This is a genomic window from Streptomyces sp. NPDC002643, assembly GCF_053592555.1.
Genome location: NZ_JBSFVY010000048.1, coordinates 1 through 56,757, shown reverse-complemented (window position 1 = coordinate 56,757; position 56,757 = coordinate 1). Strand labels below are relative to the sequence as shown.

Here is a 56,757-nt window from a genome sequence, read left to right as displayed (position 1 = left end):
CGTCTGGTCTGACCGCTCCGACGAGGGAGAACGGCAACGGCCATCAACTCCCCATCCGGAGCTTTCTGTTCCACTCCCGCTCCAGTCCCGTCAAATAACAACGAACGGTGATGGAGTGCGTGCGTAATGTGATGTGCTGGGACCGATCGCGTACTTATGCAGGGACTTGCGACAGCTCACGGGGGGCACGAGGGAGGGGAGAACTCATGAGCTCGGAGCGCTCAGACCGCTCGCACCGAACGGACCACAACGCGGACCGCGCGGACCACACTGACAGCGCACACCACACCCATCACACCGACAACACCCATCACACCGACAACACCCATCACACACACCGAACGGACCACCCCCACGACCCAACCCCCACCATCCCCACTGCCCCCCAGCCCCCCCACACCCCCCGCTGGGAATCCGGCGCCCTCGCCCACGCCGTGTCCGACCCCTTCGGGCAGGGCCCCGTCCCCTGGCTGCGAGGCAATGTGACGTACTTCGACGACACCGGCCAGGTGGTCCCCTGGTACGTCGACCCGTCCCCCGGCGGCCGCACGGCCACGGCCACGGCCACAGCCACCGCCACGGCCACGGACACCCCCCGCGTCCCGGCCCCCCGCTCCGCCCCGGGCCCGGGCCCCCGCTCCGCCGACGACGTGCACCGGCAGATCAAGGGCTTCACGGCCACCGGCGCCGCCGCGCCCGGCGAGTCCATCGACTTCCACATCACCGTGGACCCGCCCCAGGAATTCGGCGTCGACATCTACCGCATCGGCCACTACGCGGGCGACGGCGCCGCGAAGATCACCACCAGCCCCCGCCTCTCCGGCATCGTCCAGCCCCCGCCCCTCACCGCCGACCGCACGGTCTCCTGCCACCACTGGTGGCTCTCCTGGCGGCTGCAGATCCCCAGCTTCTGGAACGTCGGCGCCTACGTAGCCGTCCTCACCACCGCCGACGGCTACCGCTCCCACGTCCCGTTCACCATCCGCGACGACCGCCCGGCGGACCTGCTGCTCCTCCTCCCGGACGTGACCTGGCAGGCGTACAACCTCTATCCGGAGGACGGCCGCACCGGCGCCAGCCTCTACCACGCCTGGGACGAGGACGGCCGGTTGCTCGGGGAGTCCGACGCGGCCACCACCGTCTCGTTCGACCGCCCGTACGCCGGTGCCGGCCTCCCCCTCCACGTCGGCCACGCCTACGACGTCATCCGCTGGGCCGAGCGCTACGGCTACGACCTCGCCTACGCCGACGCCCGCGATCTGCACTCGGGCCGCGTCGACCCCACCCGCTACCGGGGGCTGATCTTCCCGGGCCACGACGAATACTGGTCCCAGCCGATGCGCCGCACCGCCGAGCTGGCCCGCGACACCGGCACCTCGCTCGTCTTCCTCTCCTCCAACACCATGTACTGGCAGGTGGAGTTGAGCCCGTCCCCGTCCGGTGTCCCCGACCGCCTCCTGACCTGCCGAAAACGCCGGGGTCCCGGAAAACCCGCGCTGTGGCGCGAAGTCGACCGCCCCGAGCAGCAGTTGATGGGCATCCAGTACGAGGGCCGGGTCCCCGAACCCCACCCCCTGGTCGTGCGCAACGCCGACCACTGGCTCTGGGACGCCACCGGAGCCCACGAGGGAGACGAACTGGACGGCATGGTCGCCGGCGAGGCCGACCGCTACTACCCGCGCACCCCGCTCCCCGAGCACCAGGGCCGTATCCTCCTCGCCCACTCCCCGTACCGCTACGGCAAGGGCGACGCCGTCCGCCACCAGGAGACCTCCCTCTACCGGGCCCCCTCCGGCGCCTGGGTCTTCGCATCCGGAACGTTCGCCTGGTCCCCGGCCCTGGACCGCCCCGGCCATGTGGACACCCGTATCCAACGCGCCACGGCCAACCTCCTGGACCGCATCTGCAAACGTGACTGACCACACCCGGCGCGAAACACACCCACCGCCCCCGATCCAACCCCTGACCAAGACCGACCCTCCCCATGCGGGACAATCGACCCACTTGGTCATCACCACGGGGAGGAACCGTGTCCGGATTCGTAGAAAAGCCCGAGCCTCTTCAGGTTCCGGGCCTGGTGCATCTGCACACCGGCAAGGTGCGCGAGCTGTACCAGAACGAGGCGGGCGACCTCGTGATGGTCGCCAGCGACCGACTGTCCGCGTTCGACTGGGTGCTGCCGACGGAGATCCCCGACAAGGGCCGGGTCCTGACGCAGCTCTCGCTCTGGTGGTTCGAACAGCTCGCCGACCTGGTCCCGAACCACGTCCTCGGCACCGAACTCCCGCCGGGCGCCCCCGCCGACTGGGCGGGCCGCACCCTGATCTGCAAGTCCCTGCGGATGGTCCCGGTGGAGGCCGTGGCCCGCGGCTATCTCACCGGCTCGGGCCTGGTGGAGTACAACGACTCCCGTACGGTCTGCGGCCTCGCCCTCCCCGAGGGCCTGGTCGACGGCTCGGAGCTGCCCGCGCCGATCTTCACCCCGGCCACCAAGGCCGCTGTCGGCGAGCACGACGAGAACGTGTCGTACGAGGAGGTGGCCCGCCAGGTCGGCGCGGAGACCGCCGCCCAGCTGCGCCAGCTCACCCTCGCCGTGTACGGCCGGGCCCGGGACATCGCCCGTGACCGGGGGATCATCCTGGCCGACACCAAGTTCGAGTTCGGCTACGAGAACGACAGCCTCGTCCTCGCCGACGAGGTCCTCACCCCCGACTCCTCCCGCTTCTGGCCGGCCGACCAGTGGGAGCCGGGACACGCGCAGCCCTCGTACGACAAGCAGTTCGTCCGCGACTGGCTGACCTCGGCGGAGTCCGGCTGGGACCGCAAGAGCGAGCAGCCCCCGCCGCCGCTGCCGGAGCAGGTCGTGGCCGCCACCCGCGCCAAGTACATCGAGGCGTACGAGCGCCTGACGGGCCTGGCCTGGAGCTGAGGGCACGGATGAGGCCCCGGTCCACCGGACCGGGGCCTTCATCTTTCTTCTATGACTGAAGCAAGAGCGGACGACGAGGCTCGAACTCGCGACCTCAACCTTGGCAAGGTTGCGCTCTACCAACTGAGCTACGTCCGCACTGCGCCGTGGCGCGAGAGCAACTATACCCAACCTCGCTCCCGTGCGAGCCGTGCTGCCGCGTGCCGGTTCTCCACGCCGAGTTTGGAGACGGCCGACGAGAGATAGTTCCGTACGGTCCCGGGCGACAGCGCGGCCCGCTCGGCGATCTCCGTGACGGGCGCCCCGTCGGCGGCCAGCTCCAGCACCTCGGCCTCACGCGCGGTCAGCGGCGAGTCCCCGGAGGAGATCGCGTCGGCCGCCAACTCGGGGTCGACGTAACGGTTTCCCGCGTGCACCGTACGGATGATCTCGGCGAGCCGCTGTGCGCTGACGGTCTTGGGGACGAACCCTCGCACACCTGCCTCAAGCGCCCGCTTCAGATGTCCGGGGCGGCCATGACCGGTGACGATCAGCACCCGGCAGCCAGGCAGTTCCGTCCGCAGCGATGTGGCCACCCTCACACCGTCGGCCCCCGGCATCTGCAGATCCAGCACCGCCACATCCGGCCGATGCGCCCGCGCCATGGCCAGCGCCTCCGGCCCACTGGCCGCCTCCGCGACCACGACCAGATCGTCCTCCAAGGCCAGCAGCGCGGCCAGCGCTCCCCGAATCAGATGCTCGTCATCGGCGAGCAGCAGTCGCACGGGCTGCCCGGCGGCCTCCGTTACGCCGCTCATGACGCGGCCCCGCGTACGACCCCGCCGCCCCGCGCCACCCCGGCGCCGTGCGCGCCCCCAGTTCCACGCGCCCTCACCGAACGCGCACCCCCCGAAGCCAACGGCACCGTGGCCACCACCCGGAACGCGCCCCCGTCCACCGCCCCCGCCGCCAGGACCCCGTCCACGACCGCCAGCCGCTCCCGCAGCCCGGACAGCCCGGACCCCGCCCCCTCGGCCTCTCCCCTCACCACGTCGTCCACGGCACCGTTCTCCACATCGTTCTCCAAGGTCAGCACCACCTCGCCCGCCGTCACCCGGAGGGACACCGCGCACTGCCCGGTGTTCCCGTGCCGCAGCACATTGGTCGTCCCCTCGCGCACCACCCAGGCGAGCGCGGACTGTACGTCGCCCGGCAGCTCCGCCGTGTCGTCGCCGTCGACCGAGCAGTCGATCCCGGCGGCCTCCAACACCCCCTGCGCACCGGCGAGTTCGACGCGCAGGTCGGCCTCGCGATACCCCCGTACGACCTCCCGCACCTCACGCTGGGACTCCTGGGCGATCCGCTGGACCTCGGTCATCTGCTCGACCGCTTCCGGCCGTTCGCGGCGGGCGAGCTGGATGGCCAGTTCGCTCTTCAGCGCGATCACCGCGAGGTTGCGGCCGATCACATCGTGCAGATCGCGCCCGAAGCGGAGCCGTTCCTCGGCGACGGCGAGGCGGGCGCGGGTCTCGCGGGCCTCGTCGAGTTCGTAGACGGCCTTGATCAGCCAGACGGAGAAGACGGAGGTGAAGGCGAAGAGCGAGGTGGCGGCCAGCATGGCGATCGCCGAGACCAGCGCCGTGGCCGTGCTGCCCTCCAGGAAGAGGCCCAGCACCCCGGAGCCCGCCGTGTGGCAGGCGATCAGGTACAGCGCGCTCCGACGCCGACGGATGCCGAGCGTGATCATCCCGATGCCGAAGACCAGCACACCCCCGAACACCGCGCCCAGTGCGGTGGCCGCCTCGTCGTCGACCCCGCGTTTGATCAGCACGAACGCGGCGACCCCGATCGACATGCCGACCACTCCGACCGCCCACATCAGCCGGATGGGCTGTTCGCGGGTGCCGCGCACCCAGTCGAGCGCCCGCACTGCGGTCAGTACGCCGAGCACGCCGTGTACGCACATCAGTGCGAACACCCAGATCGCCTGCTCCAGCGCCACCTGCCCGAAGAGCTGCACCCCGAATGTCCCGACCTCAAGCACCGGGAACGAGTAGAACGACCACCGCGTGTACGTCTCCACCTTCGCCGGCGTGGTCTTGGCCCGCCAGATGGCGACCGGCCCCCGCATCCCCCAACTCCCCTCATCGACCGACGCCCATCGACCGGCCCTCAGTCGACCGATCCGTCATCCACCGATCCTCACCGATGTCCCCTCATCGGCGCGGTTCCCAACGGAACCACCGCCGTACAGCAAACACCGCGAGTACGGTCCAGGCCAGGCCGGTCGCGAAGGCGCCCAGGGCCTCGTACGCGCTCAGGTCACCGGTCCAGCCGCCGCGCACCAGGGTGACGGCGGGGGACAGCGGCAGCAACTCGCAGATGCCGGCGGCCCGTTCGGGCAGGACCTCCAGCGGGACGGTGATCCCGGAGGCGAGGGCCGACACGAACACCACCGGCAGCGAGGTCACTTGGGCGCTCTCGGCGGTACGGCTGAACGCGGCCGTGACCGCCGCCAGGGCCACGCACAGCACGATGCCCAACAGCACACCCAGCACGGCGAGATGGGCCGCCTTCGGGGCGCCCATGTCGAGCAGCACCGTGCAGCCGATCGTCAGCAGCACACACTGGCCGAGCCCGATCCCGACGGCGGGCAGCGACGCCCCGACCAGGATCTCCGGGTCGCGCAGCTCGCCCGTGCGCAGCCGCTTGAGGACGAGTTCCTCACGGCGTACGACATAGACGTTGGTGAGGGAGGTGTAGACCGCGAAGAGCAGCGCGAAGCCGATGCCGGCCGGCAGGATCACCGTCCCGGCGTTCAGCCCCGCCCCCTCCAGGTCCATCTCCTCGGTCACCGACCGCACACTGAACGGCAGCACCAAGGGAATGAACAACGCCGTGACCAGCGTGGCCCGGCTCCGCCCCAGCAACGTCACCTCGGCCCGAGCGAGGGCGGCCATACGGCTCTTCACGGTCGTAGGACCCGTAGGACCTGTAGGACCCGTAGAACCGTCGTACGACGTGGACGTGACGGCGCTCACGCGGCCACCCCTTCCTTGTGCTCACCCTTGTGCTCGCCCTTACGGGCCTCAACGCCCGCGCTCTCCTTGGCGATCCGCAGGAACGCCTCCTCCAGCGAGGCCGACCGCACCTCCAGCCGCGCCAGTTCGACGCGGGCCCGCTCGGCCCACATCAGCAGCCCGGTGGCCGCCCGCTGGAGTTCCCGCGTGCGCAGCACCACCGCGCGCCCGTTCACCTCGTGCCCGGTGACGCCCAGTTCGCCGAGGGGCGGCAGGTCGCCGAGGAAGTAGCCGTCGGGCAGGTCGAAGGAGATCCGGGACGGCTGGGAGGCGGTCACCTCGGCCGGGGTGCCGGTCGCGGCGACGCTGCCTTCGTGGAGGATGGCCAGCCGGTCGGCCAGGTCCTCCGCCTCCTCCAGGTAGTGCGTGGTGAGCAGCACGGTCGTACCCCCGTCGCGCAACTCCCGTACCAGCTCCCAGGTGTCCTGGCGGCCCTGTGCGTCGAGTCCGGTCGTCGGCTCGTCCAGGAACAGCACCTCGGGCCGCCCGAGCAGCGCCAGCGCCAGATCGAGCCGCCGCTTCTCACCTCCGGACAACTGTTTGACCCGTACGCCGGCCCGCCTCCCGAGCCCCACGAGCTCCAGCGCCTCCCCGATGGGCCGGGCCCCGCTCGTGCAGCCGGCCCACATCCGTACCGTCTCGCTCACGGTCAGCTCGGAGGGGAAGCCGCCCTCCTGCAGCATCACGCCGATCCGGGGCCGTACGGCGCCCCGCTCCCCGTAGGGGTCGTGCCCGAGTACCCGCACGCGCCCCCCGGAGGGCGGCGCGAGCCCCTCCAGCAGCTCGACCGTCGAGGTCTTGCCCGCGCCGTTGGTGCCCAGCAGTGCGAAGAGTTCCCCCTTGCCGACGGAGAAGGTGACCCCCCGTACGGCTTCGAAACCGCCCCCGTATACGCGCCGGAGGTCGGTGACCTCGATCACATTCTCGTGATCGTGACTGTTCACGCCCTCGTGCCCGTTCGTTTTCATGCGTTCAGCGTCCCAGCGGTATGGGCAGGGCGGCAGGTGCGCGCTGTCATGACTCGGCATGACAAATGTCAGGGCCGCGCGAAACCCTGATGTCAGGGAGGCATCCGGGGCATGAGAAAACCCCGGTCCAGTGGACCGGGGTCTTCTTTCAAGAGCGGACGACGAGGCTCGAACTCGCGACCTCAACCTTGGCAAGGTTGCGCTCTACCAACTGAGCTACGTCCGCATTGCCTCCGACCGGCTCCCACCGATCGGCGCGGAGACCACTTTACCTGATCCGGAAGGATGCTCGGTAAGCGATCAGAGCGGGTGACAGGAATTGCACACTGCGCCTCCCCCCTGGAAGGGGGGTGTTCTACTACTGAACTACACCCGCGTGACTCCGGTGAGCCGGGCCTTTCGGCCTTGCCCCTCGGCGTGCTCCAGACTTTAGCCGACCAGGAGGGGTGCAACGCAAGTCGGTTGTCCGGAGGGGAGGATGACCGGCCGTCGGCCCTTCACCTCAGACGGCCTTCGGCCCCTCACCTCACGCGACGGTCGCCCCTCACCTCGCACGCCCCTCGGCCCACCGTGCCCCAGGCCCACCGGAGCCATCAGCTCACTGCGCCGCGGTGAACGCCTCGTAGACCCTCTTCGGGATGCGCCCGCGCGCCGGGACCTCCATCTTGTTGGCCTGTGCCCAGGCGCGGACGGCCGCCGGGTCGGGGGCGACCTGCGTCTGCTTGTACGCCTTGCCCGACTTCGACCGCTTGCGGCCGGCTTCCACGTACGGCGCGAGCGCCTTACGCAGTTTCTTGGCATTGGCTTCGTTGAGGTCGATCTCGTACGACTTGCCGTCGAGTCCGAAGGTGAGCGTCTCCGCCGCTTCCGAGCCGTCGATGTCGTCGGAGAGAGTGACCACGACACGCTGCGCCACGAATATCGGTCCCTTCGTGCGACATCTCTCCGTGACGTGCCCATACGTCTGGGGGATGTCCGTTGTCCGGCTGTTATTTGGGCAAAGTATCGGCTATTGCCAATTCATTTGTACAGGGCTCGGCATTGCAATGTGAAGACAGACTTAATCCGCCCGCGTGTCCGTCGCGCAATAGGGTTCGAGGATCTTTCCGTAACTTTTCACGAAGAGGATCACTCGATACCCGTTCCGATACCGGATCGTGACGCCTTCCTCGCGGAACGTTGCCGAACATGGGCGATACGCCGCCGATCTTCGCTGATCTCGGCCGGTCTCCGCTGATCACCCGCATTGCCTGGTGCTTTCCTACGAATCTACCCGCGTAGAAATTTTGTGCGGGTAGTCTGAAGACCACCTGTGGGATGACACCTGCTAGGAAACCTGCTCAGCACCACAACACCGGGAGTGCCAGTGGCACGCGTCGTAGTCGACGTCATGCTCAAGCCGGAGATCCTCGACCCCCAGGGCCAGGCGGTGCAGCGTGCGCTGCCGCGCCTCGGTTTCGAGGGCGTCTCCGACGTACGTCAGGGAAAGCGATTCGAACTGGAAGTTGACGGACCGGTGGACGACGCCGCGCTCGCCCGCATCCATGAACTGGCGGAATCCTTCCTCGCGAACACCGTGATCGAGGACTTCACCGTCAAGGTCGAGGAAGTCGCGGAGGCGGCGAAGTGACCGCTCGTATTGGCGTCGTCACTTTTCCGGGAAGTCTCGACGACCGGGACACCCAGCGCGCGATCCGGCTCGCGGGCGCGGAGCCCGTGGCCCTCTGGCACAAGGACAAGGACCTCAAGCAGGTCGACGCCGTCGTGCTCCCCGGTGGTTTCTCCTACGGCGACTATCTGCGCGCCGGTGCCATCTCCCGCTTCTCGCCGGTGATGGGCACGGTCATCGAGCAGGCGAAGTCCGGCCTCCCGGTCCTCGGTATCTGCAACGGCTTCCAGATCCTCACCGAGGCCCATCTGCTGCCGGGCACGATGCTGCGCAACAACCATCTGCACTTCATCTGCCGGGACCAGAAGCTGCGCGTGGAGAACGCCACGACCAGCTGGACCAGCGACTACGCCGCCGGGCAGGAGATCAGCGTCCCGCTGAAGAACAACGACGGGCAGTACGTCGCCGACGAGTACACCCTCGACAAGCTGGAGGCCGAGGGCCGGGTCGTGTTCCGGTACCTGGGCTGGAACCCGAACGGGTCGCTGCGGGACATCGCCGGCGTCACCAACGAGGCCGGAAACGTCGTGGGCCTGATGCCGCACCCCGAGCACGCGGTCGAATCGCTCATCGGCACGGGCCGCACCGACGGCCTCCCCTTCTTCACCTCGATCCTCAAGAAGCTGGTGGGCGCATGAGCCGGACGCCTCTGGACACGGTCGAGCACGCGGCCGCGACCCCCGACGTCGAGCTGCCCTGGGCCGAACTCGGCCTGAAGAAGGACGAGTACGAGAGGGTCGTCGAGATCCTCGGCCGCCGCCCCACCGGTGCGGAGCTGGCCATGTACTCCGTCATGTGGTCCGAGCACTGCTCGTACAAGTCCTCGAAGGTCCACCTCCGCCAGTTCGGCGAGAAGGCCCCCGAGTCCGAGGCCCTGCTCGTCGGTATCGGCGAGAACGCGGGCGTCGTCGACGTCGGCCAGGGCTACGCGGTCACCTTCAAGGTCGAGTCGCACAACCACCCCTCCTACGTGGAGCCCTACCAGGGCGCGGCCACGGGTGTCGGCGGCATCGTCCGCGACATCATCGCGATGGGCGCGCGCCCGGTCGCGGTCGTGGACCCCCTGCGCTTCGGCGCGGCCGACCACCCCGACACCAAGCGCGTCCTGCCGGGTGTCGTCGCCGGCATCGGCGGCTACGGCAACTGCCTGGGCCTGCCCAACATCGGCGGCGAGGTCGTCTTCGACGCCTGCTACCAGGGGAACCCGCTGGTCAACGCCGGTTGCATCGGTGTGATGCGGCACGAGGACATCCACCTCGCGAAGGCGTCCGGCGCGGGCAACAAGGTCATCCTGTACGGGGCCCGCACGGGCGGCGACGGCATCGGCGGAGCCTCGATTCTCGCCTCCGAGACCTTCGACGACGCCAAGCCGTCGAAGCGCCCGGCGGTCCAGGTCGGCGACCCCTTCCAGGAGAAGCTGCTCATCGAGTGCACGCTCGAAGCCTTCAAGGAGAAGCTGGTCGTCGGCATCCAGGACCTCGGCGCGGCCGGACTCTCCTGCGCCACGTCCGAGCTTGCCTCGAACGGCTCCGGCGGTATGCGCGTCACCCTGGACGACGTCCCGCTCCGCGACTCGACGCTCTCGCCCGAGGAAATCCTCATGAGCGAGTCGCAGGAACGCATGTGCGCGGTCGTGGAGCCGGAGAAGGTCGACCGTTTCCTGGAGATCTGCGACAAGTGGGACGTCATCGCCACGGTCATCGGTGAGGTGACGGACGGCGACCGTCTGGAGATCTTCTGGCACGGCGGCAAGATCGTCGACGTCGACCCGCGCACGGTCGCCCACGAGGGCCCGACCTACGAGCGCCCGTACGCCCGCCCGTCCTGGCAGGACGCGCTCCAGGCGGACGACGCGAACAAGCTGCCCAGGCCGGAGACCTCCGAGGAGCTGCGCGAGCAGATCCTGAAGCTGGTGGCCTCCCCCAACCAGGCGTCGAAGCAGTGGATCACCTCCCAGTACGACCACTTCGTGCAGGGCAACACGGTGCTGGCCCAGCCGGAGGACTCCGGCATGATCCGCATCGACGAGTCGACCGGCCTCGGCGTCGCGATCGCGACGGACGGCAACGGCCGCTACGCCAAGCTCGACCCGTACACGGGCGCGCAGCTGGCGCTGGCGGAGGCGTACCGGAACGTGGCGACGACGGGCGCGAAGCCGCTGGCCGTCTCCGACTGCCTGAACTTCGGCTCGCCCGAGGACCCGGCGGTGATGTGGCAGTTCGCGGAGGCCGTACGCGGTCTGGCGGACGCCTGCCAGCAGCTGGGCACCCCGGTCACGGGCGGCAACGTCTCCCTCTACAACCAGACCGGCGAGGCGGCGATCCACCCGACCCCGGTCGTGGCGGTGCTCGGCGTCATCGACGACGTGGCCCGGCGCACGCCGGTCGCGTTCCAGGAGGAGGGCCAGCTGCTCTACCTCCTCGGTGACACCCGCGAGGAGTTCGGCGGTTCGGCCTGGTCGCAGGTCGTCCACGACCACCTGGGCGGTCTGCCCCCGCAGGTCGACCTGGAGCGTGAGCGTCTGCTCGCCGAGATCCTGATCTCGGCCTCCCGCGACGGAATGATCGACTCCGCGCACGACCTGTCCGACGGCGGTCTGATCCAGGCCGTGGTCGAGTCGGCGCTGCTGGGCGGCAAGGGCGCGCGTCTGATCGTCCCCGACGGCCTGGACGCGTTCACCTTCCTGCTCTCGGAGTCGGCGGGCCGCGCGGTCGTGGCCGTGCCCCGCTCCGAGGAGGTCCGCTTCAACGACATGTGCGGTGCGCGGGGCCTCCCGGTCACGCGTATCGGTGTCGTGGACGGTACGGTGTCCGATTCAAACGCGGTGGTCGACATCCAGGGCGAGTTCAGCCTCACCCTGGCCGAGCTGCGCGAGGCCCACGAGGGCACGATCCCGGCGCTGCTGGCGTAAGCGCCGGTCCAAGCACCGGTCATACGACGGCGAAGGCCGCCGCTCCAGGTATCCCATGTGGACCTGAGGCGGTGGCCTTCACCTCTCTGTACGGGTCAGCTGACGACCTTGAGCGTCCGGGGGAAGCCCACGCTCTTGGCCTTCTTGTAGACGCTGCGGATGTCCGACGGCTTCAACTTGATGCAGCCGGCCGACTTGTAGTCGCTGTTGCCGTCCCAGCGGGTGGGCTCGGTGTTGCCCGCGTTGCCGTCCTGCTTCATCTCGCTGTGGATGAAGAGTTCGGTGCGGACCGTTGAGCCGTTCTTGCACGTCTTGTCGTTCAGCTGGAAGGCGTACCCCTTGATCAGGGAGCCGTTGTAGTTGGTGTTGTACCGCTTGATCTCGTAGCTGCCGTTCGGCAGCCAGCCCTTGTTCTTCTCGCACTCGTTCGTCGTGACCCCGGACCCGGCCCGCCACGAGGCGACCTTCGTCTGCTTGCCCGACTGCACCTTGATCAGGTTGAGGCGCGAGTTCGTGTTCGTGCCCTTGTCGAACTGGAAGTAGTACGTGGTGGCCTGGGCCCCGGTGGGCGCGGCCTGCGCGGGCGTCAGCCCCGTGACGAAACCCCCGAGGGCGAGAACGCTGCCCGCGATGGCGACGCTCCTGCGGATACGCATGGTTGTACTCCCCGTTTTGATCTGCGTGTGGCCTGCGTGTGGTCTGCGCTTGGCCTGCGTGTGTGGTCTGCTGGGCGCCGGTTCGTTCGGCGCTACGCAACGATCGCAGTGGCCGCGGAGGCGGCGCCATGACTTTCCATGGGTGTCGAAAGCCGCTGGTCAGGACGGTTACGGTGACGGCCGAGCAGTGCCGCGCCGGTCGGGGTGAGGGTGTGCAGCACGGTGTTGGCGTTGCGGCGGCTGGTGACGAGGCCCGCGTCGCGCAGCACGGTGGTGTGGTGGGTGGCGGTGCCGGGGGAGATGCCGAGGATGCGGGCGAGTTCGGAGGTGGTGGCCCCGCCGGCGAGGACGCGCAGTACGGCGGCTCTGGTCCGGCCGAGGAGGGTGGCCAGGGGCGCGTCGTCATCGGCGGCGTGCGCGGGCGCGTGCGCCGGGGTGTGGAGCAGGGGGTAGAGCAGTACGGGCGGCAGGTCGGGGTTGGCGAGCGAGTTCGGGCCGCGCCAGCAGAAGTACGAGGGCACCAGGCGCAGTCCGCGTCCGTCGAGGTGGAGGTCGCGGTCCTCGCTGTAGTCGACCTCCAGTACGGGGGGCCGCCAGCGGATTCCGGGTGCGAGACCGGTGAGCAGGCCGTCGACTCCGCCGTCGAGGAACGCCCGTGTCCGCAGGGCGCGTTCGCTGTCGATGTGGGCCTGGATGGTGTCGTGGTGCGGGGCGATCACCGCTTCGTAGTAGGCGCGGAGGACCGAGGTCAGCTCCTTCAGGGGCCCTGGCTCCGCGAGGCGGGTGACCCAGGCGGGAGCGCCGACGACGCGGCGGAGTTTCTCCGTCTCGTGTCGTATTTGGGCGGGCGGTGTGTCGAGGACGGCCGACAGACCGTCGTCCAGTGTTTCGCCGCCCGCGTGCGGGGTGAGGAAGTCGGGGAAGTAGGCCGCTCGCGGCAGTACGGGCAGCAACAGTTTCCGTACGGCTGTGCCGAGCGGGGTCCCGGCCAGCGCGGCGCGGGTGTCGCGGTACCAGGGGGCGTAGGCCCAGCGTCCGGTCCTGGTCTGCAGCCGGTGCAGGCTGTGCGTGATGTCCCAGAGGGGATCGGGACTCGCCGCCATCTGCAGCCGGGCGAGGTCCTCCGGGCCGAAGTGAATACGTAGCACGCCGAATGTCCCCCATTCGTCCCGTGCCGTGTGTCTGTGGTGCGGCCCGGCCACCTGCGGCTGGGCCATGTACACGACACTCGTGTTCGGGGCCGAGCATGCGGGTGGGGAAGCGGCGGCCAAAACCGGCGCGACGGGCGTTCACGTTTCGTTTCCGGCTTCCGGCCTCTTGCGGAGATTTCCGCCTCGATGAGGGACGTGGAGTCAGCGGACGTAATTCTTGAGGATCTCGGTGTCCAGCTCGATGCCGATGGGATCGGGGAGGTGCACCGTCTCGCCGAACTTCGCGGTGCGAATGTCGCGATAGCCGCCGACCAGCGGGTCCGGGCCGCTGTGCACGGTGACGGTGCATGAGTCCCGATCGATCAGAAGGTACAGCGGGATGCCGGACTGACCGTACGCGGCCGGCTTTTCGTGCCGGTCCCGCCGGTCGGTGTCCGAGTCGTACGAGGTGACCTCGACGACCATGAGGGCCCCCTGGGGGTCGGCCCACTCACCGTGCCCGGCGAAGTGGGCCTCGGGGGTGAGCACCGCGTCCGGTTTGGCTCTGCCCTCTCGGTAGGACTCGACCTTGAGCCCTCGGCCCTGATACAGGTCCAGGTCGGGCCTGGACCGCATACAGCGCCGCGCAAGCCACGTCACGATCGTGTCGTGGTCTCCGTCCGCCACCTTCTTGACCCCGATCTGTCCGTTGATGAACTCCAACGTGACGGTCTCGGGAGCAGAGGAAGCGATCGTTTCGAACTCCTCCACCGACATCTGAGACGTGCGCTCGGCCATAACCGTCATGTTGCCCCCCTTTCCAGGCGAAGGCCAGTGTCGCCCGTGGGCGTTGGAGCGAGGCGAAGTTCGCCATCGATCACACTTTCGGGCGACCTTTCCCCCGGTCCGCGCAGCCCTGGCAGGCGTACTCCGTGCGGCCGGGGCCGGTGCCGCCGTGGATCACGGCCACCGGGACCGTCTTCTCGGCGGGGTACTCACAGCGCCCACAGATCCGAGTGGTTCGTAGGCACGCCGAGCACATACGGCCCGTACGGTCCCCGGTGCCGTAGCGCAGGAAGGGCGCCCGGCCGGTGCCGCAGAGGGTGCAGAGCGGCTCCGCCGCCGGGTCAGTCGCTGCCATGGCCCCGGCCCGCCGTGACGTTGGTGGGGACGTACGGCGCCGAGACGCCCCAGCCGGGCACGGCCGCCGCCGACTCGGGCTGAGCCACCTCCGGTGGGGGAGGCGTGGCCCGCCGCGTACGCCAACGCCGGCCGAGCCTTCGCAGCAGCGCCCTCACGCCTGGGCCTCCCGGGCGACGAGTTCGGTGTCCTCGACGAGGGACTGCCGCTCGGTGTGATCGCTGAGCCGCACCCAGAGAAACGCACGCTCGGCGTCGACCCCGGCATACCCGGACCCGACCTGAACGACGACCCCTTCAAAGGGCTCGGGCCGCTCACGGAGGTGGCGGTCGGGTGGGACGTAGGTGGTGCCGCGGACTTGGTCGCCGACGCGGAAGGGGGCGGTGGTCTGGGGGCGCTGTCTGCGCGGGGGAGTGGTCATGGGACGACGGTCGCGTAACGGGCAACGGCACCGCAATCGAACGAGGGAATCCCCCGAGAAGTGGTATATGCCGCGAGGTCGGCAAAACCCTGCGCGAGGTGGGCATGGGGTGCCAGACTGGCAACACCGACCGCGATCAGCCCGGCACGGGGCGTGATCTGCCGGGCATGGGTGCTCAGTTGGTGGGCACGAGCGACGAAGAGGAGGGCATGTTGGCTGCGAAGACGGGGCCGACGATTCGGCGTCTGCAACTCGGTCAGGAGCTGCGTCGGCTACGCGAGCAAGCACCGGCCGAGGACGGCAGCGACGGGCGCGGACTGACCAGGGGCCAGGCGGTACGCGGGACCGGCGTATCGGAGTCGACACTGCATCGCGTGGAAAAGGGGATGACCAGCCTCCCCAAGGCGCAAGACCTCAAGGCACTGCTCGACCGGTACGGCGTCACGGACCCGGCAGACGTGGAGTTCCTGTTGGACGTCCACAAGAACTCGCTGAACCGGGGCTGGTGGTCGCCGTACCGGACGTTCATGCCGTCCGGGTTCAACATCAGCGTTGGTCTGGAAGGGGACGCGAAGATCATTCGCGCTCATCAACCGAACGTCATCTACGGTCTGTTCCAGACCGAGGGGTACATGCGGGCGATGTTCGAGGTCTCCAAGCCCGTGGAAGAACGCACGACCGAGTTCGTCGAGCGGAACATCGAGATTCGCCTGCGGCGCAAGGAGATCATCACGCGGACCAACCGGCCGGTCGAGGTGCATGCGATCCTGGACGAGGCCACGCTCGTGCGGGTCTACGGCAGCGTGGAGGTCATGCGGGAGCAACACCAACACCTGGCTGAGTTGGCCGCGTTGGAGCATGTGACGCTGCAGATCCTGCCGATGAGCCAGCCTGTCTACCGCTCAACCAAGAACTTCGTCCTCATGGAGTTCGAACAACCGCTGCCCACAGTCGTCAGCATCGATACCTGGGAAGGGGTGTCCGTCACGGACAAGGACACCGAAATCTGGAGGACCACCCGTAGGTTCGATGCAATGAGAGCCGAGGCAGCCTCGCCGCGGGACACACAGCGCTTCCTGGAGCGGGCTGCGCGAGAATGGGAACAGTCATGAGCACCCACTCCAATGCCCTTGAACTGGCCGAAGCGCAGGCATGGTTCAAGGCGTCCTACAGTGAAGACAACGGCGGCAACTGCCTCGAAGTCGCCGACCTCATACCCACCCGCAACCTCGTCGCCATCCGCGACTCCAAGAACCCCACTGGCCCCGCCCTCGCCCTCTCCCCAAAGGCGTTCACGGAGTTCGTCGCGTCCATCAAGGCGTAGCCGCCTGGCTGATCTGCCCTCTTGCCTGCGGAAATCGGCTGCCTCACCCTTCAGTGCAGGTGTCCTGTATCAGCAAGAGCGAGAGGAGGAGCGCGCATGTCGCAGCAGCACGACACACCTGGCGATGGGGAGAGCACGGACCCGTTTGCCCCGCCCGCAGTGATCGTTCTCGGTGATGCCGCCACCCTGACTCGGGGGAGCGACGACAACAGCACCGAGTCGAAGCAGACCCCGTACGACTGATCCGACGACCCGATCAGGGGCACCCGCACATGTGCGCAGGTGCCCCCTACTCATGGCCTGGGACGGGGTGAAGCACATGACAACGCGGTGGTTCGGCGGATGCGCGCCGGGCAGGGCGGCTGCCGTACCGGTGGAGGCCCGCCTGCTCTGGAACGACCCCTTGTTGTGGATCGTCGGTGACTGGGGCCACGGGCTGGTAGGCACAGCGGAACAGCGAGGCGCCAGGATCGCCGTGTTCGGCCCGTGCTCCGCAACGGCGTCTGAGATCAACCATGCTCTAGCCAGTACCGACCTTGCTGCGGCCGTACGTTCGTGGGCTGGTTCTTTCACGGTCGTGCGCGCGGGTGACGGAGGCAGCGTCGAGGTACTGGCCGACGCGGCCGGTGCCTGTCCCCTCTACACGGTGAACGCTCCTGGCGGGCTGGTGTGGGGGTCGAGTTCACTCGCGCTGTCTCCGCTGACGGGTGGACGTGTGGACACCGCGTGGCTCGCCTCCCTCCTGCGAGAGAAGAACGCGCCCGCCTCCGGCCACAGCGCGTGGAGCGGAGTGGCTCCCATACCTGCTGGATGCCGCTTGACCATGAGTCCGGATGGCGAGACATCGCTGTCGGAATGGTGGACGCTGGTCAAGCGCCCATTGGAGGACGCACTTCAGGAACTCCGGGTCGCCCTCAGCGAGGGGGTGCGAGCGCGTGCTGAAGGGGTTCAGGTCACATCGGATCTTGCGGGCATGGACTCGACGACGGTGGCGCTCCTGGCGGCGCGGTACGGCCCGGTCACGGGCGTGACCCTCCACCCGTCCGGTGTCACCCAGGGTGGAGACCTCCAGTACGCGCGGGCGCTGGATGTACCCAGGCTGAACCGCACCTACTTCCCCCTGGAGGACCGTCACCTTCCGTTCAGTGCCACTGACGAGCCACTGCCGGCCACTGACGAGCCCGCACCGTCGACCGGTGTGTGGGCCATGTTCTCCGCCCAACTGCGGATGATGGCGGCAAGTGGATCAGCACGTCACCTGACCGGCGACGGCGGCGACAACTTGTTTCTGCTCGCCCCTGCCCATCTGCCCCAGCTGGCCCGAAACGGACACTGGTTGCGCCTCGTCGCCGACGCGACGGACTGGGCACGGCTGCGCAAACAGAGCCTCCTGCCGTTGATCTCGCAGGCGTTTCGAGGCGAGGCGAACCGAATCGGTCGCGCGGTCCGTCCACGGCCTGCGTGGCTCAGGACGCCGGTGCCCGATCCCGCGCCCGTGGGCGGGGACGCCGACACGGTGCTCGTGGCATCCATCCGGAACGTGGCACGAGCCGTTCAGGCTGACAGCCAACTGGCCGACTCCGTGGGCATCGAGCTGCACAATCCCTACTTCGACGCGGCTGTACTCCAGGCGGTCGTGTCCGCACCGGCCGCCGAGCGGTTCTCCGCGCGCCGGTACAAACCCCTCCTCGCCGACGCCTTCGCCGACGTGATCCCGGAAGCGCACCGGCAGCGTGCGGCCAAGGGACTGTTCGCGGGAGACTTCCACCGAGGGCTACGCATCAACCTGCGACGCGTCCTCGGACTCGCAGACGGACGCCTTGCCGCCATGGGCATCATCGACCCCGCGCCATTGCGGGCCACGTTGCATGCGGCGGCTCTCGGCGCACAGACAGTCTGGCCTCCAGTGCTGTGTGCGCTTGCCACTGAAATGTGGCTGGAAGCCATCGACAACATGGCGGTCACCGAGTGGTCCACACCAGCCTCGGCAGGCGTCCGATGAGCCGCGCCAACACCGTGACCGCCCTCACCGCTCATGCCTGCGTGCTCATCGACTACGACACCGGCCGCACCGAACTCCGCCCAGCCTCCGAGGAGGCGGCATCCCTGGGCGCGACCGTTGTGCGTCTCCAGGACACCCTTCCCTCCTGGGGAACCATCGAGGTGCCGGCAGTCCTGCCACACCCGGTTCACATCCCGCTTCAGTGGCGCGTCGGAGCTGTCCCCGCCGTGCTCATCGCTGCGACGGCCTGGGTACTTGGCCGTCGCGAGATGCGGTTCTCCCGCCTCATACGACTGGCCTGTTCAGGCCGTTCCCTTCCGCCCGCGACAAGGCGACAGGCCCGCTACGCTATGTGCGCGGTTCGCTGGGCCTCACGCCTCGTTCCTGTGCGCTGGGCCTGCCTGGAGCAGTCGACCGTCGCCGCCGTGCTCCTCGCGATGGCAGGGCGGCGGGCCGAGTGGCGGCACGGGGTGGCCACCGATCCGGTACGGCTGCATGCCTGGATCGCCGACACGGAAGGCGAACCCGTCGAAGAACCGGCAGACACCGCGCTCTACACCGCCACCTACACACCCGACGGACCCGGCCCGGTGACCAGGGCCGAAAGGAAGACCCACCGTGAGTGAACCGCACATTCTCCTGACCGGTGAGAACCTGGCATTGGGCATGCCGCGCCGCGACATGTTGCCCGACTACCACCGTTGGGAGAACGACGCCCGGACGATCCTCGGATACGGCAACCAATGGGCGCAGGCGTGGGAAGTCCGCGAGTCCGGGTGGGAGCGACAGCGCGGGAACAGCCGTTACCAGCAGTTCGAGGTGGTCCGGCTGGAGGACCGGACGGCCATCGGCATCACCGTGCTGCAGATCAACACCTTCGTACAGACAGCCGAGTTCGTGATCGTCCTGGCCCCGGAAGCCCGCGGCAAGGGCTACGCGACCGAAGCCAGCCGACTGACTCTCGACTGGGCGTTCCACCTCGGAGCCCTGCGCATGGTGTGGCTGAAGGTGCTGGAACCCAATCAAGCCGGGATCGCGGCCTATGAGAAAGCGGGGTTCCGCCAGTCCGGGCGACTGCGCAAGTCCGGTTACTGGCTCGGACAGCCGGTGGACGAACTCCTGATGGACGCCCTCCCCGAAGACTTTGCCGGACCTTCCGCCGTGACCACAGCCATCGACGGCTGAGACGATCGGCCACAGTCCATACCGCTCCGTGGATCGACCGCGAAGGCAAGCGACGCTGCTACGCCCGCGGGCATCCCCCTCTTTCTCCTCGTCGATCGCGAACGACAGACCGTCTCACTCTTCAGCGCTCCCGAGGACGGAGACCATGTCGACCGGCACACCTTGCCCTTCGGTAAGCACCTCGCCCTGCCGGAACCCTTCGATTTCGAGCTGGACACCTCGTCCTTCTGACAGTCGGAGGGCCCTGGCGGCACGCCATGCCGCCCCCGCCTTCTCCACCTCATAGGACCCACCTCATACCTCAAGGGACCCCATAGGCTCCCTGTCATGCCCCCGGCCAAGAAACGCCCCCGCGCCTACGACCCCGCCAAGACCCGCAAGGCCGTCCTGGCCCAGTTCGGGAACGTACGGGAGGCCGTGAGCACCCTCACCCCGGACCAGCTGGCCCTGCCCACCCGCCTCGGCACCTGGACCGTACGGGACCTGGCCGCGCACATCACCATGGCCGTGGAGAGCGTCAACCGGGCGTTGGAGCGCCCGGAGCCCGCGAAGGCCGAGCTGACCCCCCTCGACTACGCCTCCGCGACCGCCCGGCACGCCGACGCCATCGCCGAGGGCAGCCACACCCTGGCCGAGTCCACCCCCGACCTCACCACCCTCTACACCGAGGTCGACCAGCGCATCACCGCCGCCCTCACCACCACCCCACAGGGCCGCCTCATCGACACCCGCGCCGGCGCCATGACCCTCGACGACTACCTCGTCACCCGCACCATCGAACTCGCCGTCCACACCGACGACCTCAACGCCGCCGTCCCCGCCCTGGACATCCCGTTCGACCGCCACGCCCTCGCCACCTGCGTACGCCTGCTCGCCGACACCCTCGCCGCACGCGCCCCCGGCGGCTCGACGGAGGTCCGCATCCCGCCGTACGCCGTCGTGCAGTGCGTCGAGGGCCCGAGGCACACCCGGGGCACCCCGCCCAACGTCGTCGAGACCGACCCCCTGACCTGGCTCCGCCTGGCCACCGGCCGCCTGGACTGGCCCACGGCCCTGGCCGACGCCAGACTCACCGCCGGCGGCGAACGAGCCGACCTCAGCCACCTCCTCCCCCTGATGAGCTGAGCCGCACTCCAAAAACACGGCCAAAACGAGGTGGAACCGCCCACCCACCCCAACCGTCCCACCGGCATGGACAAGCGACTGACCCTCACCGCCCTGGCCCTGCTCCCGCTCCCGCTGCTCGCGGCCTGCGGCACCGAGTCGGCCGGCTCCGGCAGCACCAACGTCGGATCGAACGCAAGTTCGGGCAAAGACTCGAACGCGACGAAGTCGGCCGTCACCGGCATCCGCTGGACCGTGGACAGCCTCACCGTCGACGGCAAGACGGAACAGGCCCCCGAGTCCGCGTATCTGAAGATCGCCGACAGCGGCGAGGTCGACGGCAACTACGGCTGCAACGGCTTCGGCTCGACCGCCGCCGTCGAGGGGGACCGCATCGCCTTCGAGCAGTTCATGGCCACCGAGATGGCCTGCGCCGACGTGAACATGGACTTCGAGGAATCCCTCGCGTCCACCCTCTCCTCCGGCGAACTCACGGCCGAGAAGACCGACGGCACCCTCACCCTCACCTCCGAGGACGGCGCCGTCATCGAGCTCACCGAGGAGAAGCCCGCCGATCTGTACGGCACGAAGTGGCAGGTCGACGCCCTCCTCGACCACGACGTGGCCGCCTCCCTCCCCGAGGCCGCCGACGGCAAGGCCTGGCTGACCTTCGACAAGAAGGCCAAAACCGTCACCGGCACCCTCGGCTGCAACGAGGTCTCCGCCGAGGCGACCGTGAGCGAGGACAGGATCACCCTCGGCAACCCGCGTACCACCCGACGGATGTGCTCCGACTCACTCATGACCGTCGAACGCGGCCTCCTGGACCTCTTCCAGGGCACGGTGACATATCGGATCGATCACCACAGCATCACGCTGACCAGCGAAAACAACACGGGAGTCAGCGCAGTCGCCGACAAGTGACCTGCGGCGGCCCGCAGTCGGGAACGGGGGCGGGCGAGATCACCGGATTCGGACCGGTGCGCGATCTCGCCTACACTCGGTGGCGTGCCACGTGGTGACGGACGACTCAACCACGACCTTCTCCCCGGCGAGAAAGGCCCCCAGGACGCGTGTGGCGTCTTCGGTGTCTGGGCCCCGGGCGAAGAGGTCGCCAAGCTCACGTACTTCGGGCTCTACGCCCTCCAGCATCGGGGCCAGGAATCCGCGGGTATCGCGGTCAGCAACGGCTCCCAGATCCTCGTCTTCAAGGACATGGGCCTCGTGTCCCAGGTCTTCGACGAGACCTCGCTCGGTTCCCTCCAGGGTCATATCGCGGTCGGTCACGCCCGCTACTCGACCACCGGCGCCTCCGTCTGGGAGAACGCCCAGCCCACGTTCCGTGCCACCGCGCACGGCTCCATCGCGCTCGGCCACAACGGCAACCTGGTCAACACCGCCCAGCTCGCCGAGATGGTCGCCGACCTCCCCAAGCAGGAGGGCGGCCGTACGCCGCGCGTGGCGGCCACCAACGACACCGACCTGCTCACCGCGCTCCTCGCGGCCCAGGTCGACGAGGACGGCAAGCCGCTGACCATCGAGGAGGCCGCCCACACGGTCCTCCCGCAGGTCAAGGGCGCCTTCTCCCTGGTCTTCATGGACGAGCACACCCTCTACGCGGCCCGTGACCCGCAGGGCATCCGCCCGCTGGTCCTCGGCCGGCTGGAGCGCGGCTGGGTCGTCGCCTCCGAGTCCGCCGCCCTCGACATCTGCGGCGCCAGCTTCGTCCGCGAGATAGAGCCGGGCGAGTTCGTCGCCATCGACGAGAACGGCCTGCGCACCTCCCGATTCGCGGACGCGAAGCCCAAGGGCTGTGTCTTCGAGTATGTGTACCTGGCCCGCCCGGACACCGACATCGCCGGCCGCAACGTGTACCTCTCCCGGGTGGAGATGGGCCGCAAACTGGCCAAGGAAGCCCCCGTCGAGGCCGACCTAGTCATAGCGACCCCGGAATCCGGCACCCCGGCCGCCATCGGCTACGCGGAAGCCTCCGGCATCCCCTTCGGCGCGGGCCTCGTCAAGAACGCCTACGTCGGCCGTACGTTCATCCAGCCCTCCCAGACGATCCGCCAGCTCGGTATCCGCCTCAAGCTGAACCCGCTGAAGGAAGTCATCAAGGGCAAGCGCCTGGTGGTCGTGGACGACTCGATCGTCCGGGGCAACACCCAGCGGGCCCTGGTCAGGATGCTCCGCGAGGCGGGAGCGGCGGAGGTCCACATCCGCATCTCCTCCCCGCCCGTGAAGTGGCCGTGCTTCTTCGGCATCGACTTCGCCACCCGCGCCGAGCTGATCGCCAACGGCATGACCATCGACGAGATCGGCACCTCGCTCGGCGCCGACTCCCTGTCGTACATCTCCATCGACGGCATGATCGAGGCGACCACCATCGCCAAGCCGAACCTCTGCCGCGCCTGCTTCGACGGTGAGTACCCGATGGAGCTCCCCGACCCCGAGCTGCTCGGCAAGCAGCTCCTGGAGACGGAACTGGCCGCCGGCCCCGCCGCCACAGCGGCAGCCGACGCGATCCGCCGCCCGTAACGGCCTCTCACTTACTGCCGTACGACACGAAAGCTCTCTTTGGCCATGTCTGAGACACCTATTGCCGAGGGCGGCGCCAGCTACGCAGCCGCGGGCGTCGACATCGAGGCGGGCGACCGCGCCGTCGAACTGATGAAGGAGTGGGTGAAGAAGACCCAGCGCCCCGAGGTCCTCGGCGGCCTCGGCGGCTTCGCCGGCCTCTTCGACGCCTCCGCCCTCAAGCGCTACGAGCGCCCGCTCCTCGCCTCCGCCACGGACGGCGTCGGCACCAAGGTCGACATCGCCCGTCAGCTCGGCGTCTACGACACCATCGGCCACGACCTGGTCGCGATGGTCATGGACGACATCGTGGTCTGCGGCGCCGAGCCCCTGTTCATGACCGACTACATCTGCGTCGGCAAGGTCCACCCCGAGCGCGTCGCCGCCATCGTCAAGGGCATCGCCGAAGGCTGTGTCCTGGCGGGCTGCGCCCTCGTGGGCGGCGAGACCGCCGAGCACCCCGGCCTCCTCGGCGAGGACGACTTCGACGTCGCCGGCGCCGGCACGGGCGTGGTCGAGGCCGACCACCTCCTCGGCCCGGATCGCATCCGTAAGGGTGACGCGGTGATCGCCATGGCATCGTCCGGCCTTCACTCGAACGGGTACTCGCTGGTCCGCCACGTCCTCCTGAACCAGGCGGGTCTCTCCCTGGAAGCGGAGATCGCGGAGCTGGGTCGGCCCCTCGGCGCGGAGCTGCTGGAGCCGACGAAGATCTACTCACTCGACTGCCTGGCGCTGACCCGCACCACAGCCGTCCACGCCTTCTCCCACATCACGGGAGGCGGCCTGGCGGCCAACCTGGCCCGAGTGATCCCCGACACCCTCCACGCCACAGTGGACCGCTCCACCTGGACCCCGGCCCCCATCTTCGACCTGGTCGGCAGGACGGGCCAGGTGGACCGCCTGGAGCTGGAGAAGACCCTGAACATGGGGGTCGGCATGATGGCCATCGTCCCGCAGGAGTCGGTGGACGTGGCCCTGTCGACCCTGTCCGACAGGGGCGTGGACGCCTGGGTGGCAGGCGAAATCACCGACCGTGGCGACTACGAGACGGGCGCGGAACTGGTGGGCGACTACGCGTAGCTGGTCACCGGCGGCGCCCCTGACGGCCCGAAGGGCCGCACTTTTCAGGGGCGCCGGTGCCCCTGACGGACCGCAGGTCCGAAAAGGGGCGCGGGGAACTGCGCGACCAGCCACAACGCACCCGCACCCGCACCCGCAAAGCACAGTGCTCCCCGAGCTATTAGGCGCCCAAGACCCCAACGGACAGCACAAAGCCCGGCCCGGCGGGCAACCCGCTCGGACCGGGAAAGCGCAGCTACAAGGTCAAGCCCCGCGGCGATGCGACTGCGAGGACGGCCCGGACTCATCGTCCTCGTCATCCTCGTCGTCATCCGTGTTGTACAACTCCGCGTACCGCGCGTACGGGTTGTCTTCGTCGTCTTCGTCGTCCTCGAACGGCTCGCCGTTCGGCGGCTGGCTCGAAGTCGTCGAAGCGCCCAGCTCGCTGGCCAGACGCGACAGGTCAGTCCCACCGCTGTTGTACTTCAGCTGGCGGGCGACCTTCGTCTGCTTGGCCTTGGCCCGGCCGCGCCCCATGGCTCGACCCCCTCGGTGACGGGGCTCGACGGCCCCAGAGTCTTGACACGCGTTCATGATCTGGAACGGGCTCTCCGTGGAGAGACCGGTCCGTAGGGCTTCCACGGTACCTGAGCCCGCGCCCATACGGTACGTCGCCCGCAGGACGTGCCTGTGCCCAGAACCCTCGGGGAGCCCTGTCCCCGCTGGTCAACCGCGATTTTAACCCTTTCTTGGCGGACGACCCGCCGGTCGGAGTGAGAGTTCTCTCTACAGCCATCGACGGGTACCGCCCGAAGTCGTGCGACCCTCGCGCGCGAAAGCCGCACAACTCTCGTAGGGACTTCGGCCCCCCGCCGCCCGGCGGAGGCGGAGGGCCCCGGAAGGTCAGCGCCGGCGCGCGGCGTCGGCCTCGTGCATCCGCTGCTCGGCGATCCGGTCGGCCGCGGCGGCCGGCGGAATCCCATCCGTCTTCGCACGTGCGAATATCCCGAGCGTGGTGTCGTAGATCTTCGCGGCCTTCGCCTTGCACCGCTCGAAGTCGAACCCGTGCAACTCGTCGGCGACCTGGATGACCCCGCCGGCGTTCACGACGTAGTCGGGGGCGTAGAGAATCCCGCGGTCGGCGATGTCCTTCTCGACACCGGGGTGCGCGAGCTGGTTGTTGGCCGCGCCGCACACCACCCGGGCCGTGAGCACGGACACCGAGTCGTCGTTCAGCGCGCCGCCGAGGGCGCAGGGGGCGTAGATGTCGAGGCCGTCGACCCGGATCAGCTCCTCGGTGTCGGCCACGGCCATGACATCGCGGTGCCGCTCGGTGATCCGCCGCACGGCCTCGTCCCGTACGTCGGTCACGAAGACCTCGGCACCCTCCGCGACCAGGTGTTCGACGAGGTGATGGCCGACCTTGCCGACGCCGGCGATGCCGATGCGCCTGGCCCGCAGCGACGGGTCGCCCCACAGATGCTGGGCGGAGGCGCGCATGCCCTGATAGACGCCGAAGGCGGTGAGGACGGACGAATCCCCGGCCCCGCCGTTCTCCGGCGACCGGCCCGTCGTCCAGCGGCATTCCCGTGCCACGACGTCCATGTCGGCGACATACGTACCGACGTCGCACGCGGTGACGTACCGGCCGCCGAGTGAGGCTACGAACCGCCCGTAGGCGAGCAGCAGCTCCTCGGTCTTGTCCCGGTCGGGGTCCCCGATGATCACGGCCTTGCCGCCGCCGTGGTCGAGTCCGGCCATGGCGTTCTTGTACGACATCCCGCGCGCGAGGTTCAGCGCGTCGGCGACGGCCTCGGCCTCGGTGGCGTACGGGTAGAAGCGGGTGCCGCCGAGGGCGGGTCCCAGCGCTGTGGAGTGGATGGCGATGACGGCCTTGAGGCCGCTGGCCCGGTCCTGGCAGAGCACGACTTGCTCGTGACCGCCCTGGTCCGAGTGGAACAGGGTGTGCAGGACGCCGTCAGATACTTCGGTCACTGTGGTGACTCCTGGGTGATGAGCGGCGGTTCGGTGACAGCCTTCCATGGGGGTCCCCCCACGCCTTTTGGGCAGTGGGGGAGGGTGGCGGGGGCTGTGGGATGAGAGTAGAGCCTGAGGCCGCCCGACATCGGCGCAGCCACAGGATCACCCACTCCCGGAGTACGGCCGTGGTGTGGTCCGCACATGTTTCCTGCCCGTTCATGGGCGGGTTCAGCAGGTTTCCGCGAGTGCTCGCGGGGGAGGGAGGAGGCGTGCCCAAGGTGTCCTCGGTGATCGTCCCGTACGCGTCCTACCTCCGCGTGTACGAGCCGCTGGCCGCCTTCCCCGAGCCCGAGCGCACCCACTGGGCACGCTACGCCCGGCGTACCGACCGGCCGTCGTACCAGGACGAGCTGCGCCGCTCGCTGGCCGATCTGCTGCCGATCCCGCCCGTCGCCGTGCCGGTGCACGAGAGCAGCGACGCCTTTGTGCTGGAGGTCGACGGGGTGGTCTGCGTCTGCCCGTGGCGGACCCGGCTGCGCGGCTGGCAGGCGCTCGGCGATCTGGCGGAGGAGCTGCCCGTCCCGGTCCTCGACGCGGTGCTGCCGCCACTGGTGCGCCGGCAGGCCAGCCAGGACTACGAGCGCTGGATGGCCCGCAACCCCGACGCCCGCCCGTGGATTCGCACGGCGACCTGGCAGGTCCCGCTGAACTGGTTCGTCCTGGTCTCCGACGACGAGCGGATGTACGAGAAGGGGTCGGCCGGATCGATCGGATCGGCCGAAAACTCACCCGTGCTTCGCTATCGCACTCCCATGGTGCAGGCCCGGCGGCGGGTGGCGCGGGGGCTGAGGGCGCTCAGGGAGGCACTCGACGAGGGGCCGCTGATCGACGGGCTGATCGATGTGGGCCGCTGGCTGGAGGAGTTCCATCCACGCTCGCTCGTCGAGCTGGACTACGGCGGCCTGGTCCATGTCCTGCCCGCCGACGAACTGGACGGCGACCACTCGGCCGCCGATGTCGCCGAGGGCATCGAAGCCCTGCGGACGGGGGACGGCCTGGCCGCCGGGGAGGCGTACGGGCGTCTGGTCGAGCGCTGGCGGGCGGTACGGGACCGTCGCTCGGCGAACTGAGTCGTTCGAACATCTCAGCCGTACTTGTGACTTGTGGGGCGCCTGGGAAAAGGCTTTCCACATAGGCTGAAGCATGGTGAACTGTCCACCCTTGGCCCAGGCTTGACGTACCGAAGTCCCATGGAGGAGTCATCATGGGACGTAGGCCATCGATCCGGGCTTTTGTGTCAAGCAGGCGTCAAGCGTGACGGATTGCACTTACGTGGGCCTTGCCTCTTACGCACCTCCTCATGCCAAAATAGGACAAGGAGTCCGGGGGAGGCTCCCTCTGCTCATCTATGGGTGGAATCTCAGCATTGCAAGCTTTTGGGGGGTCTCGTGACTCCTGAGCGCCACTGTGACTGATCGTCACAGTGGCGTGACTGTCCGCTATGGCATGGTCCATCGGCATCCGTCGCTGATGACTACCTGGGAGGGCAATTCCATCGGTTTGGCCGACGCGGCTGGACAGATGGTGTAGTTGTAGTGCCGAGGACAAGCCGTTCGTCCTATAACCGACTCGACTCGCGTCCGCCATTTCGGGCAACGCGGGTCAAGGTGCAGAATTTAGAGGAAAGAACCGAGAAGGTTCGGTTCTCCCGAGGAGGCCGCTCATGACCGCTCGCACCCCTGATGCCGAGCCGCTGCTGACCCCGGCTGAGGTCGCCACCATGTTCCGTGTCGACCCGAAGACGGTCACGCGGTGGGCGAAGGCCGGCAAGCTCACGTCCATCCGCACGCTCGGCGGACACCGCCGTTACCGCGAGGCCGAGGTCCGCGCCCTGCTGGCGGGTATTCCGCAGCAGCGCAGCGAGGCCTGAACAACTGCATAACGGGGCATTTCGGCTGGTCCCCCACTGGCCGGGAAGCCCGAAACCGCAGCTCAGTGATTTTTCACAAGTGAGCTGCACTACCGCTCCAAGCGACGCGGGTCCTGCCCCAACAGGTCCCACGCCCGAGCACCGCAGAGCTTGTCCACAAGGGTGCGTCGTCGATCGCGCTGGACTCCGCCGGGTCCAGCGCGATTTTTTTGTGCCCGGGAGCACCGGAACGCAGGGTTCTGGTCGGGTGTGTGAGCGGCTCTGTCGGACTCTGGGGAGGGGTGTGGGATCTCTCGTGAGGGGCCTCTGCCGACTGGTGCAATTGCACATATTAAATTGACCAGTTGTAGGGGGTCCGTAAGAAGCTACCTTCCGGAAACTTCTACAGTGACACCCATCACATGCCGTGCTGCTTGTTGGCGGTGCCTCATCTGCGGTAGTGGAGGCGGGAGTTGAGGGAGCGTCGCTCCCCTGTGGGGGTGATTCCCCGATCCGGGGCCCTCACGCCTGTGTTGAGCCCGGCGTGCGCCAGGGGGCGCGCGACAGCCCGGTTTACGCCCTGGAGGGGTTCTCCGCGTCCGTGGGGCCCTCGGTGCCGTCCTCGGCCGCCGTGGAGGGTTCCGTGGCCAGCCGGAGCAGTCTGTGGCAGATGGGGCAGTGGCGCGTGAGATGGCGGTACGAGGAGGCGGCCGACAGATGAGCGCGAAGCAGTGCGCGGGTCTCGTGCCGAGCGGACGCCGCCATACGCCACCTCCGGGGGTCGGGTCCTTTTTCTGAGGTACCGGCGGAATGTGACGCCGTCAACCCCCGGCGGCAGCACGCGCGAAGAGGCCCGCGTCCTTTACCCGGACGCGGGCCTCTCGTACATCACTGCGGTCCTGACGGGATTTGAACCCGCGGCCTCCACCTTGACAGGGTGGCGAGCACTCCAAACTGCTCCACAGGACCTTGCTTCACAGGCGGTGCGGTTTCCCGCGCTGGCCTGCGAGAAGAGACTGTACAGGAGGGGAGGCCCTCGGTCGAACTCACTTAACGTATATGCCTCGTTACCGGCCAACGAGGCCGTCCGGCGGCGGGTAGCCAGGTGCTCGCCGGCCGACGCCGCGCTGGGCGCCGACTGAAGCCGCCGGCCGCCGGTCGAGCTGCTGGTCGTCGGCCGTGGGTGCGGGCCGTGGCCGTGGGCTTCCGCCTACGGCGCCAGCGCGTCGATCGCCTTCACGATCCGTTTGTCGGAGATCGGATAGGCCGTGCCCAGCGCATGGGCGAAGTAGCTGACCCGCAGCTCCTCGATCATCCAGCGGACGTCCAGGACGGCCGACGGGATCGGGCGGCCCTGCGGCTGCTGTTCCAGCAGCCAGGCGTACTCGTCCCGCATCTCATGGACCTTCTCCATCCGGGCGGTGTCCCGCTGGACGCCGGTCGGCATCTGCTGGAGCCGGCGGTCGGCGGCGACCAGGTAGCGCATCAGGTCGGGCATCCGGCGCAGGCCCGCCTCGGTCACGAAGCCCGGCTTCACCAGCGCGTCCAACTGGGCGCGCACATCCCTGAGGTTGGCCAGAAGCGCGGGGCTGCGGGTGGACTTGAAGCGGCGCTCACACGCCTGCCAGGCGGCGAGCACCTGCTGCACCTGGCCCACCGTACGGACCGTGGTGTCCACGATCTCGGCGCGGACCTTGTCGTAGAGCTTGCGGTACGACTCCTCGTCCCAGGCCGGGCCGCCGAAGTCGGCGATCAGTTTGTCGGCGGCGGCCATCGCGCAGTCGTCGAAGAGAGCCTGGATGGAACCGTGCGGATTGGCCGAGAGCGCCAACTTCTGTGCGTTGGTGAGCTTTTCGCTCGCGAACTTCGCAGGATTGACCGGGATGTTTCGGAGGATGAGCCTCCGAGTGCCCTTCCACATAGCCTCGGCCTGCTCCACCTCCGTGTCGAAGAGGCGTACGGAGACGGTGTCGCCGTTGTCCACCAGTGCCGGGTACGCCTTCACCGGCTGGCCGGCGCGGCGGGTCTCGAACACCCGGGTGAGGGTGCCGATCGTCCAGTCGGTCAGGCCGGTGCGCTCCAGGGACTCACCGCCCTGGCGTTCGGCGGTCGCCGCCGCGGCCTGCGAGAGGGCCTTTCGCGCCCTCGGCTTCAACTGGAGGCGCAGGGACTCCAGATCCTTGTCCTCGGCCAGCTTCCGGCGACGCTCGTCGACGATCCGGAACGTGATCTTCAGATGGTCGGGGACGCGGGACTGGTCGAAGTCGTCGGCCGTCAGCGGGACCCCCACCATCCGCTTCAGCTCACGGGCGAGCGTGACGGTCAACGGCTCCTGCAGAGGCACCGCCTGGTCGAGGAAGCGCTTGGCGAAGTTCGGCGCCGGGACGTAGTTGCGGCGGATCGGCTTCGGGAGGGAACGGATCAGCTCCGTCACCAACTCCTCCCTGAGCCCTGGGATCTGCCAGTCGAAGCCCTCGTCCGTGACCTGATTGAGGACCTGGAGCGGGATGTGGACGGTGACACCGTCCGCGTCCGCGCCCGGCTCGAACTGGTACGTGACCCGGAACTTCAGCTGTCCCTGCCGCCAGGAGTCGGGATAGTCGGCCTTGGTGACAGCCTCCGCAGACTCCCGGATGAGCATCTCCCGCTCGAAGTCCAGGAAGTCCGGCTGTTCATGCCGCTTGTGCTTCCACCACGAGTCGAAGTGGGCGCCGGAGACGACGTGTTCGGGGACGCGCTGCTCGTAGAAGTCGAAGAGGGTGTCGTCGTCGACCACGATGTCCCGGCGCCGCGCCCGGTGCTCCAACTCCTCGACCTCGCTGAGGAGTCGGCGGTTGTCGGCGAAGAACTTGTGGTGGGTACGCCAGTCGCCCTCGACGAGTGCGTTGCGGATGAAAAGCTCGCGGCTGGCTTCCGGGTCGATCCGGCCGAAGTTGACCTTGCGCTGGGCCACGATCGGCACGCCGTACAGCGTGACCTTCTCGTACGCCATCACGGCCGCCTGGTCCTTCTCCCAGTGCGGCTCGCTATAGGTCCGCTTGAGCAGGTGCTCGGCGAGCGGTTCCACCCATTCCGGCTCGATCTTGGCGTTGACGCGGGCCCAGAGCCGGGACGTCTCCACCAGCTCGGCGGACATCACGAAGCGCGGGGGCTTCTTGAAGAGGGCCGAGCCCGGGAAAACGGCGAACTTGGCGTTCCGGGCGCCCAGATACTCGTTCTTCGCTGTGTTTTTCCCGCCCTCCCGCCCGGCTTCCTTCACGTCCTTCATCCCGATGTGGGAGAGCAGCCCGGCGAGAAGCGAGACATGCACATGCTGCTCGGCGGCATCCTCCTCATTCAGATGGATACCCATCTGCTTGGCGACGGTCCGCAACTGACTGTAAATATCCTGCCATTCGCGAATGCGCAGGAAGTTCAGATACTCCTGCTTGCACATCCGTCGGAACGAGGACGAACCGCGCTCCTTCTGCTGCTCGCGGATGTACCGCCAGAGGTTGAGGAAGGCGAGGAAGTCGCTGGACTCGTCCTTGAAGCGGGCGTGCTGCTGGTCGGCCTGGGTCTGCTTGTCGGCGGGGCGTTCGCGCGGGTCCTGGATGGAGAGCGCGGCGGCGATCACCATGACCTCGCGGGCACAGCCGTTCTTGTCGGCCTCCACGACCATCCGGGCGAGGCGTGGGTCGACGGGCAACTGGGAGAGCTTGCGCCCCATCGGGGTCAGCCGCTTGCGTACGTCCTTTTCCGCCGGGTCGAGCGCCCCCAGTTCCTGGAGGAGCTGCACGCCGTCGCGGATATTGCGGTGGTCCGGCGGATCGATGAAGGGGAACTTCTCGATGTCACCGAGGCCGGCGGCGGTCATCTGGAGGATGACGGAGGCGAGATTCGTACGCAGGATCTCGGCGTCAGTGAACTCGGACCGCGCATTGAAGTCGTCCTCGCTGTACAGCCGGATACAGACACCGTCGGACGTACGACCGCAGCGGCCCTTGCGTTGATTGGCGCTGGCCTGCGAGATCGGCTCGATCGGCAGCCGCTGCACCTTGGTGCGATGGCTGTACCGGCTGATCCGGGCGAAGCCGGGGTCGATGACGTACTTGATGCCCGGGACGGTGAGGGAGGTCTCGGCGACGTTCGTGGCCAGAACGATCCTGCGCCCGGTGTGCGGCTGGAAGACGCGGTGCTGCTCGGCATGCGAGAGCCGCGCGTAGAGCGGCAGCACCTCAGTGAAGCGGTACTGCTTCTTGATCAGCGCATCCGCGGTGTCCCGAATCTCCCGCTCACCGGAGAGGAAGACGAGGATGTCGCCCTTGCCCTCCCCCTGAAGCTCCTCGACGGCATCGCAGATCGCGGTGATCTGATCGCGGTCGGCGTCGTCCCCGTCCTCCTCCAGGAGGGGCCGATAGCGCACTTCGACCGGATACGTACGGCCGCTGACCTCGACGATCGGGGCGTCGCCGAAGTGGCGTGAGAAGCGCTCGGGGTCGATGGTCGCCGAGGTGATGACGACCTTGAGATCGGGCCGCTTGGGCAGCAGTTGCGCCAGATATCCGAGCAGGAAGTCGATATTGAGGGACCGCTCGTGGGCCTCGTCGATGATGATCGTGTCGTAGGCGCGCAGCTCGCGGTCGGTCTGGATCTCCGCGAGGAGGATGCCGTCCGTCATCAGCTTGACGAAGGTGGCGTCCGGGTTGACCTGGTCGGTGAACCGCACCTTCCAGCCGACGGCCTCACCGAGAGGCGTCCGCAACTCCTCCGCCACACGCTCGGCGACCGTACGGGCCGCGATCCGCCGCGGCTGCGTATGCCCGATCATGCCGCGCACGCCACGCCCCAGCTCCATACAGATCTTGGGGATCTGCGTGGTCTTCCCGGAGCCGGTCTCACCCGCGACGATGACGACCTGGTGATCGCGTATGGCCTCCGCGATCTCGTCCTTCTTCTGGCTGACGGGCAGCTGCTCGGGGTACGAGACGGCCGGGACACGCGCGGCGCGCTCGGCCATACGGGCCTCGCCCTTGGCGACCTCCGCCTCGATCTCGGCGAGCACGGCGGCCCGGGCCTCGGGCTTACGGATCTTGCGCGCACCTTCGAGCCTGCGCCCGAGCCGATGCGCATCACGCAGGGACAGCTCGGCCAGGCGGGGGGCGAGGGCGCCGAAGGCGGGGGCAGGGTGAGTGGACATACGCGACCCAGGATCTCACCTCGACGAAACGAGGGGCGAACGCTTTTGCGTCCGCTGTGACGAAAGCCCCCTCCGATCGCTCGGAGGGGACTCTCATACGGTGTGGCTGGGGCCGGGGTCGAACCGGCGACCTTCCGCTTTTCAGGCGGACGCTCGTACCAACTGAGCTACCCAGCCGCGATGTTTCACGTGAAACACCAGCGGTCCTGACGGGATTTGAACCCGCGGCCTCCACCTTGACAGGGTGGCGAGCACTCCAAACTGCTCCACAGGACCAAGAAGGCGTACGACAGTGTCGCACATGTTCTTGCGTGCCCCCAACGGGATTCGAACCCGTGCTACCGCCTTGAAAGGGCGGCGTCCTAGGCCGCTAGACGATGAGGGCTATCGGCCCGCCTGGGCGCTTTGTCAGCGCGTCGGGGACGTGAGAAGCATATGGGATGGCGGGAGCTATCGCCAAAACGGTTTCTGCGGGTGCGGGAAACGGCCGGTCAGGGGGTGGTTTCGGTGGGGGTGCGGGTGGTTCCGGTGGGAGTGGGGGAGTCCGGTGGGGTCGGGGCGTCGTCCGGGGTGGCTCCTGGCTGGTTCTCCTTCGGTAGGTGGCGGCTGACCTCGGCCGTTGTCAGGCCCAGGCCGCCCAGTTTGATCTCGTCCCAGGCCTGGAGGCGGTGGGTGTCGCGGTCCAGGTAGAGGACCGAGGTCTCGATGGGGTCGGGGTGCTCGCCCTCCAGGGCCCGCAGTCCGCTGCCGCCGGTCGAGCCCTCGATGCGGAGGCGGGTGCCCTGGTCCAGGACCTCCATCTCGGGGTGGTGGAGGTGTCCGGCGAGGACGAGCGGCACCTCGCCGTCCGTCTCGCGGGCCGCGTCCGGGTTGTGGGCGATGGCGATGTCCACCGGGGTGCCGGCCGCCTGCTGGGCCCGTAGCGCCTTGGCCAGCCGCTGCCCCGCCTCCTCTTCCGAGGGCAGCCCCGACTGGCCGGTCGAGCGGTCCGGGGTGAACTGCGGATCGCCCATCCCCGCGAAGCGCAGCCCGCCCACGTTCACCGCCTTGCCCTCGTCGAGGACGTACGTGTTGTCCAGGCCCTCCAGATACCGCTGGGTCTCCCGCGAGTCATGGTTGCCGCGCACCCAGACGTACGGGGCCCCGAGGTCGGCGATCGGGTCGAGGAAGGCGTTCTCGGCGGCGGTGCCGTGGTCCATGGTGTCGCCGGAGTCGACGATCACATTGATCTCGTACTGCTCCACCAGCGAGGCGATGATCTTCCAGCTCGCCGGGTTGAGGTGGATGTCGGAGACATGGAGCACCCGGATGGTCGTCGGGTCCGGCTGGTAGGCGGGGAGCGTGGACGTGACGTCGTACAACTTGGTCACGTTCGTCACCAGTCGGGCCAACTCCTGCTGGTAGATGTCGAACTCGGTGACGATGCTGCGGGCGTTGCCGACGAGGGACGGGGCGGACGAGAGCAGCCCCGAGAACTTGGGCTCCAGGACGGAGTTCGGGTTCCAGGTGGCGGCGGCGGTGCCACCGCAGGCGGCCAGCAGGGCGAAGGCGAGGCCGCCGGCGGCCAGCGCGCGGCGGGGGCGGCGGTAGACGGCCAGACCGAGGGCGGTGGCCCCCGAGACGACGGCGACCCCGGAGCGTACGGCCAGGTCGAGGGTGCCGTGGCGGACGTCGGACGCTATTTCGTCCTGCAGCCCGGAGATCCGCTCCGGGTGGTCGACCAGGGCCTGCGCCCGCTCCGGGTCCAACTGGTCGACGTTCACGTCCAGGCGTACGGGAGCGGTGTGGCTGCGCAGCTCCAGGGCGCCCAGCGGCGAGACGTTGATCTTCGTGCCGCCGGTGAGGGACGGGCGGAGGGTCATCGTGGTGTTCACCGGGCCCACCGGGGTGCGTACGTTGCCCACGATGAGCAGGCCCAGCCAGGCGCCCAACAGCACCACCGCGACCAGACCGAAGGCACGGCCCCACGGGTGGGGGTGGTGGACCAGTTCGGCGGTGGGGTGCGGGTGGCGGGAGCGGTAGTGGCGGACCAGGGCCCGCAGGGGGGCGGTGGTGGCTTGTGCGGCGGGGACGCGGGCCATTGGTCCCGTATGCCCAGAGGCGGCGGCGGATATGCGACGGGGCGAGGACTCTCGCACGTGGGGGTCGTGCATGAGAATGGGCCTGTGCTGCAGATGACGCGCGAGGAGTTCGAGGAACTGGTCGCCGAGGCGTTGGACCGGATTCCGCCGGAACTGACACGGCTGATGGACAACGTGGCGGTGTTCGTCGAGGACGAACCGCCCGCCGACGACCCCGAGCTGCTCGGGCTCTACGAGGGGACTCCGCTCACGGATCGCGGGGAGTGGTACGCGGGGGTGCTGCCGGATCGGATCACGATCTATCGGGGGCCGACGCTGCGGATGTGCGACAGCCGGGAGGACGTCGTCGCCGAGACCGAGGTGACTGTGGTGCATGAGATCGCGCATCACTTTGGGATTGATGATGCTCGGTTGCATGCGTTGGGGTATGGGTAGCCGCGCCGGGTTCGGGGTGGGGGTGGCTGTGCGTTGCGGGCTGCGGGTCCGTTGTGGTTGATCGCGCGGTTCCCCGCGCCCCTTAGAGGGCGCGGCCTTGGTGGGCGGCGTCAGAGAGCGCGGGAGCGCGTGGGCCGCGCGTGTCTTCTTGTGTGTGGCGGGAGTTGGGCAGGGGGATTCCCTCACGCCCCCTCGGAGGTGGCTGCCGTGCGCGCCCTCAACGTATCCGTCCGTCTGGCCGCCACGGTCATGGCCGTCGCCGCGGCCGCCGGTTGTATGAGCGTCGGGGACGACGGGCGCAAGCCCGGGCCTTCGCCGTCGGTCGGGGAGAGCGGTGGTGAACAGGCCGACGGGGGTTCGATGGTGACCGGCGAGGGCGGTACGGGGCACGAGGCCGGGCGGAGCAAGCGGAAGCCGTCCGCGTCGCCGGACGCCTCCGCCTCCGGGTCGGCCTCTCCATCGGCGTCCGCCTCCAAGGGGGCGAAGCCGTCCAAGAAGGCCAAGCCGCCCAAGGGCGGGGCGGGGGAGGGCAAGGGGGAGTCGCCGGCTCCGCCCGAGCCGACTGAGGGGGAGCCGACGCCCACGCCCACGCCGCCCGAGCCGGAGCCGACCTTTTCTCCTGAGCCGGAGCCGCCGGGCTCTCCCGAGCCGTCGGCTGAGCCGTCTTCTTCGGCGCCTGAGCAGGGGGCGCAGTTGGTGGAGAGGGAACCGGCGCCGGAGGCGGGGGAGCCGGTTTAGGTCTGCCGGGTGCCTAATAGCTCGGGGGTGGGTGTGCGTTGGCGGGTGCGGGTCTGGTGTGGCTGGTCGCGCCCACGCGGCGGAGCCGCATATCGGTACGGCCCCGCGCCCCTATTTGGGCCTCCGGCCCTCCTAGGGGCTGCGCCCCTAGCACCCCCGCCGAAGGAAGGTCGCGTGGCCCCTATCGGGGCTGACCTGCGAGTATCCGCTCGGTTTGCCTTGGGGGGTGGTGGGTGCGTATGGTGGTAGATCGTTTGATCCCATTTGCCCGGCGCCAACGCAGAGCGCGCCGTGTGGCGCGTACTCTCCCTTGCCGTGGCGGACCGCATAGAGGCGGTCGTGTGCGAATCACGGAGTTGACGGGCGCGTGCCGATGAGACTCCGGAAGGTTTCGCATACGCATGTCCATTTCCAGTGCCGATCACGTCGTCCTGCCCGAGGACCACGAGGATGTCCGTGAGGGCATCGCCGACGTCGAGGGTGGCGTCGAAGGCGGCGAGAACTCCGCCGACTCCGCCGGCGACGAGAAGCCGCAGATCACCTTCGCCGACCTCGGGCTTCCCGAGGGCGTCGTGCGCAAGCTCGCGCAGAACGGTGTGACCGTCCCGTTCCCGATCCAGGCCGCGACCATTCCGGACGCCCTGGCCGGGAAGGACATCCTGGGGCGCGGCCGTACCGGCTCCGGCAAGACGCTGTCGTTCGGTCTGCCGACCCTGGCCACGCTGGCCGGTGGCCACACCGAGCGGAAGAAGCCCCGCGCCGTCATCCTCACCCCGACCCGTGAGCTGGCGATGCAGGTGGCCGACGCGCTCCAGCCGTACGGGGATGTCCTCGGGCTGAAGATGAAGGTCGTGTGCGGTGGTACGTCCATGGGCAACCAGATCTACGCCCTGGAGCGGGGGGTCGACATTCTCGTCGCCACCCCGGGCCGGCTGCGCGACATCATCAACCGTGGTGCCTGCTCGCTGGAGAACGTCCAGATCGCCGTGCTCGACGAGGCCGACCAGATGTCGGACCTGGGCTTCCTGCCCGAGGTGACCGAGCTGCTCGACCAGGTGCCGGCGGGCGGTCAGCGGATGCTGTTCTCCGCGACCATGGAGAACGAGATCAAGACCCTCGTCGACCGCTATCTGACCGACCCGGTCTCGCACGAGGTCGACGCCGCGCAGGGTGCCGTGACGACCATGTCGCACCACATCCTCATCGTGAAGCCCAAGGACAAGGCGCCGGTCACGGCCGCGATCGCCTCCCGCAAGGGCCGCACCATCATCTTCGTCCGTACGCAGCTGGGGGCCGACCGGGTCGCCGAGCAGCTGTGCGACGCGGGTGTACGGGCCGACGCGCTCCACGGCGGTATGACCCAGGGCGCCCGGACCCGGACCCTCGCCGACTTCAAGGACGGGTACGTGAATGTGCTCGTCGCCACGGATGTCGCCGCGCGCGGTATCCACGTGGACGGCATCGACCTCGTCCTGAACGTCGACCCTGCCGGGGACCACAAGGACTACCTCCACCGGTCCGGGCGTACGGCCCGTGCCGGGCGGTCCGGCACCGTCGTGTCGCTGTCGCTGCCGCATCAGCGCCGGCAGATCTTCCGGCTGATGGAGGACGCGGGCGTCGACGCCTCGCGCCACATCATCCAGGGCGGTACGGCCTTCGACGCCGAGGTCGCCGAGATCACCGGCGCCCGGTCCATGACCGAGGTCCAGGCCGAGTCGGCGGGCAACGCCGCGCAGCAGGCCGAGCGTGAAGTCGCTCACCTCTCCAAGCAGTTGGAGCGGGCGACGCGTCGGGCCGCCGAGCTGCGCGACGAGGCCGACCGGCTCACCGCGCGTGCGGCGCGTGAGCGGGGCGAGGACCCGGAGGCGGCGGTCGCGGCCGCGCGGGCGGCTGAGGGGGCGGGGTCTACGGCTGCCGCTGGTGCGGTTGCGGGTGGCGAGGGCGGTGTCGCCGAGGGCGGCGCGGCTTCGGCGTCTTCGGTTCCGGCTTCCTCGGTTCCGGCTCAGGCTTCGGATGCGGTCCCGGCCGCGGTCATTGCCGAGGTATCCGTGCCCGAGCAGCCGGTCGCCCGGGATGTCGAGAAGGCCGAGCGGTTCGAGCGGGGCGAGCGGTTCGACAGGGGCGAGCGGGGCGGTCGGTTCGAGCGTGAGGAGCGTTCGGGGGGCTCGTCGTCGTACGGGCGCGCGTCGTCGTCGTACGAGCGGCGTGAGCGTCGGGACGACCGGGGTGAGCGGGGCGAGCGCGGTGAAAGGGGTGACCGTGGTGGGTTCCGGCGGGACGACCGTCGGGATGACCGTGGTGGGCGTTCGTTCGAGCGTCGGGACGACCGGGGTGGCTTCCGCCGTGACGACCGGGACAACCGTGGTGAGCGCGGTGACCGTGGCGACCGTGGTGGGTTCCGTCGGGACAACGACCGGGGCTTCGACCGTGACCGTGGCGGGCGTTCGTTCGACCGTCGCGACGACCGGGGTGGCTTCAACCGGGACAACCGTGACCGGGACCGTGGTGAGCGCGGTGACCGTGGCGACCGTGGTGGGTTCCGTCGGGACAACGACCGGGGCTTCGACCGTGACCGTGGCGGGCGTTCGTTCGAGCGTCGGGACGACCGGGGTGGCTTCAACCGGGACGACCGGGGCCGTGGCTTCGAGCGTGGCGGGCGTTCCTTCGACCGGCGGGACGACCGTGGTGGGCACCGGGGCAGCGACCGCCCGTTCAACCGCGACCGGCAGGGCGACCGCCCGGGCTTCCGCTCCGGTGGCCATGAGCGCCCGTACGGCCGCCGCGACGACCACCGTGGCTCCGGCAGCGGCAGCGGTTCCTTCGGCCGCCGCGACGACAAGCCGCGCTGGAAGCGCAACGGCTGACGGCGGGGCAGGCGGGTCACAACAACCGGCTCACCGTGCCTGACTGATTGATTGATCGGGAAGGGCCCGTACGACTTAGGTCGTACGGGCCCTTCGGCGTTCGCGCCCCGCACCGGCAGGCGATGCCGGCTTGGCTGATTTCCGGCCATGTCGTGACGCCTTTCACAGGCTTGCGGAGGGAATCCGACCTCGGCGGGCCTGTACCTCTGGGCGCACCGGTTGGCGCCGGAGCGGAGTGCGGCGGCCTGGGCGTGGTCCACGGGCTGGTTCAACGGACTCGGGCAGACAGGCCGCGCGGTGACGGAGGAGACCGCACGACGCGTCAACGGCCGGCCCCAAGGGCATCGTGGGTCCATCTTGGGTCCATCTGGACGTCATGGTGGCGGGGAACGTACTGCTGCTGGGATTCACGTTCGCGATGCAGTCGTACGACGGGGCGGGGCGGTGCGGTCCCGCTGGGGGTATCCGATCGGTAGGGGGCGTCGTGCCCCGGCCGAGTCGGTCGTCTCGCGGTGCTCCTCCGCCGTTCTTCCGCCCGTTCTGTTCTGTGGCGAACCTTTTTGCGGTGCTTCGACGCGGCCGGGTCACCGATACCCGATCGGAGTCCCGGCCGCGTCCGGCTATGCTCGGGGAGGCAACATCGCGCAACACCGCCTGGGCCCTTAGCTCAATTGGCAGAGCAGTGGACTTTTAATCCATTGGTTGTGGGTTCGAGTCCCACAGGGCCTACCGAGGCAGGAGAGAGGTGCACCTCTCTGACCTGCGGAAGGGCGCCCCGGTCGGCGGAGTCGGCCGGGGCTCTTCTGTTCGGGGTCGTTTACCCGCCCGCGTGTGTGCTCTGTTCGGGCTGGGGGTCCAGGGCGCCGCCGGTCACCATGTGGACCACGAAGTCGGCGGCGTTGCGGGCCGCCGGTGGCTGGGCGGTGTCTGTTTTGGCCTCGCCCCAGTCGGAGACGGCCTTGACCACGATCCAGGGGACGTGGCGGCCGGTCGCCGCCGCGTAGACGCCGCCGCCCTCCATCTCCGCGCCCAGTGCGTCCGGTTCCTCCGCGACCATGCGGTCCCGGAGCGGGGCGAAGTCGATCAGGACGCTGGAGGACAGCATCAGCCCGAAGTGGACCTTGGCGCCGGTCCAGTCGATCTCGGCTGCCCTGAGGCGGTCCAGCAGTACCCCGGAGGCGGACACCTTGTCGCCGCGCAGAACGACCAGCGGTTGTCCGTCGGCGTCACCGACCCTCCGGTGGTCCATCATGCGGAGCTGCGTGGAGACCAGGACGTGACCGAGTTCCTGTTTGCCGGGGCGGGTGCCGCAGCAGATGCCCACCGCGATGAGGTAGTCGGGCGCCAGGCGGTCCAGTACGGAGGAGACGACGAGCGCGGAGCCGGACGGGCCGCCCGACGCCTGCTCGCTCTGGACGACGTAGAGGTCGGCGTCGCTGATCCGGCCCAGCGCGAAGACCGTGTGGTCGCCGAGGCGACGGCGTTCGGGGCCGGTTCCGTTGACCGCCGCCACCGAGCGGAACACCGCGTCCCGTTCCTCCGCGGTCGCGACGACGAGCAGCAGCTTCGTGGGCATCATTCTCCTGTTCAGCCTGCGATGGGGTTCGGTCGCCCGGTGCAGCGCTTTCGCCTGCTGGCGGACCGCGACGACGGTGACGGGGACGGCCATGAGGGCCATGACCCCGAGCAGCCAGCCGATGGTCTGCGTCTGGACGGTGGCCGGGGTGAGATCGGCGGGCTCGCTCAGCAGCAGGCGATGGGACAGCCAGCGCAGGGCGCTGCCGTAGGTGACCGGGCGGCCGGGGCACTCGTCGGGGCACTCCGCGCGCTCCCAGCCGACCACGAGTTGGGCCCCCACGAGCACCACGGCGGTCGCGGCGCTGACGTACCAGAGCAGGAAGGACCCGGAGACGACCCTGCCCTCGCTGGGGTCGGGGGCCGTCGACGGCGGGTGCAGGACCAGCACCTCGACCGGGTCGGCCGTACTAGTGGCGCCGACCGGGTCGGCCGTACCGGTGCCGCCCACCGGGTCGGCCGTACTAGCGGCGCCGACAGGATCGGCCGTACCGGTGCCGTGTGCGTCGAGGCGTCGCCGTACCGCCTCCGTGGTGATCCCGCGTCTCAGCACCACCAGGGTCTCGGCCGACTCTCCCCGCTGCACCTGGAAGCCGAGGTCGGCGGCGGCCGTCTCGGCGCGTACGGCGACCAGGGTTCTCAGCCGCGCCGTGGTGCGCCGCAGCAACTCGTCGGTGCGGTGGGCGTCCTGCTGGTGGCACAGCGGTACGGTCCAGTGCCGGCCGGCCAGGGACTCCGCCACCGCGCGGGGCCCGGCGCCCGCCGCGCCGAACGACCGCCACAGCGCCCGCCCGCCGGTGAGGACCAGCGCGGCCATGAACACGGTGATGTACACGAGCGCGGCCAGGGCCAGCAGCAGAACGGCGAGGTGCGCGTCCGGAAACGGCAGCAGCGACGCCGCGCACACCAGGGCCAGCGCCGGCGGAGCCGCGAACAGCAGCGTCTGCCAATGCCGGTCCACGAGCCGGAGGAACCGGAGGCCGGCACCCGCTCCGAGGAACCGCCGTGAGAGGAGCGGGGGCGGCTCCAGCACCATGAACCCGCGCTCGTTCTGCCAGACCAGCCGCCCCTCCCGCCCGGCGACGTACAGCAGCAGCGCCAGTGGGCCGCGTGCGGGCAACAGGCAGGAGACGCCCTCGCCGCGCACGGTGGCCGTGGCCCTCCTGCCGTACTCCGCCGCCCGCACCGCCCGCGCCGCCCGGCGGCACCGCGCGTAGGACACGGCGGCGGGTTCGCTGTCGATCACCGGCACCGTCTCTCCCCCCGCGATGGAAGCCGACTTTCCCCGATACTTCCTTACTTCCCAGGGGGATTGCCTCCCAGGGGCATCACGTCCCAGGGGTAACGGGAGGCCCGGTACGACCTACTCGCAGGCGGCCGTCTCCGCGGCCTCGGCGCTGGTGGTGCTCTGTTTCGATGTCGTCGTGGTCGGGGTGGTCGGGGTGGTGGGCTCGGCGTTCTGGAGGGCCTGGGTCAGGGCTGACGCGGATTTGCCGGTGAGTTGGTCCTCCAGGGAGTGGTTCGGGTCCTCGGGGTCGGTCTCGGCCTTCGCCGCGGACAGGGCGCGGGCCGCCGTCGTCACCGTTCCCTCGGACTCGCCCTGGCCGAGGACCTCGCCGTCGAAGGGGATGTTCGAGTCGCTGCCGAGGCCGCGCCACCGGCCCGGAAGCCGGTCGTCCTCCTCGCCGCACACCGGGGGCTGCCACTCGATCGCCATGACGTAGCTGTGGCCCAGTTCGATGCGCGGCTGGTGCTCGCCGGTCATCTCGGTGCGGTTGGCGGTGTCGCCTCCGGTGAACTGCCAGCCGTGGGCCACCCATGAGAACGACGTGGGCGCCGCCGCCTTCGGGCTGTCGCCGGACCAGAGGACCTCGTCCACGCGGAGGGTCACATCGCGCAGGATCAGGCCCTCCCCGTGTTCGAGTTCCTCGTCCGTCGGGCTGATCTCCTTCTCCGCGACCGGCGTCACGGCGACGACATGATCGGCGTACGTCACCCAGTCCGCGGCCGTCCGGCTCGGATGCCGGTCGCTGCCGTGCGCCACGATCACCCCGCCCGGCCCGGTGGCGGCCCCGCCCGACGCCTCCGCGTCCTGCGGCTCCTGGGTCCGCTGGGTGACGAGCACCGTCGCGCAGATCGCGGCCGCCGTCACGGCGGCGGTCGTACCGACGAGCGTCGCGATACGCGTGATGCGGTTCAGATGGCTCGGACGGCTCAGGTGCTTGGTGTCCCCCTCGGCCCCGTCAGTAATTGGCATTGATCTGCTCCCTGTTGTTCGCGCCGAGGCCGTCGGCGAAGTCGACGCTCTTCTTCATGCAGCCCAGCCTGGGGTCCTGGTTCGGCAGGGCGGGGGAGGCGTCGGAGCCGTGGAGCAGGCCGACTGCGTGGCCGGTCTCGTGGCAGACCAGACCCGGGGTGTACTGGCCGCCGCCCTCGATACGGATGTACTGCTGGTCGCACTTGAAGCCACCGGGGCTGTTGTCGTTGCACCAGGTCAGGCCCTCGTCGCTGCCCGGGACGGTGGCCTCGGCATAGTAGATGTCCGTCTCCGCGTCACCCGACCAGGTGGGGGTGGAGTCGTAGGTGATCGTCAGGTCGGTGGGCGCGTACTCCTGCGCCATCACCACCTTGACGTTCTGCCTGTCGATGTCCTCCAGCTTGTCGCTGCCGCCGCTGTCCATGTAGTAGGTGACGTCCTTGTTGTCGGTGCGGCAGACGCTGTTGCTCGACATGCCGTTGAGACAGCCGGTGTTGTAGTTGTTCGTCGGTACGAGGTTGTCGGTGACGGCGGCCCAGGAGACGGCCGTGGCGGCTACGACGGCGAAGCCGGACAGGGCGACGGCGATTTTGGCCCTGCGGCGGTGGGACGCCAGAGAGCGCGACCCCTTGGACGGCGCCTGCGACTCGGGCGTCGTCGACGGCTCGGACGGCGCCGGTGATCTCGATGGCTCGGGTATGGCTGGTGACACGGTTCCCCTCGTTTCACTCGCGGTCGGGCCGGAGTTGCCCGAGGGGTCGCGTGAGAACGTCGCCGGTCCGTGTGCGGGAGCCGGGCACGACATGACGGCATGGCGTACTCGGCGCACCTCTCGTGCGTGACATGCGCGTCACGCACGAGTGGGCGGGCGAGATCTCCGCAGGGTGCGGTGGTCGATGGCATCCCCGCGGAACGTGGTCAGTCGCGTGTTTCCCCCGGGCAACTGGAGTGATGATTAGCGCACTTGTGTTCGAGAGTGGTCAAGTGTGAAGAGTGTGAGGAGGGTTGGTACCGGCCACTCGTTTTACGCCCCGGTTGCCGCCCCTACCCTTCCTCCGGTGCGTTCCTCCAGATGGAAGGGCACTCGGTGGTCGCCGCCTCGGACAGGCCCTGCTCGATCTTGGCGCGATACCACTCCAGTTGTTCGCCCTGGAAGGTGTCCGTCTCCAGGTCGCGCCGTTCCGGGACGACGACCAGGAGGTGCTGCCCCTTCTCCCAGGGTTCGTGGACACGGGCCTCGGTGGGGTCCACGACGTCGAGGGTGACGCGCTTCTCGCCATGGTCCGGCTTGATCCAGTCCCGTACGTCGAACGTCACGAGGACCCGGCCCGCCTCCGGCGACGGGCGTACCGCCACGACGTCCCCCTCCGCGATGGTCCGTCCACAGGCGATCCACTCGGGGAGCGTCTGGCCCTGGCCGGACCCCTGCTCGGCACCGGCGGAGCCGCTGGAAGCGTCGGAAGCGTCGGAAGCGGTGGAGTCGGTCGAGTCGGCCGAGTCGGTGGTTCCGGTGGACGTGGACCTCGTGGTTCCGCCGTCGAGCAGGGTGACCCCGAGGACTCCGACGCAGAGCGCGGCGGCGGTGGCGAGCGCGGCGGCCAGTACCGTTCGGCGCCGACGACCCCACCGGACCGTCGTCGTCGTTCGGGTGACGAGCGGAGTGCCGGCGGGCTCGGGGCGGGCCGCCTCCTCGCCGATCAGGGCGAAGGCCCGGCGCAACAGCTCCTCGTCCGACTCATTCCTCTCGTCCGACTCGTTCCTCTCGTTCCTCTCGTTCGTCTCGTTCGTCTCGTTCGTCTCGTTCGTCTCGTTCGTCTCGTCCGGCTCGGGCGGCTCGGGCGGATGCGGATGCGTCACCTCAGATCACCTCCATCTCGCGCAGCCGTGCCCCGATGGCAGCGACCGCCGTGTGCAGCCGGCTCTTGACCGTGCCCTCGGGGATGTCGAGGAGCCGGGCGATGTCCCGTACCGGCAGGTCCGTGTAGAAGCGCAGGGCGAGGATCTGCCGTTGTACGGCGGGCAGCCCCTCCAGCCCGTCGGCGACCGCCAGCGCCAGCAGCCGGTCCTCCTCGGAGTGCTCCACCGGGGGGCGCTGCCGCCATCTGGCGGCCAGCCGGTCGTGCAGCCCGGCGTCCCGGGCACGGGCGCGGTGCCAGTCGACGGCGACACGGGACGCCACGACCGACAGCCACGCCCGCCGCTTCCGGATCACCTCTCCGGAGCGCCTGGCCCGGGTCTCCAGCAGTTTCAACTGGACCTGCTGCACACCGTCGTCGAGTTCGCCCCACGGAACTCCTCCGAGAAGCAGCACGGCACGTACCAACTCGACGTCCGCGGCCTCGGACAACGGCGCCTCGGTCGAGGACACCTCCGACAGCGGCGCCTCCTCGGTCGACGGTGCCTCGGAGGCCCCCGCGGACCTCGTTCTCCATCTGCCGACCATCCCCCGCCTTCCCCCGCCTTCCCTTGCCTTCCCTCGCCTTCCCTCCTTTCTCATTCGACGGAGCACCACGGAAAAACGTTCGTCGGGTGATGAGGGCCGACGTCCGACGAGGTCAGTCTCAGGGTCAGTCGATCGGGGTGAGGCCGAGGGGGCCGGAGGCTTCCTGGAGGGCGGCCACGAGGGCGGACGTCAGGGGGTCGGGCGTGGCGGCCGTATGAGCGGCGGTCGAGGCCGAGTCCGAGGAAGCGGCCGTCGCCGCCCCGGAGCGCACGCCGACATCCCCGGAGGACCGCCAGACCACGGCGATGCGCCGATGCCCCGCGACCGGCACACCGGGCAGCGCGACCATGTCGGCCGGAGCATCGGCGAGGGCCAGCGTGGGCAGCACCGCGGCCCCGAGGCCGCCCCGTACCAGGGAGAGAACCGTCCGGAACTCACGGCACGTATGCGCGAGTCGCGGAGCGAGACCGTACTGGGCGGAGACGCGCTCCAGCGCGCGGCGGCAGGCTGTGCCGGGCGGGCCGGTCACCCAGGGCCGGTCGGTGAGGTCCCGGACCGTACGGGGCGCGGGCGCCCAGTCGGCCGGTGTCACCACGCGGTACTCGTCGTCGGCGATCGGCGCGGAGGCCAGGTCCTTGGCGTGGTGGGAGGGGGCCGGGTCGTCGGCGTCGTACTCGACCACGAGCAGGTCCAGCCCGCCGGTGCGCAGATCGCGCAGCGCCTCCGGGCCCTCCGACTCGATCACGCTCGGGCGCAGACCGGGGTGGGTGCGGGCGAGGGTGCCGAGGGCCGGGACCAGGAGGTGGCTGACCGCCGTGGAGAACGCGCCGATCGACACCGGGCCCGTCACCCGGCCCGTGAGGAGCGTCAACTCCCTTCGTGCCTCGGCCAGTTCGTGCTCGATACGTTCGGCTCGGGCGGCCAGCAGCTTTCCGGCCGGGGTGAGGCCGACCCTGCGGCGCGAGCGGTCGATCAGGGGCTGGCCCACTTCGCGTTCGAGCTGGGCGAGGTGCTGGGAGACCGCCGAGGGGGTCAGATGCAGCACCTTCGCCGCGTCCATCACACCGCCGCGCAACGCGACCGCACGGAGGACGCGCAGCCGACGGGGGTCCAGTTCCATAAGCCGCACTGTAGCGAGGCTTCAGAAAACATCGCTTGTTCTCAAGCGCAGCTGCAGCAAGGATTGGCTTTTGGTACGCATTGTGAACAGAGGAAGCAGGGCATCGTGAGCGGCGAGTCAGATCACTTGGACGAGACGAGCGAGACGGGCGAGACGGATGAGGTGGGCGAGACGGATGAGGTGGGCGAGACGGACGAGACCCGCCAGTCAGGTGCGGCGGCCGAGGCGGGCACGGCCCGTCGGGCCCGTCAGGTCCGTCAGGCCCGTCGGATCGTCGATCTCAGCCACCCCGTCCGGCACGGCATGATCACCTACCCCGGTCTGCCGGGCCCCGAGATCGGCGATCACCTCACCCGCGCCGCCTCCCGCGACATCTACGCCCCCGGCACCGAGTTCGCCATCGGCCGTATCGCGATGGTCTCCAACACGGGCACGTACGTCGACAGCCCCTTCCACCGCTACGGCGACGGCCCCGACCTCGCCGGACTCCCCCTCGAACGCCTCACCGACCTCGACGGCATCGTCGTACGAGCCCTGGACGACGACCGCGACGCGACGGGGGACGACCGCGACCCGACGGTGGACGGGGCCGGCGGTGGGCGGCGGGCCGTGGGGCGTGAGCTGCTGTCGGCGTACGACGTCGCCGGGAAGGCCGTACTGATCCACACCGGGTGGGCCCGGCACTTCGGCACCGAGCGGTACGGCCATGGCCACCCGTATCTCACGGCGGACGCCACCGCCTGGCTGGTCGAACAGGGGGCCGTCCTCGTCGGGATCGACTCGCTCAACATCGACGACACCGACGACGGCACCCGCCCCGCCCACACCGGACTGCTGGCCGCGGGCATCCCCGTGGTCGAACACCTGCGCGGGCTGGAGGCGCTGCCGCCGCGAGGGTTCCGTTTCCACGCGGCGCCTCCGGCGGTCGAGGGCATGGGCACGTTCCCGGTACGGGCGTACGCGCTGGTCGAGACCGGCGGCGCGTGAGGCCCGGGAGCGGTCGTCCGGGCGGTCACCCGGGCGGAGCAGGGTTAAGCTGCGTACCGGCGTGAACCGGCGCATGGTGGTGGCATGGACGAGCGTCCTCCAGTCGTCGTGCTGCCGCCGTCGTCGGACGGCGGCCGACAGGTGCTGATCCACGGTGAGCGCGTGGGCACCGCCTACAACCTGTTCGACGTCATGGAGTTCCTGCACGACGCCGGTCTGCCGGCCAAGGAGACCGCCGTCGACGACCCCGAACTGACGGAGTGGCGGGGCGGCGGCCCGTACGACTGGAACCCGCCCGTGTAGAGAACACGCGCTGGGCCGCCCTTCGGCGCCTTCACCGGGACCCCTGCCGCTCGCCACCATCGCTGGGAATCCCACCTTCGGATGCCCCGAGATCCTCACCCCCCGCACCCCCGCGTGGCCGAAGCCCGCGACCCATGTGCCAGAAGTGACGGGAACCTCCGGCCATGCCCACTGCGTCCGTGCGCACGACGGGTGTGGATTTTGTGGACGGCGGACATCATGGACGGGACAGACATCCGGGGAGACCGGACGGACCGGGTAGACCGGGTAGACCGGGGTGATCGGGGAGAGACGAGCCTCCGGCCGCGGGGAGGGGGGTCCATGGCGCAGCCGTTGGAGAGCGGTGATCCGCGGCAGGTGGGGCCGTACCGGATTCTGGGGCGGCTCGGGGCCGGCGGGATGGGGCGGGTCTATCTGGCGCGTTCGCCCGGCGGGCGTGCGGTCGCCGTCAAGACCATCCGGCCGGAGATGACGTACGAGCCGGAGTTCCGGCAGCGGTTCGCTCGGGAGGCGGCGGCCGCGCGGGCCGTCAGCGGGGCGTTCACGGCGGCGGTCATCGACGCGGACCCGTACGGCAACCCGCCCTGGCTCGCGACCGTCCATGTCGCCGGTGTCTCGCTCGACGACGCCATCGCCCGCCACGGCCCGCTGCCCGAGGCGTCCGTGCTCGCGCTGGGCGCGGGGCTGAGCGAGGCGCTGGGGGCGATCCATGCCGCCGGGCTCGTCCACCGGGATCTCAAGCCGTCCAATGTGCTGCTGGCCCCCGACGGGCCCAAGGTGATCGACTTCGGTATCGCGATCAGCGCCGGGTCGAGTTCGCTGACCCGGAGCGGGGTCGTGGTCGGTACGCCCGCGTTCATGTCGCCCGAGCAGTTGACGGGCGGGCGGGCCAGTACGCCCGCCGATGTGTTCGCCCTCGGGGGCGTACTCGTCTTCTCGGCCACCGGGATGGGGCCCTTCGGGGCCGGTTCGGCGGCGGGGCTCGGGTATCGCGTGGTGCACGACCGGCCCGATCTGACCGCCGTGCCCGAGGGCCTGCGCCCGCTCCTCGCCCGCTGCCTCGACAAGGACCCCGTCCAGCGGCCGACGGTCGCGGAACTCCTCGACGAGTTCGCCGCCCGTCTCCTGCCGACCTCCTCCCCCTCCCGTACGACGGCGTACGACGAGGAAACCGAAACCGTCACCCTCGCCTTCGAGGGCGGCGCCTGGCTGCCCGCGCCCGTGGCCGCGTCGGTACGACGGGCGGAGGCGGCCGGTGGAGCGGTGCCGGTGGCCCCACCGGAGGCGTTCGGAACCCCGGCCGCGCGCTTCGGCCCCCCGAGCCCCAGACCCGTATCGGGCCCCGCGCCCGGGCCGGACCCCGCCCGCACTCCCGCCTCCACCCCCGCGCCGACCGCCGGACCGACTCCGACCACGGCCCTTCCCTTCACCCCGGCGACCCCGACCGAGCCCGACACCGAGGGCCCGGAATACCTGGGGGAAGCCACCAGAACACCCCAGCACGAAGCCACCGGAGCGCCCCAAGGCGAAGCCATCGGGCCACCCCAAGGCTTCGGCCCGCCCCCCACGCCCACCCCACCCGGCACGAGCACCTGGCGAACGGACCCCGACCCCAGTACGCCCACCCGACGAACGGACCCCGCCCCCGCCCCGCCCACCCGCCGTCGCGTGCTCGCCACCCTCGCCGGAGTCGGTGGCGTGGCCGCCGTGGGCGTCGGCACGTACCTCCTCGGCCGGGGCGACGGCGACACCGGCAAGGGCACGGACGACACCACCCTGAAGGACCCGGAGACCACCCCCACCCCCGGCCGCCGCCGCTGGACGTACGGCACCGGCGGCCCGATCGCGCCCGCGCTGCTCGCTGCCGGCGGACTGGTGTACGCCGGCAGCAGGGACGGGACGATGTACGCGCTGGACGCCGAAACCGGCAAGCCCCGCTGGCAGTTCAGTACCGGCAACGGCGTCTACACCTGCCCGGCCGTGGCCGGCGGCATCGCGTACTTCGGCAGCGCCGACTACCACCTCTACGCCGTCGACGTCGCGACCGGCGACCAGCGCTGGCAGTTCAGCGCCCAGGGGGAGGTCAACTCCTCGCCGGTGGTCGCCGGGGGAGTGGTCTACGTGGGCAGCGACGACCGCAAGTTGTACGCGGTGGACGCCGCTTCCGGCGACCGGAAGTGGACGTACGCGGCGGGGGGCCGCATCCGCTCCTCCCCGGTCGTGGCGTGGAACAAGGTGTACGTGGGCAGCGAGGACGCCCTCCTGCACGCCGTCGACGTGGCGACCGGCGAACGCAGCTGGTCGTTCGAGACGGGCGGCGACGTCAAGTCGTCCCCGGCGATCGCCGACCGCGTCGTCTACGTCGGCAGCTACGACGGCGGCCTCTACGCCGTCGACTGCGACACCGGCGAGCGGAAGTGGAAGTTCACCACCAAGGGCGGGGTCGGCTCGTCGCCGTTCGTCGCCCAGGGCGTGGTGTACGTGGGCAGCGACGACGGCAACCTGTACGCCGTGGACGCCCTTACCGGTGAGCAGAAGTGGAAGTTCACCATCGGCAACGTCGTGTACTCCTCGCCCACCTACCTCGACGGCACGGTCTACGTCGGCAGCAAGAACGGCAACCTCTACGCCGTCGACGCGGACACGGGCAAGCGCGTGTGGGTGAACCGCACCGGCGCCGACATCCGCTCGTCCCCGGCGGCCATCGGCAGCACGGTGTACGTGGGCAACGACAGCGGCACGGTCTACGCGGTCAGCCGCTGAACGGCGACGGGTGACCCGACCCGGGTCCGGAAGGACCACGGGTCCCGTCCGCCCTGGCGGATCACCCGCGCCGCATGGAACGCGAAAACACCTTGGGCCGGAACCCTTGATCGGGTTCCGGCCCAAGGCCTTCAGTAGCGGGGACAGGATTTGAACCTGCGACCTCTGGGTTATGAGCCCAGCGAGCTACCGAGCTGCTCCACCCCGCGTCGGTGAAACCAGAGTACCCCATCCGCGGGGCCCCGAGCACACGCTTTACCCACCCGAAGATCATCTCCGGGCGACCCGACCCTCGGTTCCCCCGGCCGCCCGGACTCGGTTCCCCCGGCCGTATGGCCCTGGTTCCCCGGCCGCCCGGCCCCAGCCTCCTCGCTCGCCCGGTGGTCGGGGGGTGGTCGGTGCCCCCAGCCTCCTCGCTCGCCCAGCGCCCCGTCACCCGCCCAGCAAATGCCCGTTCGGCGTCTTGGCGCGCTCCGCGTACTCGGGGAGTACGACGACGTCGGCGCCCTCCTCCGACAGGATCGCGTTCCCGGCGGCGGCGTTCTCGACGAAGGTGTCGGGCTCCCGCCAGGCCGTGACGACGCGGCGTACTCCGGCGTCGAGGATCAGCCGGGCGCAGGGGGCGGGCCGGGAGGCGCGGTGGGCGCAGGGTTCGAGGCTGCTGTAGACGGTGGCGCCGGCGAGGCGCGGATCGGCGGGGTCGAGTTTGGCGAGGGCGGCCTCCTCGGCGTGGGCGACGGGGTCGCCGCCCTCCCGCGAGTACCCGCGGGCCAGCTCCGTACCGTTCTCGGCGACCACGACCGCGCCCACGCTGAACGCGGTCGAGGAGGGCGGGCACTCGGCGGCCAGTTCACAGGCGAGGGCCAGCCAGTGCCGGTCGGCGGCGGAGCCGTTCATCCCGGTGCCGGGCGCCGTGGGGACGTACCGGATCAGGACGACGTCCCCGACCGGCCGGGTCTCCACCACCCGCATCCGGCTCGTCGGCCCCCCGGGATACGCCCCGGTCCCGAACATCCGCGGTGCGTCCGCCTCCCCCACGAACACCGGCGCCACGGCCAGCCGCAGCTCGTCGGCGAGCCCCTGCTGGAGCAGCTGGGTGTGGACGAGGCCACCGCCCTCGACCATGAGACGTCGTACGCCGCGTACGTCCCCGAGATGGTCGAGGACGGCCGGCCACTCCAGATCGGGGCCGAGGGACACCACGTCCACGCCGGACACCACGTCCACGCCGGTCGCCAGGCCCAGCGCGTGGAGGCGTTCCGCGCCCTTGTCAGTCGTGTACACGACCTTCTCGCCGCCGGTGTGCCAGAACCGGGCCGCCGGGTCCAGCTCGCCGGACGCGCTGACCGTGACCTTCAGCGGATACTCCGGGAGCCCGGCGGCGACCCGGGCCGCGCGTCGCTCGGGGGAGTTGACCAGCAGCCGGGGGTTGTCGGTGCGCAGGGTGCCGGCGCCGATCAGGATGGCGTCGCTGTCCGCGCGCACCTCGTCGACCCGGTCGAAGTCGGCGGGCCCGGAGAGCAGCAGCCGTTCGGGCCCGGTGTCGTCCAGGTAGCCGTCGAGGGAGACGGCGGCGGACAACAGGACGTAGGGCTGAGGCATGGGCGCGCTCCCTGTGACATGACGATGAACGGCGGGATGGCCGGGAACGAACGGCGGGGTGACCTGGACGAACGCCGGGCTTGGTTCAAGTTTTAAGCAACATCTACACTGTACGCATGACGACCCGCTGGCTCACCCCCGAGGAGCAGCGTGCCTGGCGCGCGTTCATCGCCGCGAGCTCACTCCTGGAGGACGCGCTCGACCGGCAGCTCCAGCAGGAGGCCGGCCTGCCGCACCTCTACTACTCCATCCTGTCCGCGCTCTCCGAGGCGCCGGACCACCGGATGCGGATGACGGATGTCGCCGAGCGTCTGAAGATCACGCGCAGCCGGCTGACGTACGCCGTGACGCGGCTGGAGAACGACGGGGTGCTGCGGCGCGAGAACTGCCAGTGGGACAAGCGGGGCAGTATCGCCGTACTGACAGACGAGGGCATGGCCCTGCTGGAACGCGCGGCGCCGGGCCATGTCGAAACGGTCCGCAAGGCGGTCTTCGACCATCTCCGCCCCGAGCAGATCGGCCAGTTGGAGGAGATCTGTACGGGGATCGCGGCGGCGCTCCAGGGTGAGGACGGCCACCGCCCGCCCGGCGCGGACGAGCTGCCGTGGCGCCGCAGGTCGTGCTCGTCGTCCGACGGATGACTTGGCTCACTTCTGCGGTGTCGGGAATGTGATCTCCCCGTAAATCTGTTGCTTGAAATTTGAAGCAGGGGTTAGAGTCGCCGGGAGGCGTTGCTTCAAATCTGAACCAGATGTGGAGTGGCCGCCCACCCGCACAGGACCGAGGACCGGAGAACCGCATGCCCGACTCCCCCGCCACCACAGCCGCAGCCACGTCCGCCACTGCCACCGTCGCCGCCACGGTCACCGCCACTGCCCCTGCCGCCGCCACCCCGCGTGCCCGTGTCCGGGTGCCGCTGCGCTTCGGTGACGGTTACGCCGTCGACGCCGAGATGGTCACCTTCCACGGCCTCGTCGACGGCCAGGAGCATCTGGCGCTCGTCCTCGGCGACCCCGAGCCCGGCACGACCCCCCTGGTCCGGCTGCACTCCGAGTGCCTGACCGGCGATGTCTTCGGCTCGGCCCGCTGCGACTGCGGTCCGCAGCTGCGTGAGGCGGTGGAGCGGATCGCCGACCGGGGCGGGGTACTCCTCTACCTCCGCCAGGAGGGGCGCGGCATCGGCCTCTACAACAAGCTCGACGCGTACGCCCTCCAGGACCAGGGTCTCGACACCTACGAGGCGAACGCGGCCCTGGGTCTGCCTGAGGACGGCCGCGACTACACGGCCGCCGCGCAGATGCTGACCGCCCTGGGCATCACCGAACTGGACCTGCTGTCCAACAACCCCGACAAGGCACAGCAGTTGCGCGACCTCGGGGTCGGGGTCCGGGACCGGGTGCCGACCGGCGTCTTCACCACCGCCCACAATGTCCGTTACCTCCGGGCGAAGGTGCTCCAGACCCAGCACACGCTGGCGCTGCCCGAGCCCGCGTAACGGCGTGGCCCTCTTTCCGGCGCGAGGGCGTGACCCTCTTTTCATTTCCTTCATGATCACCATCTCGCCCCCTCCTCGATATCACTCCCCGTGTCCGCCCGACCCCCCTCCGCATAACAACTGACATACCGTCAGAACTTCTGTTACCGCCGAGGGAAGGTCAACTCGCCCGTTTTCGGCCGCTCATGACCCGTAAAGTCCAGCGGAAAAGCCGGAACGATCATTCAGAACTGCTTGGAATGGGGCCCTCGCGTCTATTAACGTTCGATAACGCAGCGCGGTCGTCCCAGCCGTCACAAGAGGCGGCTCCGTGCTCACGCGCCGAATCCCGTACCACTTGTTGGTAGGGGAACCGGGGAACCACCACCCTGGGGTGAATCGCGGGCAAACCGTCGTGGCAGCACGACTGGTTTACGCGCGTAGGAGACCTTCCTGCTCCGAACCCGTCAGCTAACCCGGTAGGCGAGAAGGAAGGAAAGGAGTACGCCCACGTGGCGTCCAACCGGTCCGCGACCGAAGCCCCGTTCGTACCGGCCCAACGTGACGGCGAGAGCCGGACGTTCGGCTACGGCAGCTACAACAGCGAGAACGAGGGCCCCTGGCAGGAGTGGAACCCCACCGAGGAGTCCATTCGCCCCGTCCGCGGCCGGCACCGCGTCGCCAAGCAGCGGCAGCGCGGCGGGCTCGCCCGTAGCTCCACGGTCCTCGGCGTCGGTGTCATAGCCGCCGTCGGCGGCGCGGGCATGGCCAGCGCGCAGACCGGCAAGCCCCCGGTGTCCATCTCGATGCCCGACATGCCGAACGTCGGCTCGGTCTTCGAGGAGGAGGACGAGGCCCAGGACGAGCCGCAGGCGACCACCGCCCCCCTCAGCAGCGCCGGCCTGATCGCCGCCGACACCGAGCAGGGCACGACCGACGCTGGCGAGGCACTGCGCGCCCGCATCATCCAGCAGGCCGAGTCCCAGCAGGACGCCGTCGACCTGAAGGCCGCCGAGGCCGCGCAGACCGCCGCCGCGGAGAAGGCCGCCGAGCAGGCCGCCCAGGAGAAGAAGGAAGCCGAGGCCAAGGAGGCCGCCGCCAAGAAGAAGGCGGAGGAGGAGGCCGCGGCGAAGAAGGAGGCCGAGCGCCTCGCCGAGCTGGCCAAGCAGTTCGCGCTGCCGACCTCCTCGTACACCATCACCTCCACATTCGGCCAGGCCGGCTCCTACTGGTCCTCCGGCTACCACACCGGCCTCGACTTCGCCGCCCCCACCGGCACCCTCATCAAGGCCGTCCACAGCGGCACGATCACCCAGGCCGGCTGGGACGGCTCGTACGGCTACAAGACCGTCCTCACCCTCGATGACGGCACCGAGATCTGGTACGCCCACCAGTCCTCCATCGGCGTCAGCGTCGGCCAGAAGGTCGCCACCGGCGATGTCATCGGCCGAGTGGGCGCCACCGGCAACGTCACCGGCGCCCACCTCCACCTGGAGGTCCACCCCGACGGCAGCGCCAGCGGCATCGACCCGGCGGCGTGGCTGCGCAGCAAGGGCCTGAGCATCTGACTTTTCCGGTGTGACTTTTCAGGGCCGTGTCCTTCTGGACACGGCCCTCGTGTTTTTCGCGCAAACGGCGCCGCCGGCGACGACGGTGGGCGCCCCCCTCCCCTCACCCGGTGTTCATGGCATCGCGGAATGCGGGCGTCCGCCAAGGCTGTTGACGAAGAACATGACTTCTCTTCGCAAGCTGGGCACGTCCGATCTTGAGGTCTTCCCCCTCTGCCTGGGCGGCAACGTCTTCGGCTGGACGGCGGACGAGCAGACCTCCTTCGCGGTCCTCGACGCCTACGCGGCGGCCGGCGGCAACTTCGTCGACACGGCGGACTCCTACTCGCACTGGGTCGACGGCCACACGGGAGGCGAGTCGGAGACGATCATTGGCAAGTGGGTCAAGTCCCGCGGCAATCGCTCCGACGTGGTCATCGCGACCAAGGTGAGCCAGCACCCCGACTTCCCCGGCCTGACCGCCGCCAACATCAAGGCGGCGGCCGACGCCTCCCTCACCCGCCTGGGCACCGACCACATCGACCTCTACTACACGCACTTCGACAAGCCCGAAGTCCCGGTGGAGGAGATCATCACGGCCCTGGACGACCTGGTGAAGGCGGGCAAGGTACGCGCCATCGCCGCGTCCAACATCACCACCGAGCGACTGAAGGAGTCCCTGGACTTCTCCGACACCGAGGGCCTGGCCCGTTACGTCGCCCTACAGCCCCACTACAACCTGGTCTCGCGGGAGACCTACGAGGGCCCCCTCCAGACCCTGGCAACCGAAGCGGGCCTGGCCGCCGTCCCCTACTTCGCCCTGGCCATGGGTTTCCTGACGGGCAAGTACCGCCCTGGCACCACCGTCGACAGCCCCCGCTCCGCAGGCGCCGGCGCCTATCTGGAGACCCCCAAGGGCACCCGAGTCCTGACAGCTCTGGACGAGATCGCCGCCGAGAGGAACGCGGACGTCGCGACCATCGCCCTGTCCTGGCTCGCGGCCCAGCCCACGGTGGCGGCCCCCATAGCCTCGGCCCGCGACCTCACCCAACTCCCCCCACTCCTCGCCCTGGCCGACCTGACGCTGACTCCCGAGCAACTGAACCGACTGACAGAGGCGTCGGAGTAGCACCGAGATCCACGTCGGCGTGAGCGAACGGACAACGACGGGGTGGGCGCCGCCCACCGGCACGCCTGCCAGCAACTGGAGCGGGATGGCGGCCCGCAACTGGAGCGGGACGGCGGCCCGTAGCGAGGGCGGTCATGGGGACGGCGGGGAAGCCGCGTACGGACGGAAGGGGCCGGGCCGGTGTGTCATATGTCCGTCGCGTACAGCCGGCTCAGCAAAGTTCACGCCATCCAA

51 protein-coding genes, 9 tRNA genes and 1 riboswitch (1 of these 61 only partly in view) are annotated in these 56,757 nt (G+C 69.5%); of the genes, 29 read left to right on the top strand and 31 right to left on the bottom strand.

Features of this window, described 5'->3' with window-relative positions; translation table 11 throughout:
* The 3 genes from ACWD4G_RS41575 to ACWD4G_RS41565 form a co-directional block, all read left to right on the top strand.
* Window positions 1-12, top strand: the 3' portion of a protein-coding gene (locus ACWD4G_RS41575) for a hypothetical protein (protein WP_451303190.1). Its footprint begins 1,989 nt before the window's first position; only the last 12 of its 2,001 coding nucleotides appear in the window; the start codon falls outside the window, past its left edge; the stop codon is at window positions 10-12.
* Between the two features lie 194 nt (window positions 13-206).
* Window positions 207-1,919 (top strand): N,N-dimethylformamidase beta subunit family domain-containing protein, encoded by a 1,713-nt coding sequence (locus tag ACWD4G_RS41570; protein WP_451303188.1) that lies wholly within the window; start codon window positions 207-209, stop codon window positions 1,917-1,919.
* Between the two features lie 110 nt (window positions 1,920-2,029).
* Window positions 2,030-2,929 (top strand): phosphoribosylaminoimidazolesuccinocarboxamide synthase, encoded by a 900-nt coding sequence (locus tag ACWD4G_RS41565; protein ID WP_451303186.1) that lies wholly within the window; start codon window positions 2,030-2,032, stop codon window positions 2,927-2,929.
* Between the two features lie 65 nt (window positions 2,930-2,994).
* On the opposite strand, the gene ACWD4G_RS41560 is transcribed toward ACWD4G_RS41565, so the two are convergent.
* The 8 genes from ACWD4G_RS41560 to ACWD4G_RS41525 form a co-directional block, all read right to left on the bottom strand.
* Window positions 2,995-3,067, bottom strand: a tRNA-Gly gene (locus tag ACWD4G_RS41560).
* Between the two features lie 23 nt (window positions 3,068-3,090).
* A complete protein-coding gene (locus ACWD4G_RS41555; protein ID WP_451303184.1) occupies window positions 3,091-3,726 on the bottom strand; it encodes a response regulator in 636 nt (211 codons plus the stop codon).
* Window positions 3,723-5,039 (bottom strand): sensor histidine kinase, encoded by a 1,317-nt coding sequence (locus tag ACWD4G_RS41550; protein WP_451303182.1) that lies wholly within the window; start codon window positions 5,037-5,039, stop codon window positions 3,723-3,725. Before ACWD4G_RS41550 ends, ACWD4G_RS41555 begins: the two co-directional genes overlap by 4 nt.
* A gap of 85 nt (window positions 5,040-5,124) precedes the next feature.
* The gene (locus ACWD4G_RS41545; RefSeq protein ID WP_451303180.1) at window positions 5,125-5,868 is read right to left on the bottom strand and encodes an ABC transporter permease; all 744 of its coding nucleotides are present in this window, start codon (window positions 5,866-5,868) and stop codon (window positions 5,125-5,127) included.
* A 77-nt stretch (window positions 5,869-5,945) separates the two neighbouring features.
* The gene (locus ACWD4G_RS41540; protein WP_451303178.1) at window positions 5,946-6,956 is read right to left on the bottom strand and encodes an ABC transporter ATP-binding protein; all 1,011 of its coding nucleotides are present in this window, start codon (window positions 6,954-6,956) and stop codon (window positions 5,946-5,948) included.
* Between the two features lie 153 nt (window positions 6,957-7,109).
* Window positions 7,110-7,182, bottom strand: a tRNA-Gly gene (locus tag ACWD4G_RS41535).
* Window positions 7,183-7,260: 78 nt separating this feature from the next.
* Window positions 7,261-7,332, bottom strand: a tRNA-Gly gene (locus ACWD4G_RS41530).
* Window positions 7,333-7,554: 222 nt separating this feature from the next.
* On the bottom strand, window positions 7,555-7,872 hold the full coding sequence (locus ACWD4G_RS41525; RefSeq protein ID WP_451303176.1) for a histone-like nucleoid-structuring protein Lsr2: 318 nt from the start codon (window positions 7,870-7,872) through the stop codon (window positions 7,555-7,557).
* Between the two features lie 450 nt (window positions 7,873-8,322).
* Between ACWD4G_RS41525 and purS the strand changes: the two genes are divergently transcribed.
* From purS to purL, 3 genes are read left to right on the top strand one after another with little or no spacing between them, the layout of a single operon-like run.
* Window positions 8,323-8,586 carry a phosphoribosylformylglycinamidine synthase subunit PurS gene (purS, locus tag ACWD4G_RS41520; protein ID WP_200306228.1) on the top strand — a complete coding sequence of 88 codons (264 nt, stop codon included), beginning with the start codon at window positions 8,323-8,325 and terminating at the stop codon, window positions 8,584-8,586.
* Window positions 8,583-9,263 (top strand): phosphoribosylformylglycinamidine synthase subunit PurQ, encoded by a 681-nt coding sequence (purQ, locus tag ACWD4G_RS41515; protein ID WP_451303174.1) that lies wholly within the window; start codon window positions 8,583-8,585, stop codon window positions 9,261-9,263. The genes purS and purQ overlap by 4 nt, the downstream gene beginning before the upstream one ends.
* Entirely contained in the window at window positions 9,260-11,536 is a 2,277-nt protein-coding gene (gene purL / locus ACWD4G_RS41510; RefSeq protein WP_451303172.1) for a phosphoribosylformylglycinamidine synthase subunit PurL, read from the top strand. Before purQ ends, purL begins: the two co-directional genes overlap by 4 nt.
* 95 nt (window positions 11,537-11,631) lie before the next feature.
* Here purL and ACWD4G_RS41505 read toward each other — a convergent pair whose 3' ends face one another.
* From ACWD4G_RS41505 to ACWD4G_RS41480, 6 genes are all read right to left on the bottom strand, one after another.
* A complete protein-coding gene (locus ACWD4G_RS41505) occupies window positions 11,632-12,192 on the bottom strand; it encodes a L,D-transpeptidase family protein (protein WP_451303170.1) in 561 nt (186 codons plus the stop codon).
* 92 nt (window positions 12,193-12,284) lie between these two features.
* A complete protein-coding gene (locus ACWD4G_RS41500) occupies window positions 12,285-13,340 on the bottom strand; it encodes an ArsR/SmtB family transcription factor (RefSeq protein ID WP_451303168.1) in 1,056 nt (351 codons plus the stop codon).
* Window positions 13,341-13,544: 204 nt separating this feature from the next.
* Window positions 13,545-14,129, bottom strand: a complete 585-nt coding sequence (locus ACWD4G_RS41495) for a Uma2 family endonuclease (RefSeq protein ID WP_451303166.1) — start codon at window positions 14,127-14,129, stop codon at window positions 13,545-13,547.
* A gap of 70 nt (window positions 14,130-14,199) precedes the next feature.
* Window positions 14,200-14,463 (bottom strand): hypothetical protein, encoded by a 264-nt coding sequence (locus ACWD4G_RS41490; protein ID WP_451303164.1) that lies wholly within the window; start codon window positions 14,461-14,463, stop codon window positions 14,200-14,202.
* The gene (locus tag ACWD4G_RS41485) at window positions 14,450-14,620 is read right to left on the bottom strand and encodes a hypothetical protein (RefSeq protein ID WP_451303162.1); all 171 of its coding nucleotides are present in this window, start codon (window positions 14,618-14,620) and stop codon (window positions 14,450-14,452) included. The genes ACWD4G_RS41490 and ACWD4G_RS41485 overlap by 14 nt, the downstream gene beginning before the upstream one ends.
* The gene (locus tag ACWD4G_RS41480) at window positions 14,617-14,883 is read right to left on the bottom strand and encodes a hypothetical protein (RefSeq protein ID WP_451303160.1); all 267 of its coding nucleotides are present in this window, start codon (window positions 14,881-14,883) and stop codon (window positions 14,617-14,619) included. The genes ACWD4G_RS41485 and ACWD4G_RS41480 overlap by 4 nt, the downstream gene beginning before the upstream one ends.
* Before the next feature lie 104 nt (window positions 14,884-14,987).
* Between ACWD4G_RS41480 and ACWD4G_RS41475 the strand changes: the two genes are divergently transcribed.
* From ACWD4G_RS41475 to purM, 10 genes are all read left to right on the top strand, one after another.
* Window positions 14,988-15,995 (top strand): helix-turn-helix domain-containing protein, encoded by a 1,008-nt coding sequence (locus ACWD4G_RS41475; protein ID WP_451303158.1) that lies wholly within the window; start codon window positions 14,988-14,990, stop codon window positions 15,993-15,995.
* On the top strand, window positions 15,992-16,207 hold the full coding sequence (locus tag ACWD4G_RS41470; RefSeq protein ID WP_451303156.1) for a DUF397 domain-containing protein: 216 nt from the start codon (window positions 15,992-15,994) through the stop codon (window positions 16,205-16,207). Before ACWD4G_RS41475 ends, ACWD4G_RS41470 begins: the two co-directional genes overlap by 4 nt.
* Window positions 16,208-16,303: 96 nt before the next feature.
* Window positions 16,304-16,450, top strand: coding sequence for an albusnodin family lasso peptide (locus ACWD4G_RS41465; RefSeq protein WP_451303154.1), 147 nt, complete (start codon window positions 16,304-16,306; stop codon window positions 16,448-16,450).
* A gap of 52 nt (window positions 16,451-16,502) precedes the next feature.
* Window positions 16,503-18,209 (top strand): albusnodin/ikarugamycin family macrolactam cyclase, encoded by a 1,707-nt coding sequence (locus ACWD4G_RS41460; protein WP_451303152.1) that lies wholly within the window; start codon window positions 16,503-16,505, stop codon window positions 18,207-18,209.
* Window positions 18,206-18,835 (top strand): lasso peptide biosynthesis B2 protein, encoded by a 630-nt coding sequence (locus ACWD4G_RS41455; RefSeq protein ID WP_451303150.1) that lies wholly within the window; start codon window positions 18,206-18,208, stop codon window positions 18,833-18,835. Before ACWD4G_RS41460 ends, ACWD4G_RS41455 begins: the two co-directional genes overlap by 4 nt.
* Window positions 18,828-19,394, top strand: a complete 567-nt coding sequence (locus tag ACWD4G_RS41450) for a GNAT family N-acetyltransferase (RefSeq protein WP_451303148.1) — start codon at window positions 18,828-18,830, stop codon at window positions 19,392-19,394. Before ACWD4G_RS41455 ends, ACWD4G_RS41450 begins: the two co-directional genes overlap by 8 nt.
* A 327-nt stretch (window positions 19,395-19,721) precedes the next feature.
* Window positions 19,722-20,519, top strand: a complete 798-nt coding sequence (locus tag ACWD4G_RS41445; RefSeq protein ID WP_451303146.1) for a sterol carrier family protein — start codon at window positions 19,722-19,724, stop codon at window positions 20,517-20,519.
* Between the two features lie 66 nt (window positions 20,520-20,585).
* Window positions 20,586-21,422, top strand: a complete 837-nt coding sequence (locus ACWD4G_RS41440) for an META domain-containing protein (RefSeq protein WP_451303144.1) — start codon at window positions 20,586-20,588, stop codon at window positions 21,420-21,422.
* 84 nt (window positions 21,423-21,506) lie between these two features.
* Complete coding sequence (gene purF / locus ACWD4G_RS41435; RefSeq protein ID WP_451303142.1) at window positions 21,507-23,036, top strand: amidophosphoribosyltransferase; 1,530 nt, start codon at window positions 21,507-21,509, stop codon at window positions 23,034-23,036.
* Between the two features lie 45 nt (window positions 23,037-23,081).
* Complete coding sequence (gene purM, locus ACWD4G_RS41430) at window positions 23,082-24,158, top strand: phosphoribosylformylglycinamidine cyclo-ligase (protein WP_451303140.1); 1,077 nt, start codon at window positions 23,082-23,084, stop codon at window positions 24,156-24,158.
* Window positions 24,159-24,401: 243 nt separating this feature from the next.
* On the opposite strand, the gene ACWD4G_RS41425 is transcribed toward purM, so the two are convergent.
* Window positions 24,402-24,674 carry a DUF3073 domain-containing protein gene (locus tag ACWD4G_RS41425; RefSeq protein WP_451303138.1) on the bottom strand — a complete coding sequence of 91 codons (273 nt, stop codon included), beginning with the start codon at window positions 24,672-24,674 and terminating at the stop codon, window positions 24,402-24,404.
* 366 nt (window positions 24,675-25,040) lie between these two features.
* Window positions 25,041-26,132 carry a Leu/Phe/Val dehydrogenase gene (locus tag ACWD4G_RS41420; protein WP_451303136.1) on the bottom strand — a complete coding sequence of 364 codons (1,092 nt, stop codon included), beginning with the start codon at window positions 26,130-26,132 and terminating at the stop codon, window positions 25,041-25,043.
* Between the two features lie 254 nt (window positions 26,133-26,386).
* Here ACWD4G_RS41420 and ACWD4G_RS41415 point away from each other — a divergent pair, with 254 nt between their 5' ends.
* Both ACWD4G_RS41415 and bldC read left to right on the top strand, forming a co-directional pair.
* Entirely contained in the window at window positions 26,387-27,247 is an 861-nt protein-coding gene (locus ACWD4G_RS41415) for a hypothetical protein (protein WP_451303134.1), read from the top strand.
* A gap of 593 nt (window positions 27,248-27,840) precedes the next feature.
* Window positions 27,841-28,047 carry a developmental transcriptional regulator BldC gene (bldC, locus tag ACWD4G_RS41410; protein WP_003949541.1) on the top strand — a complete coding sequence of 69 codons (207 nt, stop codon included), beginning with the start codon at window positions 27,841-27,843 and terminating at the stop codon, window positions 28,045-28,047.
* Window positions 28,048-28,599: 552 nt separating this feature from the next.
* Here the strand turns inward: bldC and ACWD4G_RS41405 are convergent.
* From ACWD4G_RS41405 to ACWD4G_RS41375, 7 genes are all read right to left on the bottom strand, one after another.
* The gene (locus ACWD4G_RS41405; protein WP_451303132.1) at window positions 28,600-28,791 is read right to left on the bottom strand and encodes a DUF6274 family protein; all 192 of its coding nucleotides are present in this window, start codon (window positions 28,789-28,791) and stop codon (window positions 28,600-28,602) included.
* A gap of 129 nt (window positions 28,792-28,920) precedes the next feature.
* Window positions 28,921-28,995: transfer RNA gene (locus ACWD4G_RS41400), tRNA-Asp, on the bottom strand.
* A gap of 241 nt (window positions 28,996-29,236) precedes the next feature.
* A complete protein-coding gene (gene hrpA, locus ACWD4G_RS41395; RefSeq protein WP_451303130.1) occupies window positions 29,237-33,205 on the bottom strand; it encodes an ATP-dependent RNA helicase HrpA in 3,969 nt (1,322 codons plus the stop codon).
* 103 nt (window positions 33,206-33,308) lie between these two features.
* Window positions 33,309-33,382, bottom strand: a tRNA-Phe gene (locus tag ACWD4G_RS41390).
* Window positions 33,383-33,406: 24 nt separating this feature from the next.
* Window positions 33,407-33,481: transfer RNA gene (locus ACWD4G_RS41385), tRNA-Asp, on the bottom strand.
* A 36-nt stretch (window positions 33,482-33,517) separates the two neighbouring features.
* Window positions 33,518-33,590, bottom strand: a tRNA-Glu gene (locus tag ACWD4G_RS41380).
* 106 nt (window positions 33,591-33,696) lie between these two features.
* On the bottom strand, window positions 33,697-35,286 hold the full coding sequence (locus ACWD4G_RS41375) for a metallophosphoesterase family protein (protein ID WP_451303128.1): 1,590 nt from the start codon (window positions 35,284-35,286) through the stop codon (window positions 33,697-33,699).
* A gap of 84 nt (window positions 35,287-35,370) precedes the next feature.
* Between ACWD4G_RS41375 and ACWD4G_RS41370 the strand changes: the two genes are divergently transcribed.
* From ACWD4G_RS41370 to ACWD4G_RS41355, 4 genes are all read left to right on the top strand, one after another.
* A complete protein-coding gene (locus ACWD4G_RS41370; RefSeq protein ID WP_451303126.1) occupies window positions 35,371-35,721 on the top strand; it encodes a metallopeptidase family protein in 351 nt (116 codons plus the stop codon).
* A gap of 207 nt (window positions 35,722-35,928) precedes the next feature.
* A complete protein-coding gene (locus ACWD4G_RS41365) occupies window positions 35,929-36,459 on the top strand; it encodes a hypothetical protein (RefSeq protein ID WP_451303124.1) in 531 nt (176 codons plus the stop codon).
* Between the two features lie 401 nt (window positions 36,460-36,860).
* Window positions 36,861-39,323: a DEAD/DEAH box helicase gene (locus ACWD4G_RS41360; protein ID WP_451303122.1), complete on the top strand. Its 2,463-nt coding sequence runs from the start codon at window positions 36,861-36,863 to the stop codon at window positions 39,321-39,323.
* A gap of 656 nt (window positions 39,324-39,979) precedes the next feature.
* A tRNA-Lys gene (locus ACWD4G_RS41355) sits at window positions 39,980-40,052 on the top strand.
* Window positions 40,053-40,140: 88 nt separating this feature from the next.
* Here the strand turns inward: ACWD4G_RS41355 and ACWD4G_RS41350 are convergent.
* From ACWD4G_RS41350 to ACWD4G_RS41325, 6 genes are all read right to left on the bottom strand, one after another.
* Window positions 40,141-42,144: a phosphorylase family protein gene (locus ACWD4G_RS41350; RefSeq protein ID WP_451303120.1), complete on the bottom strand. Its 2,004-nt coding sequence runs from the start codon at window positions 42,142-42,144 to the stop codon at window positions 40,141-40,143.
* A gap of 117 nt (window positions 42,145-42,261) precedes the next feature.
* On the bottom strand, window positions 42,262-43,155 hold the full coding sequence (locus tag ACWD4G_RS41345) for a hypothetical protein (RefSeq protein WP_451303118.1): 894 nt from the start codon (window positions 43,153-43,155) through the stop codon (window positions 42,262-42,264).
* On the bottom strand, window positions 43,142-43,867 hold the full coding sequence (locus ACWD4G_RS41340; RefSeq protein ID WP_451303116.1) for a hypothetical protein: 726 nt from the start codon (window positions 43,865-43,867) through the stop codon (window positions 43,142-43,144). Before ACWD4G_RS41340 ends, ACWD4G_RS41345 begins: the two co-directional genes overlap by 14 nt.
* 332 nt (window positions 43,868-44,199) lie before the next feature.
* Window positions 44,200-45,012, bottom strand: coding sequence for a hypothetical protein (locus tag ACWD4G_RS41335; protein ID WP_451303114.1), 813 nt, complete (start codon window positions 45,010-45,012; stop codon window positions 44,200-44,202).
* A 1-nt stretch (window position 45,013) separates the two neighbouring features.
* On the bottom strand, window positions 45,014-45,598 hold the full coding sequence (locus ACWD4G_RS41330; protein ID WP_451303112.1) for an RNA polymerase sigma factor: 585 nt from the start codon (window positions 45,596-45,598) through the stop codon (window positions 45,014-45,016).
* A 124-nt stretch (window positions 45,599-45,722) separates the two neighbouring features.
* Window positions 45,723-46,718, bottom strand: a complete 996-nt coding sequence (locus ACWD4G_RS41325; protein ID WP_451303110.1) for a LysR family transcriptional regulator — start codon at window positions 46,716-46,718, stop codon at window positions 45,723-45,725.
* A 105-nt stretch (window positions 46,719-46,823) separates the two neighbouring features.
* Here ACWD4G_RS41325 and ACWD4G_RS41320 point away from each other — a divergent pair, with 105 nt between their 5' ends.
* The 3 genes from ACWD4G_RS41320 (at window position 46,824) to ACWD4G_RS41310 (ending at window position 50,771) form a co-directional block, all read left to right on the top strand.
* A complete protein-coding gene (locus ACWD4G_RS41320; RefSeq protein ID WP_451303108.1) occupies window positions 46,824-47,705 on the top strand; it encodes a cyclase family protein in 882 nt (293 codons plus the stop codon).
* A gap of 84 nt (window positions 47,706-47,789) precedes the next feature.
* Complete coding sequence (locus ACWD4G_RS41315) at window positions 47,790-48,008, top strand: hypothetical protein (RefSeq protein ID WP_451303106.1); 219 nt, start codon at window positions 47,790-47,792, stop codon at window positions 48,006-48,008.
* Window positions 48,009-48,329: 321 nt separating this feature from the next.
* Window positions 48,330-50,771, top strand: coding sequence for a beta-alanine-activating enzyme beta-propeller domain-containing protein (locus ACWD4G_RS41310; protein ID WP_451303104.1), 2,442 nt, complete (start codon window positions 48,330-48,332; stop codon window positions 50,769-50,771).
* Between the two features lie 135 nt (window positions 50,772-50,906).
* Here ACWD4G_RS41310 and ACWD4G_RS41305 read toward each other — a convergent pair.
* Window positions 50,907-50,980 (bottom strand) — tRNA-Met (locus ACWD4G_RS41305).
* Between the two features lie 223 nt (window positions 50,981-51,203).
* Window positions 51,204-52,373, bottom strand: coding sequence for a dihydrofolate reductase family protein (locus ACWD4G_RS41300; protein ID WP_451303102.1), 1,170 nt, complete (start codon window positions 52,371-52,373; stop codon window positions 51,204-51,206).
* A 116-nt stretch (window positions 52,374-52,489) separates the two neighbouring features.
* Between ACWD4G_RS41300 and ACWD4G_RS41295 the strand changes: the two genes are divergently transcribed.
* The 4 genes from ACWD4G_RS41295 (at window position 52,490) to ACWD4G_RS41280 (ending at window position 56,523) form a co-directional block, all read left to right on the top strand.
* On the top strand, window positions 52,490-53,014 hold the full coding sequence (locus ACWD4G_RS41295) for a MarR family winged helix-turn-helix transcriptional regulator (protein ID WP_451303100.1): 525 nt from the start codon (window positions 52,490-52,492) through the stop codon (window positions 53,012-53,014).
* A gap of 158 nt (window positions 53,015-53,172) precedes the next feature.
* Window positions 53,173-53,868: a GTP cyclohydrolase II gene (locus ACWD4G_RS41290; protein WP_451303098.1), complete on the top strand. Its 696-nt coding sequence runs from the start codon at window positions 53,173-53,175 to the stop codon at window positions 53,866-53,868.
* A gap of 309 nt (window positions 53,869-54,177) precedes the next feature.
* Window positions 54,178-54,348: riboswitch (cyclic di-AMP (ydaO/yuaA leader) on the top strand.
* An 11-nt stretch (window positions 54,349-54,359) separates the two neighbouring features.
* Window positions 54,360-55,415, top strand: coding sequence for a M23 family metallopeptidase (locus ACWD4G_RS41285; RefSeq protein ID WP_451303096.1), 1,056 nt, complete (start codon window positions 54,360-54,362; stop codon window positions 55,413-55,415).
* Window positions 55,416-55,578: 163 nt separating this feature from the next.
* The gene (locus tag ACWD4G_RS41280) at window positions 55,579-56,523 is read left to right on the top strand and encodes an aldo/keto reductase (RefSeq protein WP_451303094.1); all 945 of its coding nucleotides are present in this window, start codon (window positions 55,579-55,581) and stop codon (window positions 56,521-56,523) included.
* Window positions 56,524-56,757 lie beyond the last annotated feature (234 nt).

Bases quoted from the DNA above. Each gene is read 5' to 3' on its own strand.
- ACWD4G_RS41570 (WP_451303188.1), top strand. From the start codon at position 207: ATGAGCTCGGAGCGCTCAGACCGCTCGCACCGAACGGACCACAACGCG.
- ACWD4G_RS41555 (WP_451303184.1), bottom strand. From the start codon at position 3,726: ATGAGCGGCGTAACGGAGGCCGCCGGGCAGCCCGTGCGACTGCTGCTC.
- ACWD4G_RS41550 (WP_451303182.1), bottom strand. From the start codon at position 5,039: ATGCGGGGGCCGGTCGCCATCTGGCGGGCCAAGACCACGCCGGCGAAG.
- ACWD4G_RS41545 (WP_451303180.1), bottom strand. From the start codon at position 5,868: ATGGCCGCCCTCGCTCGGGCCGAGGTGACGTTGCTGGGGCGGAGCCGG.
- ACWD4G_RS41540 (WP_451303178.1), bottom strand. From the start codon at position 6,956: ATGAAAACGAACGGGCACGAGGGCGTGAACAGTCACGATCACGAGAAT.
- purL (WP_451303172.1), top strand. From the start codon at position 9,260: ATGAGCCGGACGCCTCTGGACACGGTCGAGCACGCGGCCGCGACCCCC.
- ACWD4G_RS41505 (WP_451303170.1), bottom strand. From the start codon at position 12,192: ATGCGTATCCGCAGGAGCGTCGCCATCGCGGGCAGCGTTCTCGCCCTC.
- ACWD4G_RS41495 (WP_451303166.1), bottom strand. From the start codon at position 14,129: ATGACGGTTATGGCCGAGCGCACGTCTCAGATGTCGGTGGAGGAGTTC.
- ACWD4G_RS41490 (WP_451303164.1), bottom strand. From the start codon at position 14,463: ATGGCAGCGACTGACCCGGCGGCGGAGCCGCTCTGCACCCTCTGCGGC.
- ACWD4G_RS41480 (WP_451303160.1), bottom strand. From the start codon at position 14,883: ATGACCACTCCCCCGCGCAGACAGCGCCCCCAGACCACCGCCCCCTTC.
- ACWD4G_RS41475 (WP_451303158.1), top strand. From the start codon at position 14,988: ATGGGGTGCCAGACTGGCAACACCGACCGCGATCAGCCCGGCACGGGG.
- ACWD4G_RS41470 (WP_451303156.1), top strand. From the start codon at position 15,992: ATGAGCACCCACTCCAATGCCCTTGAACTGGCCGAAGCGCAGGCATGG.
- ACWD4G_RS41465 (WP_451303154.1), top strand. From the start codon at position 16,304: ATGTCGCAGCAGCACGACACACCTGGCGATGGGGAGAGCACGGACCCG.
- ACWD4G_RS41460 (WP_451303152.1), top strand. From the start codon at position 16,503: ATGGCCTGGGACGGGGTGAAGCACATGACAACGCGGTGGTTCGGCGGA.
- ACWD4G_RS41455 (WP_451303150.1), top strand. From the start codon at position 18,206: ATGAGCCGCGCCAACACCGTGACCGCCCTCACCGCTCATGCCTGCGTG.
- ACWD4G_RS41445 (WP_451303146.1), top strand. From the start codon at position 19,722: ATGCCCCCGGCCAAGAAACGCCCCCGCGCCTACGACCCCGCCAAGACC.
- ACWD4G_RS41440 (WP_451303144.1), top strand. From the start codon at position 20,586: ATGGACAAGCGACTGACCCTCACCGCCCTGGCCCTGCTCCCGCTCCCG.
- purM (WP_451303140.1), top strand. From the start codon at position 23,082: ATGTCTGAGACACCTATTGCCGAGGGCGGCGCCAGCTACGCAGCCGCG.
- ACWD4G_RS41425 (WP_451303138.1), bottom strand. From the start codon at position 24,674: ATGGGGCGCGGCCGGGCCAAGGCCAAGCAGACGAAGGTCGCCCGCCAG.
- bldC (WP_003949541.1), top strand. From the start codon at position 27,841: ATGACCGCTCGCACCCCTGATGCCGAGCCGCTGCTGACCCCGGCTGAG.
- ACWD4G_RS41405 (WP_451303132.1), bottom strand. From the start codon at position 28,791: ATGGCGGCGTCCGCTCGGCACGAGACCCGCGCACTGCTTCGCGCTCAT.
- hrpA (WP_451303130.1), bottom strand. From the start codon at position 33,205: ATGTCCACTCACCCTGCCCCCGCCTTCGGCGCCCTCGCCCCCCGCCTG.
- ACWD4G_RS41375 (WP_451303128.1), bottom strand. From the start codon at position 35,286: ATGGCCCGCGTCCCCGCCGCACAAGCCACCACCGCCCCCCTGCGGGCC.
- ACWD4G_RS41360 (WP_451303122.1), top strand. From the start codon at position 36,861: ATGTCCATTTCCAGTGCCGATCACGTCGTCCTGCCCGAGGACCACGAG.
- ACWD4G_RS41345 (WP_451303118.1), bottom strand. From the start codon at position 43,155: ATGCCAATTACTGACGGGGCCGAGGGGGACACCAAGCACCTGAGCCGT.
- ACWD4G_RS41330 (WP_451303112.1), bottom strand. From the start codon at position 45,598: ATGGTCGGCAGATGGAGAACGAGGTCCGCGGGGGCCTCCGAGGCACCG.
- ACWD4G_RS41325 (WP_451303110.1), bottom strand. From the start codon at position 46,718: ATGGAACTGGACCCCCGTCGGCTGCGCGTCCTCCGTGCGGTCGCGTTG.
- ACWD4G_RS41315 (WP_451303106.1), top strand. From the start codon at position 47,790: ATGGACGAGCGTCCTCCAGTCGTCGTGCTGCCGCCGTCGTCGGACGGC.
- ACWD4G_RS41310 (WP_451303104.1), top strand. From the start codon at position 48,330: ATGGCGCAGCCGTTGGAGAGCGGTGATCCGCGGCAGGTGGGGCCGTAC.
- ACWD4G_RS41300 (WP_451303102.1), bottom strand. From the start codon at position 52,373: ATGCCTCAGCCCTACGTCCTGTTGTCCGCCGCCGTCTCCCTCGACGGC.
- ACWD4G_RS41295 (WP_451303100.1), top strand. From the start codon at position 52,490: ATGACGACCCGCTGGCTCACCCCCGAGGAGCAGCGTGCCTGGCGCGCG.
- ACWD4G_RS41290 (WP_451303098.1), top strand. From the start codon at position 53,173: ATGCCCGACTCCCCCGCCACCACAGCCGCAGCCACGTCCGCCACTGCC.
- ACWD4G_RS41280 (WP_451303094.1), top strand. From the start codon at position 55,579: ATGACTTCTCTTCGCAAGCTGGGCACGTCCGATCTTGAGGTCTTCCCC.